The 56,929-nt window shown below is 71.1% G+C and carries 49 protein-coding genes; 28 read left to right on the top strand and 21 right to left on the bottom strand.

The features are described from left to right. Positions 1-298: 298 nt before the first annotated feature. The 3 genes from ABD652_RS10825 to ABD652_RS10815 all read right to left on the bottom strand — a co-directional run bounded on the left by ABD652_RS10825 (position 299) and on the right by ABD652_RS10815 (position 4,317). On the bottom strand, positions 299-1,414 hold the full coding sequence (locus tag ABD652_RS10825; protein ID WP_344721191.1) for a Gfo/Idh/MocA family protein: 1,116 nt from the start codon (positions 1,412-1,414) through the stop codon (positions 299-301). A 164-nt stretch (positions 1,415-1,578) separates the two neighbouring features. Beyond that, positions 1,579-2,859: an ABC transporter substrate-binding protein gene (locus ABD652_RS10820; RefSeq protein ID WP_344721189.1), complete on the bottom strand. Its 1,281-nt coding sequence runs from the start codon at positions 2,857-2,859 to the stop codon at positions 1,579-1,581. Between the two features lie 228 nt (positions 2,860-3,087). Next, the gene (locus tag ABD652_RS10815) at positions 3,088-4,317 is read right to left on the bottom strand and encodes an IS110 family RNA-guided transposase (RefSeq protein ID WP_486348162.1); all 1,230 of its coding nucleotides are present in this window, start codon (positions 4,315-4,317) and stop codon (positions 3,088-3,090) included. 329 nt (positions 4,318-4,646) lie between these two features. On the opposite strand from ABD652_RS10815, the gene ABD652_RS10810 reads away from it, so the two are divergent. After that, on the top strand, positions 4,647-5,120 hold the full coding sequence (locus tag ABD652_RS10810; RefSeq protein ID WP_344721185.1) for a hypothetical protein: 474 nt from the start codon (positions 4,647-4,649) through the stop codon (positions 5,118-5,120). Positions 5,121-5,146: 26 nt separating this feature from the next. Here the strand turns inward: ABD652_RS10810 and ABD652_RS10805 are convergent, their stop codons facing one another. Both ABD652_RS10805 and ald read right to left on the bottom strand, forming a co-directional pair. Continuing rightward, positions 5,147-6,919, bottom strand: a complete 1,773-nt coding sequence (locus ABD652_RS10805; protein WP_344721183.1) for an AMP-binding protein — start codon at positions 6,917-6,919, stop codon at positions 5,147-5,149. A 91-nt stretch (positions 6,920-7,010) separates the two neighbouring features. After that, the gene (ald, locus tag ABD652_RS10800) at positions 7,011-8,123 is read right to left on the bottom strand and encodes an alanine dehydrogenase (RefSeq protein ID WP_344721181.1); all 1,113 of its coding nucleotides are present in this window, start codon (positions 8,121-8,123) and stop codon (positions 7,011-7,013) included. 250 nt (positions 8,124-8,373) lie between these two features. On the opposite strand from ald, the gene ABD652_RS10795 reads away from it, so the two are divergent. From ABD652_RS10795 to ABD652_RS10780, 4 genes are all read left to right on the top strand, one after another. Then, the gene (locus ABD652_RS10795; protein ID WP_344721179.1) at positions 8,374-8,886 is read left to right on the top strand and encodes a DUF456 domain-containing protein; all 513 of its coding nucleotides are present in this window, start codon (positions 8,374-8,376) and stop codon (positions 8,884-8,886) included. Positions 8,887-9,070: 184 nt separating this feature from the next. Continuing rightward, complete coding sequence (locus ABD652_RS10790; protein WP_344721177.1) at positions 9,071-9,856, top strand: winged helix-turn-helix transcriptional regulator; 786 nt, start codon at positions 9,071-9,073, stop codon at positions 9,854-9,856. A gap of 21 nt (positions 9,857-9,877) precedes the next feature. Beyond that, positions 9,878-10,432: an acyl-CoA thioesterase gene (locus ABD652_RS10785; RefSeq protein WP_153144290.1), complete on the top strand. Its 555-nt coding sequence runs from the start codon at positions 9,878-9,880 to the stop codon at positions 10,430-10,432. A 135-nt stretch (positions 10,433-10,567) separates the two neighbouring features. Beyond that, positions 10,568-11,023 (top strand): DoxX family protein, encoded by a 456-nt coding sequence (locus ABD652_RS10780; protein WP_344721174.1) that lies wholly within the window; start codon positions 10,568-10,570, stop codon positions 11,021-11,023. 45 nt (positions 11,024-11,068) lie between these two features. On the opposite strand, the gene ABD652_RS10775 is transcribed toward ABD652_RS10780, so the two are convergent. Both ABD652_RS10775 and ABD652_RS10770 read right to left on the bottom strand, forming a co-directional pair. Further along, positions 11,069-12,490: a hypothetical protein gene (locus ABD652_RS10775; protein WP_344721172.1), complete on the bottom strand. Its 1,422-nt coding sequence runs from the start codon at positions 12,488-12,490 to the stop codon at positions 11,069-11,071. 264 nt (positions 12,491-12,754) lie between these two features. Beyond that, entirely contained in the window at positions 12,755-13,759 is a 1,005-nt protein-coding gene (locus ABD652_RS10770; protein ID WP_344721170.1) for an aldo/keto reductase family protein, read from the bottom strand. Positions 13,760-14,020: 261 nt separating this feature from the next. Between ABD652_RS10770 and ABD652_RS10765 the strand changes: the two genes are divergently transcribed. Both ABD652_RS10765 and ABD652_RS10760 read left to right on the top strand, forming a co-directional pair. Further along, entirely contained in the window at positions 14,021-15,292 is a 1,272-nt protein-coding gene (locus tag ABD652_RS10765; RefSeq protein WP_344721168.1) for an ABC transporter substrate-binding protein, read from the top strand. A 193-nt stretch (positions 15,293-15,485) separates the two neighbouring features. Further along, entirely contained in the window at positions 15,486-16,007 is a 522-nt protein-coding gene (locus tag ABD652_RS10760; RefSeq protein ID WP_344721166.1) for a ferritin, read from the top strand. Between the two features lie 120 nt (positions 16,008-16,127). On the opposite strand, the gene ABD652_RS10755 is transcribed toward ABD652_RS10760, so the two are convergent. The 3 genes from ABD652_RS10755 to ABD652_RS10745 form a co-directional block, all read right to left on the bottom strand. Beyond that, a complete protein-coding gene (locus ABD652_RS10755) occupies positions 16,128-16,787 on the bottom strand; it encodes a GntR family transcriptional regulator (RefSeq protein WP_344721164.1) in 660 nt (219 codons plus the stop codon). Positions 16,788-16,898: 111 nt separating this feature from the next. Next, entirely contained in the window at positions 16,899-17,687 is a 789-nt protein-coding gene (locus ABD652_RS10750) for a maleate cis-trans isomerase family protein (protein ID WP_344721162.1), read from the bottom strand. 83 nt (positions 17,688-17,770) lie between these two features. After that, the gene (locus tag ABD652_RS10745; protein ID WP_344721160.1) at positions 17,771-18,583 is read right to left on the bottom strand and encodes a maleate cis-trans isomerase family protein; all 813 of its coding nucleotides are present in this window, start codon (positions 18,581-18,583) and stop codon (positions 17,771-17,773) included. 187 nt (positions 18,584-18,770) lie between these two features. Here ABD652_RS10745 and ABD652_RS10740 point away from each other — a divergent pair, with 187 nt between their 5' ends. The 10 genes from ABD652_RS10740 (at position 18,771) to ABD652_RS10695 (ending at position 30,627) form a co-directional block, all read left to right on the top strand. After that, positions 18,771-19,757, top strand: a complete 987-nt coding sequence (locus ABD652_RS10740; protein WP_344721158.1) for a D-2-hydroxyacid dehydrogenase — start codon at positions 18,771-18,773, stop codon at positions 19,755-19,757. 48 nt (positions 19,758-19,805) lie between these two features. After that, entirely contained in the window at positions 19,806-21,296 is a 1,491-nt protein-coding gene (locus ABD652_RS10735; RefSeq protein ID WP_344721155.1) for an amidase, read from the top strand. A gap of 2 nt (positions 21,297-21,298) precedes the next feature. Then, the gene (locus ABD652_RS10730) at positions 21,299-21,799 is read left to right on the top strand and encodes a DUF3830 family protein (protein ID WP_153144275.1); all 501 of its coding nucleotides are present in this window, start codon (positions 21,299-21,301) and stop codon (positions 21,797-21,799) included. A gap of 30 nt (positions 21,800-21,829) precedes the next feature. After that, positions 21,830-24,766 carry an FAD-binding and (Fe-S)-binding domain-containing protein gene (locus ABD652_RS10725; RefSeq protein ID WP_344721153.1) on the top strand — a complete coding sequence of 979 codons (2,937 nt, stop codon included), beginning with the start codon at positions 21,830-21,832 and terminating at the stop codon, positions 24,764-24,766. 41 nt (positions 24,767-24,807) lie between these two features. Further along, positions 24,808-25,851 carry a BadF/BadG/BcrA/BcrD ATPase family protein gene (locus tag ABD652_RS10720; protein ID WP_344721151.1) on the top strand — a complete coding sequence of 348 codons (1,044 nt, stop codon included), beginning with the start codon at positions 24,808-24,810 and terminating at the stop codon, positions 25,849-25,851. Between the two features lie 50 nt (positions 25,852-25,901). Then, positions 25,902-28,424: an AAA family ATPase gene (locus ABD652_RS10715; protein WP_344721149.1), complete on the top strand. Its 2,523-nt coding sequence runs from the start codon at positions 25,902-25,904 to the stop codon at positions 28,422-28,424. A gap of 434 nt (positions 28,425-28,858) precedes the next feature. Beyond that, positions 28,859-29,095 (top strand): 50S ribosomal protein L28, encoded by a 237-nt coding sequence (gene rpmB, locus ABD652_RS10710; RefSeq protein ID WP_153144273.1) that lies wholly within the window; start codon positions 28,859-28,861, stop codon positions 29,093-29,095. Beyond that, complete coding sequence (gene rpmG, locus ABD652_RS10705; protein WP_010524935.1) at positions 29,095-29,262, top strand: 50S ribosomal protein L33; 168 nt, start codon at positions 29,095-29,097, stop codon at positions 29,260-29,262. The genes rpmB and rpmG overlap by 1 nt, the downstream gene beginning before the upstream one ends. A gap of 2 nt (positions 29,263-29,264) precedes the next feature. Then, positions 29,265-29,570, top strand: a complete 306-nt coding sequence (rpsN, locus tag ABD652_RS10700) for a 30S ribosomal protein S14 (protein WP_010524936.1) — start codon at positions 29,265-29,267, stop codon at positions 29,568-29,570. A 130-nt stretch (positions 29,571-29,700) separates the two neighbouring features. Further along, complete coding sequence (locus tag ABD652_RS10695) at positions 29,701-30,627, top strand: rhamnogalacturonan acetylesterase (RefSeq protein ID WP_344721145.1); 927 nt, start codon at positions 29,701-29,703, stop codon at positions 30,625-30,627. Positions 30,628-30,731: 104 nt separating this feature from the next. On the opposite strand, the gene ABD652_RS10690 is transcribed toward ABD652_RS10695, so the two are convergent. From ABD652_RS10690 to ABD652_RS10680, 3 genes are all read right to left on the bottom strand, one after another. After that, entirely contained in the window at positions 30,732-31,301 is a 570-nt protein-coding gene (locus ABD652_RS10690) for an NUDIX hydrolase (protein ID WP_344721143.1), read from the bottom strand. A 10-nt stretch (positions 31,302-31,311) separates the two neighbouring features. Next, positions 31,312-31,851, bottom strand: coding sequence for an ASCH domain-containing protein (locus tag ABD652_RS10685; RefSeq protein WP_344721141.1), 540 nt, complete (start codon positions 31,849-31,851; stop codon positions 31,312-31,314). A 146-nt stretch (positions 31,852-31,997) separates the two neighbouring features. Beyond that, positions 31,998-35,453: a pyruvate carboxylase gene (locus ABD652_RS10680; protein ID WP_344721139.1), complete on the bottom strand. Its 3,456-nt coding sequence runs from the start codon at positions 35,451-35,453 to the stop codon at positions 31,998-32,000. 275 nt (positions 35,454-35,728) lie between these two features. On the opposite strand from ABD652_RS10680, the gene ABD652_RS10675 reads away from it, so the two are divergent. The 11 genes from ABD652_RS10675 to ABD652_RS10625 all read left to right on the top strand — a co-directional run bounded on the left by ABD652_RS10675 (position 35,729) and on the right by ABD652_RS10625 (position 48,751). Beyond that, positions 35,729-36,013, top strand: a complete 285-nt coding sequence (locus tag ABD652_RS10675) for an HU family DNA-binding protein (RefSeq protein ID WP_153144268.1) — start codon at positions 35,729-35,731, stop codon at positions 36,011-36,013. A 170-nt stretch (positions 36,014-36,183) separates the two neighbouring features. Then, positions 36,184-36,852, top strand: a complete 669-nt coding sequence (locus tag ABD652_RS10670; protein ID WP_344721136.1) for a hypothetical protein — start codon at positions 36,184-36,186, stop codon at positions 36,850-36,852. A 65-nt stretch (positions 36,853-36,917) separates the two neighbouring features. Next, positions 36,918-37,721, top strand: coding sequence for a copper resistance CopC family protein (locus tag ABD652_RS10665; protein ID WP_344721135.1), 804 nt, complete (start codon positions 36,918-36,920; stop codon positions 37,719-37,721). A gap of 51 nt (positions 37,722-37,772) precedes the next feature. Beyond that, complete coding sequence (locus ABD652_RS10660) at positions 37,773-39,968, top strand: bifunctional copper resistance protein CopD/cytochrome c oxidase assembly protein (protein WP_344721133.1); 2,196 nt, start codon at positions 37,773-37,775, stop codon at positions 39,966-39,968. Then, complete coding sequence (locus tag ABD652_RS10655; RefSeq protein ID WP_344721131.1) at positions 39,965-40,831, top strand: hypothetical protein; 867 nt, start codon at positions 39,965-39,967, stop codon at positions 40,829-40,831. Before ABD652_RS10660 ends, ABD652_RS10655 begins: the two co-directional genes overlap by 4 nt. 97 nt (positions 40,832-40,928) lie before the next feature. Next, positions 40,929-42,932, top strand: coding sequence for an NHL domain-containing thioredoxin family protein (locus tag ABD652_RS10650; protein ID WP_344721130.1), 2,004 nt, complete (start codon positions 40,929-40,931; stop codon positions 42,930-42,932). A gap of 144 nt (positions 42,933-43,076) precedes the next feature. Continuing rightward, positions 43,077-43,484, top strand: a complete 408-nt coding sequence (locus tag ABD652_RS10645; RefSeq protein ID WP_344721128.1) for a hypothetical protein — start codon at positions 43,077-43,079, stop codon at positions 43,482-43,484. Between the two features lie 75 nt (positions 43,485-43,559). Continuing rightward, positions 43,560-46,163 carry a TPR repeat domain-containing protein gene (locus ABD652_RS10640; RefSeq protein ID WP_344721126.1) on the top strand — a complete coding sequence of 868 codons (2,604 nt, stop codon included), beginning with the start codon at positions 43,560-43,562 and terminating at the stop codon, positions 46,161-46,163. Between the two features lie 57 nt (positions 46,164-46,220). Further along, the gene (locus ABD652_RS10635; RefSeq protein WP_344721123.1) at positions 46,221-46,661 is read left to right on the top strand and encodes a hypothetical protein; all 441 of its coding nucleotides are present in this window, start codon (positions 46,221-46,223) and stop codon (positions 46,659-46,661) included. A gap of 194 nt (positions 46,662-46,855) precedes the next feature. Next, positions 46,856-48,229 (top strand): dicarboxylate/amino acid:cation symporter, encoded by a 1,374-nt coding sequence (locus ABD652_RS10630; protein WP_344721121.1) that lies wholly within the window; start codon positions 46,856-46,858, stop codon positions 48,227-48,229. Positions 48,230-48,274: 45 nt separating this feature from the next. After that, positions 48,275-48,751 carry a flavodoxin domain-containing protein gene (locus ABD652_RS10625; protein WP_344721119.1) on the top strand — a complete coding sequence of 159 codons (477 nt, stop codon included), beginning with the start codon at positions 48,275-48,277 and terminating at the stop codon, positions 48,749-48,751. 130 nt (positions 48,752-48,881) lie between these two features. Here ABD652_RS10625 and ABD652_RS10620 read toward each other — a convergent pair whose 3' ends face one another. From ABD652_RS10620 to ABD652_RS10585, 8 genes are all read right to left on the bottom strand, one after another. Continuing rightward, complete coding sequence (locus ABD652_RS10620) at positions 48,882-49,901, bottom strand: transketolase family protein (protein ID WP_344721117.1); 1,020 nt, start codon at positions 49,899-49,901, stop codon at positions 48,882-48,884. After that, positions 49,898-50,794, bottom strand: coding sequence for a transketolase (locus ABD652_RS10615; protein WP_344721353.1), 897 nt, complete (start codon positions 50,792-50,794; stop codon positions 49,898-49,900). Before ABD652_RS10615 ends, ABD652_RS10620 begins: the two co-directional genes overlap by 4 nt. A gap of 32 nt (positions 50,795-50,826) precedes the next feature. Next, entirely contained in the window at positions 50,827-51,771 is a 945-nt protein-coding gene (locus tag ABD652_RS10610) for a sugar phosphate isomerase/epimerase family protein (RefSeq protein ID WP_344721115.1), read from the bottom strand. Continuing rightward, entirely contained in the window at positions 51,764-52,546 is a 783-nt protein-coding gene (locus ABD652_RS10605; RefSeq protein ID WP_344721113.1) for an SDR family NAD(P)-dependent oxidoreductase, read from the bottom strand. Before ABD652_RS10605 ends, ABD652_RS10610 begins: the two co-directional genes overlap by 8 nt. Positions 52,547-52,627: 81 nt before the next feature. Beyond that, positions 52,628-53,899 (bottom strand): TRAP transporter large permease, encoded by a 1,272-nt coding sequence (locus ABD652_RS10600; RefSeq protein WP_344721111.1) that lies wholly within the window; start codon positions 53,897-53,899, stop codon positions 52,628-52,630. Beyond that, positions 53,892-54,521, bottom strand: a complete 630-nt coding sequence (locus tag ABD652_RS10595; protein WP_344721109.1) for a TRAP transporter small permease — start codon at positions 54,519-54,521, stop codon at positions 53,892-53,894. The genes ABD652_RS10600 and ABD652_RS10595 overlap by 8 nt, the downstream gene beginning before the upstream one ends. Continuing rightward, positions 54,518-55,630, bottom strand: a complete 1,113-nt coding sequence (locus ABD652_RS10590; protein ID WP_344721107.1) for a TRAP transporter substrate-binding protein — start codon at positions 55,628-55,630, stop codon at positions 54,518-54,520. The genes ABD652_RS10595 and ABD652_RS10590 overlap by 4 nt, the downstream gene beginning before the upstream one ends. 261 nt (positions 55,631-55,891) lie before the next feature. Continuing rightward, positions 55,892-56,542: a GntR family transcriptional regulator gene (locus ABD652_RS10585; protein WP_344721103.1), complete on the bottom strand. Its 651-nt coding sequence runs from the start codon at positions 56,540-56,542 to the stop codon at positions 55,892-55,894. Between the last annotated feature and the right edge of the window lie 387 nt (positions 56,543-56,929).

Here is a 56,929-nt window from a genome sequence, read left to right as displayed (position 1 = left end):
AAGGACTTTCGTCGGGATGGTCTGTGGCCTCCCCGCCGACCAGGTAGTGACCGAGGTCGGCCAGCTCGCGGGCGGCCTCGAGGGTCTTGGCGATGCCTTCGAGGCTGTCGCCGACGACCACTGTGGCCGCGGTGGGCGCTGTCGGGGCTTGGGGGACCGTGATGCTCTTGGTGGTGGCCATCGTGAACAGCAAGCTCCTCCTCCCTGATGCCGACCAGTAGCGCCCCTCAGTCTTACCGAGCCCTGCAATGGAATGTTGAGGGAAATCCCATGGACTTCCTTCACGCTGTGGGTCCGATCATACTGCGACGTTCTTGACGGGTTTCCACGGCACCATGCCACCGTCCATGCTGCGCGTGAACGGGTCAGTCCCGACCAACTGGCCAGCGCAGATCGTCTCGCCCCGGAACGCCGAGGCATAGGTCGCCGCGGCGAACTCCAGTGTGCGTCGTGCATCGGTGAGTGACACCCCAGGTTCGCTGCCGTTGGTGAATGCGTCGAAGATCGCGGCGATCTGCATTCGGTGGCTGCTTACTTCCTCGGACGGTGATTCAGCCCAGGCTGTAGCGAGGTGCTCATGGCCGAGTGCGGGGGTGAAGGTCCAGTGAGCGTCCTGATACCCGTAGAGGTGCTCAACCTCGACCGTCGCATGCTCGAAGTCGAAACGCAGCTGTGAGGTTTCTCGAGGGGAGACCACTGAGTTCATGACGGTGGCCAGGGCGCCGTTCTCGAACCGCGTCAGCGCGATGGAGACGTCCTCGGTATCGGTCGGACGTGATTGCCGTGCGGCGAAGGCACTCACCTCTGCCCATGGGCCGAGGATCGAAAGCATCAGGTCGAACTGGTGGATTCCGTGGCCCATGGTCGGCCCACCACCTTCGATGTTCCAGCGGCCGCGCCACGGGACGTCGAAGTAGGCATCGTCGCGGAACCAGAGCGTGTTGCAGGTGGCGACCAGGGGTCGTCCGAGCCTCCCGTCCTCGGCGAACTGGCGCAGCCGGATTCCTGCGGCCCCGAACCGGTGCTGGAAGACGGTCAGAACTGGGGCACCGTGCTCATCCTGTGCTGCGGCGAGTTCATCCAGCTCGCGAAGCGAGAGCGCCGTCGGCTTCTCCACCAGCGCTGCAACGCCGCTGCGGACGACCTGCAAGGCGATTGGGCCGTGAGTCTGCGGTGGGGTGCAGATGTGGACCAGATCCAGGGCCTCGGCATCCAGCATCTCCGCTGCGTCTGTATACACCGTGGGAACCGAAAATTGGGTGCCGAATTGCTCGGCTCGGGATGGGTCGACGTCGACGACGGCCACCAGGGTCGCCTGATCTGGCAGTTCGGTCAATGCCGTGGCGTGGGCCGCCGCGATGGCTCCTGTTCCGATGATGGCGACTCGGTAGGGAGGGCGGAGGGGGGAACTCATGAGCGTTCTCCTAGGTGTCGGTGTGATGACTTCGAGTAAGGGCGGGGGAGAGGCGGCTGACCCTTTCATGACGCGGTGCGGCGGGCTCGTCGGTCATGGCCTCGGCACCTCCGTTGCCGCGACGCCCCCGGCGCGGTCCCTGGTCGTCTAGCAAAGTGAGAAGCTCACTCGAGGGTGGACTTGAGTTCCTCGACCATCTCCCCGGCCGCCTCCTCGGTCGTCGTTCGGCCGAAGAGCACCTCCGTCTCATGACGGGTGATGATGCCCATGAAGTCCGAGAAGCCCGGCGGCGGGACCGGAACTGTGTCGTCGACCTGCTGCTCGACTTCGGCGATGAAATCAGCTGCCTTCTGCTCGGGGCCGCTCACGTCTTCCAGGACCATCTCACGGACATCGAGGTTGGCCGGCAGGCCACGTTCCATGCCGTTGATCTCACCGGCTTCCTTCGAGTTGACGAAGAACTCGATGAATTTCTTCGCCGCTTCCGGATGCTCGGTCTCAGCACTGGCGGAGAGGAACATCGAGCCCTTGATCCACGCGCCGTTCTCCGAGAAATCCCCGGCGAAGCTCGGCAAGTGCAGCGGCTGCAGTTCCGAGCCCGAGGCTTTTGCCAGGGTGGTGAGCTGGGTAGCCCATGCAGTTCCCATGGCCATCTCGTTGGAGCCGAACGGCGAGTTGTCCGGTCCGAGTTCGCGTGTCTCTGAGATGTAGTCTGCGGAGGGGAACCCTCCGTCCTGTCGGAGCCTCCCGGTGAAGTCCAGGTACTCGTGCGCCTTGTCCTTCGTCAGGGCCAGTTCGCCGTCCTCGGTGAAGAGCTCCTCCCCCTGCTGCCGCAGCCAGATCTGCAGCCCCATTGGCTCACCCTGCGGGCCAGCCCCATAGATGTCCTTGCCTGTGGCTTCGGTGACCTTCTGAGAAGCTTCGGCGTAGTCTTCCCAGGTCCAAGTGCTGTCGTCGGGCACTTCGACACCGGCCTCTTCGAAGACTTCCACGTTCGCCATCGTGGCGAGCGAGACTACGCCCAGGCTCACCGCGACGAGTCCATCGTCGGTGCGCCCGCCCTCCACAGCAGCGTCGGCGAAGGACGAGGTATCGACGTCGGAGAGGTCGAGCAGGGCGTTACGGTCCGAGTACTCGCGGATGTACTGTTCGTCCATCTGGATGATGTCCGGAGCATCACCGCCGGCGGCCTGAGTGGCGAGCCGATCCCAGTAGCCAGACCACGCTCCATACTCGCCCTCGACGGTGATGCCCGGGTTCTCCTCCTCGAACGCCGCGATGATCTCCTCGGTGTTCTCATGACGGACGTCCGAACCCCACCAGGTGAACTGCAGGGTGACATCTCCATCCTCGCCTCCGCCTGAGTTTCCGCCGCAGGCAGTGAGCGCGACCGCACCCACCGAGAGAAGCGCGGCACCGCGGATCCATCGTGTTTTCGTGACCATGATTTGCCTCCATCAGCCGAGTGACCGTTCCCCTGCTCCAGCCGGGCGAGCACTCACCGATCCTCAGGGTCGATGAACGTGCTGTCGGCGAACCGTTCCACACTAGAGTGCCGTGACTAGAATCACATGTCAACAGATGCGATCATGATTGAACATACATGCACGCCAATGCTGCTTCGCCGGTTGCGGACTCTTCCTGTCTGAGGTGGGGTGCCTCTATGGTTTTCGTCAAGCCGCGAGGGCGTGCTCGGCCCCGCCGCGGGGGTTCTCGGGCTCTTGATAGAGCGTGCCGTCACGGAGCATGGCGTAGAGCGTGTCGAGGCGGCGGCGGGCCAGGGCGATGATCGCCTGCTCATGCCGCTTCCCCTCGCGGTGCTTCTTGTCGTAGTAGGCCCGTGAGGGCCCATGGTTCAGGGCGGCGAATGCGCTGGTGAACAGCGCGGACTTCAGCCTCTTGTTCCCGGCGCGGTTGGCGAACTCGCCCCGGATGCTGGTGCCGGATCGTCGGGTCGTCGGCGCCAGTCCGGCGTAGGAGGCCAGGTGCCCCGGAGTCTGGAAGTCTCTGCCGACGACTTCGGTCAGCAGCCGTGCTGCGGTCCTGACTCCTACTCCGGGCATCGAAGTCAGGACCTGGTGAAGAGGGTGATCGACCACCAGAGCCTCAACCTGCTCAGCCACCTCGCCCCGCTGGGCATACAGGCTCGTCAGCTGCTGGGCCAGCGCCGGGATGATCGTCGCTGCGGCAGAGGTGCCGGCGACCACCACGCTCTGGGCTCCCAGGGCGGTGAAGATCTCCTCGGTCAGCGTCTCGGCGAGCCGGGGGTTGTGTTTGGCGATCCGGTTGCGCACATGCCCGCGGCCGGCCTCTTTGAGCCGTTGCGGAGTCGGCCACCGGGTGAGGGCGTCCAGCACCCCAGACTGGTGCAAGTGTGTACCGACTGCGCGTTCGAGGCCGGGGTGGATCTGGGTCAGCAGCCCGCGCAGCCGGTTGCGGGTCGCGGTGATCTGGCCGCGCAGGTCATCGTCGAAGCCGGCCAGCACCGCCAGCTCGGCGATCTGCTCATCCGAGGCGGCGATCGAACTCAGTGCCGCCGGCATCGTCCGAGCGGTCTCAGCGATGATGTAGGCATCGCGGGCATCGGTCTTCGCCGTGCCCGGGTGCAGGTCCGCGGCTCGGCGCATCGTCAGCCCGGGCAGATAGGCCACCTCAACGTTGTCGGCCGCCTGGGCGACCGCGACCGGCAGCGCGCCGATGGTCGCGGGCTGATCGACGACCAGCAGGGCCGGGCCGTGCTCTGCGGTGAGCTGGGTCAGCAGCTCGGCCAGCTGGGCCTCGGCGTTGGGCAGCGGCTTGTCGAAGACTGTCTGCCCCTGTGCATCAAGGGCGGTGGCGTGGTGTTCGGACTTGCCCACATCCAGGCCGATGAACACCGCGAGATCCTGAAGGTTCCAGGTCATGGTCCTCTCCCGTCTCTGTGGAACCATCACGGCCACCAGCCGGGTTGCCGGGACCGCTGCTGACCAGATCCGCACCTCGTCAGAGGTGGTCGGCAGGGCGGGTCATGCTTGGCATCCACGTTAGGAAACAAGCCCTCCGCCTGCCGGGGCAGGTTGGGACTGTCGTGCCTCTATCAGCGATCCACGATCCACCCGTGACCGGCCTCTGGGTGACAACACCCCCCGAATCATGACTACGACTGGGGGCAAACGATCATGCCCAGAGACCGGACCGGCCAGCCCCTTCATCCTTCTGGACTCCGAGGGCACCTACAAGCTAACGGGGCACGATGGCCGCGCGCGACGGCGTCGAGGAGTACCGCACGCTGGCCGAGCGGCCGGCGCCGGAGGTCACGCTCGGTGCGGGCTGGCGGGCGCTGCGCCTGTCCAGCGTGGTCGCCGGTCTGGTCCCGGTGCTGATGATCCTGCAGGCCGTCCTCGGCCGAGGGGCCGCCGGCGACGGGCCGGACGCCGGACTCGCCGGGACGGCGGCGCTGACCTGGGCGGGATGTGTGGTCGGCCCGGCGGTGCTCTCCCGGTTCCCGCGGGTCTTCAACTACCCGACGATGCTCACCAGCGAGAACGTCCAGCGGCTCTACCGGTTGGGGACGCTGACGATGATCCTCGTCGCCGCCGGCTGCGCCGTGACCCTCTGGGGCATGACCGCGGCTCTGGGACTGCCGACCGGCTGGCTGAGCTGGGTCGGGGTCGCCGGGCTGGCCGCGGCGGTGATCTGGGCGGTCCGCGCGAGCCTGCGGGCCTGAGCGCCGCGGCTCGGCGACACGGCTGCTCAGTGGCGCAGCCCCGGCAGGTCCTGCTCGCGGAATTCCGCCGCGGCCTGCTCCTCGCCGCGGGCCTGCTCGACGTCGCGCAGCTCCACGCGGCGGATCTTGCCGGAGATGGTCTTGGGCAGCTCAGTGCGCTCGATGCGCCGGACGCGCTTGAACGGCGGCAGCTGCTCGCGGCAGTGGGCCAGGATCGAGGTCGCCGTCTCGGCGTCCCAGTCCCAGTCGGCGGCCAGCACCACGCAGGCTTTGGGCACCGCCAGGCGCACCGGATCCGGGGCCGGGACGACGGCGGCCTCGGCGACGGCGGGGTGCTCGACGAGCACCGACTCCAGTTCGAAGGGCGAGATGCGGTAGTCGCTGGCCTTGAAGACGTCGTCGTTGCGGCCCACATAGGTCAGCACGTCGTCGGCCTCGCGCCGGACGACGTCGCCGGTGTGGTACAGCCCGTCGGCGAATACCTCGGCCGTGCGCTCGGCGTCGCCGTGGTATCCGCGCATCAGTCCCACCGGCCGGTCCTCGCCGGTCTGCGCCGCGCGCAGGCAGAGCTCGCCCTCCTCGGCCTCCGCTCCGGTGGTCGGGTCGATGAGCACCACGTCGAAGCCCGGCAGCGGCCGGCCCATCGAGCCGCGCACCAGCTGCTGGCCCGGCGTGTTGGCCACCTGCAGAGTGGTCTCGGTCTGCCCGTAGCCGTCGCGGACCGTGCGTCCCCAGGCGCGCTCGACCTGGTCGATCACCTCGGCGTTGAGCGGCTCGCCGGCCGAGACCGTCACCCGCGGCGGATTCCGCAGCGCGGTCAGATCTGCCTGGATGAGCATCCGCCAGACCGTCGGCGGGGCGCAGAAGCTGGTGACTCCGTGGGCGTCCATCTGCTCCATCAGCGTCGCGGCGTCGAAGCGGGTGTAGTTGTGCACGAAGATCGTCGCCTCGGCCAGCCACGGGGTGAAGAAATTCGACCAGGCGTGCTTGGCCCACCCCGGTCCGGCGACGTTGAGGTGGACGTCGCCGGGCTGCAGGCCGATCCAGTACAGCGTCGACAGATGCCCGACCGGATACGAGGCATGGGTGTGCTCGACCAGCTTCGGCAGCGTGGTGGTGCCGGAGGTGAAGTAGAGCAGCTGGGTCTCGTCGGCGTCGGTGACCTGCGTGGGGGTGAACTCGTCCGGCGCGGCGGAGGCCGCGTCGATCCGATGCACCGTCCGCGGGGTCCCGTCGGGGGAGGTGACCTCCGGCGCCGGGGTCTCGGGGGTGTGCACGCCCGGGACGTGGATCATCGTCAGGGAATCCTCGGCCGGTCGCACCGCGGAGAACTTCACCAGGTCGTCGGCGCCGGCCACGGCCCAGCGGGCCCGGCCGCGGGTGACCCGGTCCTGCAGATCGTTCGCCCCCATCTGCGTGGTGGTCGGGATGAGCACCGCGCCGATCTTGATGCCGGCGAGCATGACCTCCCAGAGCTCGACCTGGTTGCCCAGCATCAGGATCATCCGGTCGCCGCGGGCGACGCCGATCGAGGTCAGCCAGTTCGCCAGCCGATCCGAGGAGCGGGCGAGCTCGGCGTAGCTGCGGCGCAGCACGGTGCCGTCGGCCTCGGAGATCACCAGCGCATCCTGGTCGGCGCGCTCGCCGGCGGCGACGACGTCGAACCAGTCGAGGGCGAAGTTGAAGTGTTCGAAGCGCGGCCAGCGGAACGTCTCGCGGGCACGCCGCCAGTCCTGCTGATGGTCGACGAGGAGGTCGCGGGCCGCGCGGAGCTCGGCGGCGGGGTCGGTGCTGGTCATCGGGCGGGTCTTCCTTCGACGGGCGGGCCGGGTCACGTCGGCTCCAGCCTACTCCAGCCGTCCCGCCGTCGGTCCGCGGCTCTGCGGCGGGTCAGCCCAGCACGTCGGCGACGGCGACCGCCTCCTCGCCCAGCGCGGCGGCCACCGGCGCGTAGGTCAGCCGGCCGTCGTGGACGTTGAGTCCGGCGGCGAGGTGCTCGTCGTCTCGCATCGCCTGCCGCCAGCCCTTGTCGGCCAGCCGCAGGACATGCGGCAGCGTGGCGTTGACCAGCGCCGCCGTCGACGTGTGCGGCACCGCCCCGGGCATGTTCGCCACGCAGTAGTAGATCTGCTCGCCCAGCATGAAGGTGGGGTCGGCGTGGGTCGTCGCCCGCGAGCCCTCGAAGCATCCGCCCTGGTCGATGGCGATGTCCACCAGCACCGAGCCCGGGCGCATCTGCGCGGCCATCTCGCGGGTGACCAGCTTCGGCGCCGTCGCCCCCGGGATGAGCACCGAGCCGATGACCATGTCTGCGGAGGCGACCTCCTCGGTGATGGTCAGCGTGTTCGAGGCCAGCGTGGTCAGCCCGCGGGCGGAGAGCGCCGAGAGCTCGCGCAGCCGGTCGATGCTCAGATCGATCACCGTGACGTCGGCCCCCATGCCCATCGCGGTGATGGCGGACTGCTCGCCGGCCTTGCCGCCGCCGATGACCACGACCTTCGCCGGCCGGGCCCCGGGCACGCCGCCGACGAGCAGCCCCGAGCCGCCCTGCGAGTGCATCAGGTGGTAGGCGCCGACCTGCGGGGCCAGCCGGCCGGCGACCTCGCTCATCGGGGCCAGCAGCGGCAGGCCGTGGGTGCCGGTGACGGTCTCGTAGGCGATCGCGGTGACGCCGCGCTCCTGCAGCGCGGCGGCGCACTCCGGCTCGGCGGCCAGATGCAGGTAGGTGAAGAGCACCTGGCCCGAGCGCAGGGAGCCGAACTCCTCGGGCTGCGGCTCCTTGACCTTCAGCACCAGGTCGGCGGATCCCCAGACGTCCTCGGCGGAGTCGACGATGCGGGCGCCGGCGCGGGCGAAGTCCTCGTCGGTGAAGCCGGAGGCGGTCCCGGCCCCGTGCTGGATCCGCACCTCGTGGCCGTGCCCGATGAGGTCGACGGCGCCCGCCGGGGTCAGCGCGACGCGGAATTCGTTGTTCTTCACTTCCGTCGGGACTCCGATGATCATCTGATCTCCTCACTGCTCCGCGCGCCGACGTCCGTCGGCGGGCACCGGGCCGGACCTCGTCGTCCGGCGGCTGACGCTCACGAGTGTCGCATGCGCCTGTGACGGGGCGGTGACGGGTCGGCCACAGGAGGGAGACGCGGCCTGCCGCCTGACCGGCGATCCACGCCGCGCCCGGGAGCCGTGCGACACCTGCAGAGTATGGCCGCCGGAGCCGTTCTGCCAACAGGCCCGCTGTGGCAGGCTGGGAGCCATGCTCGATTCGACCCTGGGCGAGGGGATCGCCACCGGCGCGGCGCTGGTGCTGCTGCTGGTCGGCATGGCCGGCATCGTGCTGCCGGTGCTGCCCGGCAGCCTGCTGATCATCGTCACGCTGCTCGGCTGGGCGGTGCTGATCGGCGGGCCGGCGGCATGGACTGCCGGGCTCCTCGGCGCCGTGCTGGCCGTGGCAGGATGGAGCGCGTCCACAGTGCTGACCGGTCGGATGCTGCATCGGGAGCGGATCCCGCGCGGGCCGGTGCTGACGGGGCTCGTCGCCGCCGTCGTCGGCATGATCCTGCTGCCGCCGCTGGGGCTCTTCCTGGGCTTCGCCCTGGGGCTGTTCGCCGCGGAGTACCTCCGGCGCGACCGCGACTGGCGGGTCGCCGGCGCCTCGAGCCTGAAGGCGCTGCGCGCGATGGGCGTGGGGATCCTGGTGGAGTTCGGCTTCGCCGGACTGGCGGTCTCGTCCTTCCTGCTCGGCTCGCTGGTGCACCTGCTCAGCTGAACCGCCGGTTCGGCCCGGATCGGGGTGGAGCCGAGCGGCGGTCCACGGCGTCCGACGGTGGCGTCCAGCCGACGATCAGCTCCCGTCGGGCGAAGGTGGTGGTCGTCTCTCCGCGGAGTCGATATGTTGGCAGTTCGGACGGGATGCGAGTCACGGCCGGAGGGCGTCAGGACGGAGGGTGAATGTGACCGATGAGCCGGTCGACGACGCCGACGCCGCGGCTCTGCACGTCTCCTCGCCCGTGCTGCTGCTCGGCGGCCCCTCTCCGGCGCAGTCGGAGCTGACTCAGCGGCTGCGCGCCCTGGACGTGAAGGTGCTCCATGCCCCGAGCGCGGAGGTCGCGCACAGCCTGGCCGCCCAGGAGCGGCCGCGGCTGCTCGTCGTCGACGCCCGCTCGAGCCGGCGGGTGCCGGGGACGGAGACGCTGCTGGCCGAGCTGCGGCGGGCCGAGGAGCATCTGGTCGCGCTGATCTGGTTCGACGCCGAGGCCACGACCGCCGAGGTCCTCGCCGGCTGCGCGCCGCTGGACGACCACATCCTCGGCAATCCCGGCGGCGAGGAGGCCATGCGCCGGCTGCATCTGCTCAGTCGGCGGCTGCCGGCCCGCCGCGAGGGGGAGCGGCTCGTCGTCGGCGATCTGGAGATGGACACCTCGGCGCGGACGGTCCGCCGCGGCGACCACGACATCGACCTCTCCGAGACCGAGTTCCGGCTGCTGCGGCTGCTGATGCGCCATGCCCGCACGGTGCTGTCCAAGACCGAGATCCTCCAGCAGGTCTGGGAGTACGAGTTCGCCGGGCAGGCCAACATCGTCGAGCTCTACATCTCCTACGTTCGCAAGAAGGTCGAGGCGGGCCGGCCGCGGATGATCCACACCGTCCGCGGGGCCGGGTATGTGCTGCGCCCCGCCGAGCCGGAGGCTGAGCACCCGGCGGGCGAGTCGGTCGAGGAGAATGCTACCGGCGAGTAGCCTCTGTGGCAGACTGGCCGCATGCATGTGATCCTGCGCACTCTGCTGACCCTGCTGCGCGCCCGGCGGCGCCCGGCGCTCTCGCCGTGGGAGCCGGGCTCGCTGACGCTGCGCGCGCTGCCCACCGACGTCGACCTGGCGCTGCACATCAACAACGGCCAATACTTCTCGCTCTTCGACCTGGGGCGCTACGACCTCATGGCCCGCGCCGGAGTCTGGTCGCGCATGCGGGCGCTCGGCTGGACCCCGGTGGTGCAGTCCGAGCAGATCACCTTCCGTCGGGCGGTGACGCTGATGCGTCGGTTCACCGTCCACACGCGGATGCTCGGCTTCGACGAGCGCTGCCTGTTCTTCGAGCAGCGGGTGGTCGTCGACGGCGAGATCTGCGTCCGCGCGCAGATCGCCGCCCGGCTCCTCGGCCCGGACGGGCCGGTCTCGCGCGAGGAGATCCTGGCCGAGCTGGCCGCGCTGGGCCACGAGCAGCCCGAGGACGTCGACGTCTCCGAAGAGCTGCGGAGCTGGCGGGCCGCGGCCGCGCTGCCGTCGACGCGCCGTCCGGCCCCGCACCGGTGGTGACCCGGCGGCGACGTCGCTGGTCGCCGCCTGACCGTCTGGCTGTCTGATCGTCTGGTGGAGCGTGGCCGGAGCCGGCCCGCGGCGCACCGTGTGGTGAACCACGTCGGGGCGGGCGACGGGTGTCACAGTAGGAGCATGCGGAACCACTTCAGCACCGACCTCGGCCTCCTCCTGCTCCGGCTCGCCGCCGGCATCCTGTTCATCATGTCGGGCCTGCGCCGCGTCACCTGGCTGGGGGTCAACGGCTCCCGGGACTACGCCGGGGATCTCGGGCTGCCCTTCGCCCAGCAGGTGGGGGCGGCGCTGCCCTTCGTCGAGATCATCGGCGGCGCGCTGCTGATCATCGGGCTGCTGACGCGATTCTCCGCGGCGGTGCTCACAGTGGTCTGCGGCGCGGCCGCGGTGGTCCTGGGCCGGGAGGCGACGTCGACGTCGGCGCTGCTGGACCAGGGCGAGCCGATGCTGCTGCTGGTCGGCGGGACGCTGGAGTTCTCGGTGCTGTTCGCCGTGATCGCGCTGGTGCTGGCCTGCACCGGCGGCGGAGCGATGAGTGTGGACGCGCCGGCCTGGCGCTCGATCCGGCGGCGCTGATCCGGGTCGCGGGTCGCGGATCGGGGTGGCGCGGGGCGCTCGGCCTCAGTCGGCGCGGCGTCGGCCCAGTGCGCTCAGCAGGGCCGCGCCGACGGCGACGGCCGTCAGTACCACGGCGACGATCGGGCCGGCCGACGAGCTGGTGAGCATCAGGCCGTCGTCGGAGTCGCGGTCCACGGCGACAAGTCCGTCGGCGGGCTCGCGATCGGCGTCTCCCGCCGCGGAGGACGGCGGCGCCGACGACGAGGCGGCGTCCGAGGACTCCGCAGTCGCTGCGGAGGTCCGGCCGGAGTTCTGCTGCGCGTCGCCTCCGGACTCGGACTCCGGAGTCGCTCCGGCGTCGTGGTTCTGCGGGGGATCGGGCTGGGTGGAACCCGGCTGGGCGGAATCAGGGTGTGCAGCGTCGTCCTGCCCGGTGTCGTCCTGCCCAGCGTCGTCCTGCCCGGTGTCGGGGCCGGGCGCCGGGCTCTGGCCGGAGTCTCGGCTCGCGTCGGGCTCCGCGGCGCCGGCGTCCTCGTCCGGCTCCGAGCTTCCGTCGGTCGTGGGCTGCGGGCCGCCGGGCACGGGCAGCGAAGTGTCCAGAACGTCCTCGGAGGCCGCGCTGCTCGGCGCGGTGCCCGAGGCGGAGTCCTCGGGGGAGGTCGTCTCCTGCCCTGCGCCGGGGAGGAAGTCCTCGGCGCCGGCATCCTCGGTCGGACTGGTCTCCGCCCCCGAGGTCTCCTCGGCGCCGTCGGTCGTCTCCGGATCGGAGGGGGCGGCTGAGGCATCCTGCGACTCGGCCGGCATGATGTAGATCGTGGCCTCGCAGCGCTTCGTCGAGCCGTCGTCGGCAGTGGCGAGGATCGTGTAGAGCTCGGTGACCGTGCCGTCCACTGTGCTCGGATCCGGCGCGGTGTATGTCAGGTCGGTCCCGGAGATGCTCGCCTCGCCGCCGGCGGTGCCGACGGAACTGGAGACCTCGAGCCTCTCCACGCTCGAGGATGCAGTGATCGGCGCGGTGGTGCTCTCCCCGGCGATGACCTCGGTCGAGGGACAGGACAGCGTGATCCCGGAGGGCGTCTCGGAGTCGCCCGTCTCGGAGTCGTCCGTCTCGGAGTCGCTCGTCTCGGAGTCGCCCGTCTCCGAAGAGTCGGAGTCGGTGGCCTCGTCGGTGGGGTCCTCAGTGGGGTTCTCGCTGGGGTCCTCGCTGGGGTCCTCGGTGGGGGCCGGAGCGGACTCCTCGGCGGAGGCGGCGGTCTCGTCGTCGGCGGCCGCGGCGTCGTCCCGCGTCGGCTCCTGCGTCGTGGGCTCGGACGTTGCGGACTCGGACTCCGACGCCGAGGGGCTCTCGGAGCCGTCCGCCGTCGACGTGGCCGTGGTCGTCGCGACCGCTGCGGCGGGGCCGAGCAGGACCAGGCCGACGACGAGGCTGAGGCCGCCGGCCGCCGCCAGCGCCGTGCCTCGCGGCTGGAAGTCGATGGTGCTCACGCCGGGTACCTCGTCGTCAGGGGCTGGGGTCGCGTCGCCCAGTCTATGAGCGTGAGCTCCATCCGCATAACGATTTGGTCACTCTGTTCCGGCGGCGGCGGCCGGAGCGCGCCGAGCCCTCCGCCTGAGAGTGTCACGAGGTGACGAAATCCCAGGTCAGAGGGCTCGGTGTGGAAATCTGCGCGGCGCGAGCGTCAGGTGGGTGATGTGCGTCTCGCGGCGCGTCGCGACGGCATCGTGATCACATCGTGATCTGTTCGGCGATCAGGTCAGCCGAGTCTCCGGGGACACGGTCAGCGCCGGGTCATCCTTGGCCAGATGGCCGACGGCGGCGTCGATCGCCTCCATCGTCGAAGAGTCCAGGGTGACGCCGGCGGCGTCGACGTTGGACTGGATCTGCTCCGGCCGGGAGGCGCCGACCAGCGCCGAGGCCACATTCTGGTTCTGCAGCACCCAGGCGACGGCGAGCTGGGCCTGGGTCAGGCCGTTGTCCTTCGCGACGGGCTCGAGCTTCTCCACGGCGGCGAGGATCTCGTCGTCGAGGTACTTCTGGATGAACTGGGCGCCGCCGTCGACGTCCGAGGCGCGCGACCCCTCCGGCACGGGCTGTCCGGCGCGGTACTTGCCGGTGAGCACCCCCTGGGCGATCGGCGACCAGACGATCTGGCTGATGCCCAGCTCCTCCGCGGTCGGCACGACCTCGGGCTCGATGACTCGCCAGAGCATGTTGTACTGCGGCTGGTTGGAGATCAGCTGGATGCCGAGCTCCTTGGCCAGTGCGTGGCCGGCGCGCAGCTGCTCGGCGGTCCACTCGCTGACGCCGATGTAGAGCGCCTTGCCCTGGCGGACGACGTCGGCGAAGGCCTGCATCGTCTCCTCGAGCGGAGTCTCGTGGTCGAAGCGGTGGGCCTGGTAGAGGTCGACGTAGTCGGTGCCCAGCCGCTTCAGCGAGCCGTCGATGGACTCCATGATGTGCTTGCGCGACAGGCCGGTGTCGTTCGGGCCCTTCGGGCCGGTGGGGAAGTAGACCTTGGTGAAGATCTCGAGCGACTCGCGGCGCTGACCGGCCAGTGCGTCGCCGAGGACCTGCTCGGCGACGGTGTTCGCGTAGACGTCGGCAGTGTCGAACGTGGTGATGCCTGCGTCCAATGCGGCGTGCACGCACTGGGTGGCGACGTCGTTCTCGACCTGCGAGCCGTGGGTGATCCAGTTGCCGTAGGTGATCTCGGAGATCTTGAGACCGCTGTGGCCGAGGTACCTGTGCTCCATGCGGGGCGTCATCCCTTTCATCGATGCGCGGGGCGGATGAGACGTGCGGGTGATGTGATCGTGCTCATCCTCTGCCGCGCACCAGCCTACGCCGTCGCCCAGGCGGGTGGGAGGCGTCGTTCCGCGCGGGCGCCGCGACTCTGTCGAGGCCGGGGGTATTGACGATGTGATCGATCATATCTAGCGTGTGATCCATCACACTCGAGATTCTGGTCCAGCGTGGGCGACGAGTCAGGAGGCAGTATGAGACCGGGTCGGACGATGAGTCTGCCGTTGCGGGCGGGGGTGGTCTTCGCGGCGGCAGGGATGGTTCTGACGGGCTGCGGAAGTGCCGCCGGCGGCGACGGCGGCGACGAGGTGACGCTGACGTTCACCTGGTGGGGTGGTCAGACGCGGCATGACAACACCGAGGAGATGATCGCGACCTTCGAGGAGGAGAATCCGGACATCTCGGTCGAGGCCCAGTACGGGGAGTGGAATGGCTACTGGGACCAGCTCGCGACGCAGTCGGCGGCCCAGGACACCCCCGACATCATGCAGATGGACCTGATGTACCTCCGCGAGTACATCGACAATGGCGTCCTGATGCCGCTCGAACAGGTGGACACCTCTGAGTACGCCGACGAGTTGCTCGCCACCGGCCGACAGGACGGCGAACAGTATGCGATGCCGGTGGGGCAGACGGCGCTGACGTTCGCCGTCAATCCGGACGTCTACGAGGAGGCGGGGCTCGAGGTGCCCGACGAGACGAGCTGGACCTGGGACACGCTCATGGAGGACGCCGCTGCCATCTCGGAGGAGACCGAGGGGTACGGGCTCTCCGGGTTCTTCGACATCGCAGGTTTCGAGGCGTGGTTGCGCCAGCAGCACGGAGTGAACGTCTTCGACGGCGAGGGCACCGTGCCCTGGTCTGCTGAGGATGCCGTGCCCTACTTCGAGATGATGCGCGAGTTCCAGGACGCTGGAGCGCTGCCTCCCGCGGCCGAGATGGTCGAACAGAGCGGGATCGCGCGCGAACAGACTCTGCTGGCAACCGGCAATATGGGGCTTTCGCCGGTGTGGGACACGATGATGATCGCCCTGTCATCGAACGAAGGGGTCGACCTGGAGCCTCTGATGGTGCCGAGCATGTCGGGCGACGCGTCCGAGAGCGGCCTGTACTACAAGGCGTCCATGTTCTATTCGGTCTTCTCCGGCACGGAGCACCCCGAGGCGGCGCAGAAGTTCGTGGACTTCATGGTCAACGACCAGGTAGCTGGCGAAATCCAGCGGCTGGAGCGGGGCATTCCCGGCAGTGCAGCCGTGCGGGACGCCGTCGGCTCCGACCTCGACGGGGTCGAAGCGCGTGTCCTGGACTACTCGAACCGCGTCTCGGACATGGTCTCGGAGGCTCCCCCGATCCCGCCGCAGGGGTACAGCGTCGCGCGGGATCACCTGAACCGTGTGGAGGAGCAGTTCTTTGCTGGATCTCTCGATGCTGAGCAGGCCGCCGAGCAGCTGCATGAAGAGGCGACGGCGGCGATCGCTGGATGACCCCGGGCGATACGGGCGGTCCTCGATGAGGTGAGGCGACCCTCGGGCACCTTCCGCACTGTCGGGATGCGCCGGTGAGGTGCGCCTCTCCTCCGTGGTCAGGCTCGGCGCGGCTGGCTAGAGTGTCGAGCAGAGGGCGGCGTCGTCCGGCGTCGGCCCGTCACGGACACGAGACGAGGAGAGTGGTCCCGCCATGGCACAGCTCACCGGCACGCTCGAAGAAGCGTTCAACGAGCAGGTCACCCTGGAGCTGGAGGCCTCGCTGGTCTACCGTCAGCTGGGCATCGAGATGGACATGCTGGACCTGCCCGGCATGGCGTCCTGGTTCCGCGCGCAGGCGGACGAGGAGGTCGTCCACGCCAACAAGTTCATCGACCACATGACCGACCGCGACGCCCACCCGCGGATCCGGGCGGTGCCGGCGACCTCGGTCTCCGCCGCCTCGGTGCAGGAAGCCTTCGAAGCCTCGCTGGGCCATGAGCGGCGGGTCTCCGAGTCGATCCGGAACCTGTACCGGCTGGCGCAGCAGGAGGGCGACATCGACGCTCTGCCGCTGCTGAACTGGTTCATCGACGAACAGCTCGAGGAGGAGGCGACGATCTCCGAGCTGATCGGCAAGGTGAAGCTCATCGCCGACGACGGCCCCGGCCTGCTGCGCCTGGACCAGGAACTCGGCTCCCGGCAGTCGCCCGGCACGGAGGCCGGCGCCCAGTGACCCGCTGAGCCCTGCCCTCACCGGGCGATGACTCGGCGGAAAGTGTGGGAACGAACGCGTATTCCCACGCTTTCCGCCGAGTCATCGCGGAGGGGCGGGCATCTCGTACGGGGAGCGGCGTCAGTGCTCGCCGGCGTCGGCGTGCTCGGTCTGGCGGATCAGCCGGTCGAGGGCCTCGTGCATATGCGTCTCGATCTCGCGCATCAGCGCGTCCTCGTCGGCGGCGACGATCGCCTCGGCGATGCGCCGGTGCTCGGCGACCTGCTCCTCGGGATCCATATAGGTGCCCTGCAGCGCGGTCAGGCACATCCGCGTCTCGACCATCAGCGTCTCGTGCATGCGGCGCAGCCGCGGGCTTCCGGACATCGTCACCAGCAGCTCGTGGAAGTCGAAGTCGGCGTCGGAGAGCGTCGGCAGCCGCCCGGACTCGGCGGCGCGCTGCATCGCGTCGCAGGCCTCGAGCAGCACCGTCGAGGGCTCCGAGCTGGGGGAGCGGACGATCATCCGCGCCGCGGCGGTCTCGATGGCGATGCGCGCGGCATAGAGGTCGCGGATCTCGTCGTCGTCGAGCTCTTTGACGAACAGTCCGCGGTTCGGCTCGCTGCGCACCAGCCCCTCCTGCACCAGACGCTGCATCGCCTCGCGCAGCGGCCCGCGGCTGACCCCGAACTCCAGTGACAGCGCGGATTCGGAGAGCTGGGCGCCGCCGGGCAGGGTGCCGTACATGATCCCCTCGCGCAGCTGGCGGGTGATCAGCGAGGCGGTGGATTCGCGGTTCACCGGGCGGAATTCCGGACTCTTCACCATGGTGAGGGCGGTGTCATCTCCTTCGCGGGGGCGTCGCCGCGCACGGCGCGGCGACGCGGATCTGCAGATTGTCGACGATCCATCCTAGCGGTTCGCTCCCGAGGCGTCCGAGGCCGTCCTCGTGCGGCCGAGCCGGCCGAGCTGCGGCAGCGTCGGCATCGGCCGGCCGGTCAGCCGCAGTCCCTCCCAGACGGTGACCTGGTTCGCCGTCAGCACCGGCTTGCCGAGGGTGTGCTCGACGTCGGCGACCCAGTCCAGCGAGTGCAGCGCCGTGTCCGGCACCAGCACCGCCTCGACGTCCTCGGTGTCGACCGAGCGGATCATCGTCAGCATCAGGTCGCGGCCCAGATGCCCGACCTCGGCGGCGGTGAAGACCCCCTCGGCGGCGAAGGTCAGCACGTCGACGCCGTGCTCGGTCAGGAAGCCGCGGAAATGCTCGGCCAGCGGCTGCGGATAGGAGGCGGCGACGCCGACGCGCCCCACGTCCAGGGCCTCCAGCGCATGGGCGAAGGCCAGCGACGTCGACGACGTCGGCACGCCGGCGACCTCCTGGAGCGCCTCGACCTGCGTCCGGGCGCCGTCGCGGCCGAAGACGAAGCTGCCGGAGGTGCAGGCCCACATCAGCGCGTCGACGGCGTGCGCGGCCTGCAGCCGGCCGGCGCCCTCGGCGAGGCGGGCATGCGATCCGGTCTCGCGCAGGGCCTCGACAGTGTGCTCGTCGACGCCGATGGTGGTGTGCACCAGCGGCAGGCGCAGCGCCTGAGGCTCGGCGGCGGCCAGACGGGGGTAGTCGTCCTCGGCGGCGTGGCCGGGGTAGAGGATGCCGACGGTCGGCGGGGCGACGGCGGCGTCGCCGGCGGGTGCGGGCGTCATCTTCGGGCTCCTTCGGGATCCTGCGGGGTTCTTCCTGCGGGGCTGCTCCAGCGGAGGCGACGGGTCGTCGCGAGCGGGAGGATTCAGGCGGCCGGCTGGTGCTGCGGCGCCGGCAGCGTCGCGCGCAGCGCCGCGCCGGGGCCGGCGTAGGGCACGTCGAGGTGGCGCATCACCTGCCAGATCGTCGCCTGGTTCGCCGAGATCACCGGTTTGCCCAGGTCGTGCTCCAGGGCGTCGAGGACCTCGTAGGTCGGCAGGTTGGTGCAGGAGACCACGACGACGTCGGCGCGGTCGCTGTCGGCGGCGCGCACCAGGTCGTAGGTGCGCTCCGGCGGCACCGTCCAGATGCGGCCGGAGAGGCCGAGGTTCGCGTTGTTCATCAGGTGGATGTCGGCCTCGGCGAAGAACGCCGCGAACTGGGCGGTGATCGCGTCGTTGTACGGCGTGGCCGTCGCGATGGTCTCCGCTCCCAGGGCCCGGACCGCGTCGAGCAGCGCGCCGGAGGTGGTGAAGGCCGGCACCGGCACCGCCGCGCGCATCGCCCGCCGCAGCGCCTGTTCTCCGGCGCGCCCACGGATGAAGCTGCCCGAGGTGCAGCCGTAGACCGTGGCCTCCGGGCCGGTCTCGGCGATCGACCGGGCGCAGTCGGCGATCGCCCGCGGCTTCGAGATCGCCCGGGCCTGGCGCACGGTGACCTTCATGGGCTCGAACCGGGTGCGGGTGAACAGCAGATCCAGCTGTTCGGCGCCCGCGGGATCCGCGCTGAATCGGCGCAGCTCGCGGTCCAGCGCCATGTCGTAGGGGACCACCATGCCCACGGCGGGATGCCGGACCGACTCGCCGAGAATCTCGGAGCGAGCGGGCTCGCCGGGGCGGGGAGCGGGGGAGAGGGCCATGAGCGGCTCCAATCTCGGACGTGCTGACGAGTCTCCATGAGGATTGTTGACAATCTTCTGAAGGTCTCCATAGCATAGCCGCACAGTCGCCCCGTCGGGAAGCGCCCGCCGGGGAGGACGCACCACATCCTTCCGCCGGGCGCCGGCGGAGGCTTCGAGGCCCCTCGACAGCACCCGGAGGTGACCGATGGCGAGCTCTCTGCCGGTCGTCACAGTCCTGTGCCCCGCCGGCGTCGACGGCGCCGACGCCCCCGCCGGACTCGACACGCTCCGCGACCGGGCAGAGATCCGCACCGTCGTCGCCGAGGACCTCGCCGACGGTCTCCGCGGCGCCGATGTCCTCTTCCTCTGGGACTTCTTCTCCAGCGCCGTCTCCGACGCCTGGCATGCCGCCGACGCGCTGCGCTGGATCCACGTGGCCGCCGCCGGCGTCGACAAGATGCTCTTCGACGAGCTCATCGCCTCCGAGGTCGTGGTCACCAACGCCCAGGGCATCTTCGACCGGCCCATCGCCGAGTACGTCCTCGGTGCCGTCGTCGCCCGGGCCAAGGATTTCGCCGGCAGCCTCTCCCGCCAGCGCGACGGCGTCTGGGAGCACCGCGAGACGCGCCAGGTGCGCGGCAGCATCGCGCTGGTCATCGGCACCGGGGCAATCGGCCGCGAGATCGCGACGCTGCTGCGCGCCGTCGGCGTGGAGGTCTTCGCCGCCGGCCGCACCGCCCGCGACGACGACCCCGACTTCGGCACAGTGATCGCCAGCGAGGACCTGGCCGCACACGTCGGCCGAGCCGACCACGTCATCAACGCCGCACCGCTGACCCCGCAGACCCGCGGGCTGATCGGTGCGGAGGTGCTGGCCGCCGTCGCCGACGGCGCCCACCTGATCAACATCGGCCGCGGCGAGTCCGTGGACGAGGCCGCCCTGGTCGAGGCCCTCGACTCCGGGCCGCTGGGCTTCGCCACCCTCGACGTCTTCGCCGCCGAGCCGCTGCCGGCTGACGCTCCGCTCTGGGGGCGGGAGGACGTGCTGCTCTCGGCGCACATGTCCGGCGACGTCGTCGGCTGGCGCGAGGCGCTGGCCGAGCAGTTCCTCGACAACGCGCGGCGGTGGCTCGACGGCGAGCCGCCGGTCAACGTGGTCGACAAGGAGAGGGGCTACGTGCCCCGCACCTGAGAGAGGCGCCCGCGACCGCGGCGCCGAGGCTTCCGAGGAGGTAGTGGCATGAGGGATCCGGCTGAGATGACGGCCGTCGAGCTCGTCGCGGGGTACCGCGCGGGCGACCTGTCCCCGGTGGAGGCCGCCGAGGCGTGCCTGGCTCGGATCCATGCCCGGGACGAGTCGCTCAACGCCTTCGTGCTGGTCGAGGACGAGGCCGCGCTCGCCGCCGCCCGCGAGTCCGAGGCGCGCTGGGCGCAGGGGGCTCCGCTCGGGCCGGCCGACGGGGTCCCGATGACGATCAAGGACATGTTCCCCACGGCGGGGACTCCCACGGTGAAGGGCAGCCGGCTGCTCGACGCCGACGACGACGCGCTGGACTTCGACGCCCCCTGCGTCGCGCGGCTGCGCGAGGCCGGGGCGGTGCGGCTGGGCAAGACGACGACCCCGGAGTTCGCCTGGAAGGGGACCACGGACAGCCTGCGCCACGGCGCCACCGGCAACCCGTGGGACCCGACGACGACGCCGGGCGGCTCCTCCGGAGGGGCCGCGGCCGCGGTGGCCTCCGGGATGGGCGCCTGGGCGGTGGGCACCGACGGCGGCGGCTCCGTGCGCATCCCTGCCTCCTTCACCGGCACCGTGGCGCTGAAGCCCACCTACGGCACTGTGCCGATGTACCCCTCCTCGCCCTTCGGCACGCTGGCCCACGCCGGGCCGATGGCCCGGACGGTCACCGACGCGGCGATGCTGCTGGACGTCATCTCCGGCTTCGACTCGCGCGACTGGTCGGCGCTGCCGACGCCGACGGCGTCCTTCACCGAGGGGATCGACGACGGCGTGGCCGGACTGCGCATCGCGTACTCGCCGAATCTGGGCTTCGGCGGCAACGACCCGGAGGTCGAGCGGCTCGTCGCCGAGGCGGTCGAGGTCCTGGCCGCCCAGGGGGCGACGGTGGAGCAGGTCGACCCGGGGCTGTCGGATCCGGTGGAGGCCTTCCACGTCCTCTGGTTCACCGGAGCCGCCAAGGTCCTCGAGCCCTTCGGCCCTGACGCGCTCGAGCAGGTCGACCCGGGGCTGCGCGCCGGGATCGAACAGCACCTGGGCGACTCCGCCCTGGACTACCTGGGGGCGACTGCTCGCCGGATGGACATGGGTGTGCGCATGGGCGCCTTCCACGAGACCTATGACCTGCTGGTCACCCCGACGATGCCGATCACTGCGTTCAGCAAGGAGCGTCAGGCGCCGGAAGGGTGGTCCTCGCAGACCTGGACCAGCTGGACGCCCTACACCTATCCGTTCAACATGACCCAGCAGCCCGGCGCCTCGGTGCCCTGCGGGACCACGTCGACGGGCATGCCGGTCGGCCTGCAGCTCGTCGGGGCGCGGACGCAGGATCGACTGGTGCTGCGCGCCGCACGCGCCTACGAGCGAGCCGCCGGAGAAGGGTTCATCCGCCCGGTGGAGCTCGACGAGGCGCGGCGCCGCGCGTCGGGCGCCGGAGCCGGCGCGGCGGCGGGTCCGGGAACGGCCGAGCAGACCACGAGCATCGGGAGGTGAGCATGGCCCGTCGGATGAGGATCGAGCTGACCCGGCGCGGAGTCAGCTGCACGGCACGCCTGCTGGATGAGGAGGCCCCGCGCACCGCGCAGGCGGTGTGGGAGGCCCTGCCGCAGTCCGGTCAGGTCTATCACGGCAAATACGCCCGCAACGAGATCTATGCGCTGGTCCCGCCCTTCGGCGGCATCGCGGACACCCGGGAGAACACCACGGTGACTCCGATCCCCGGCGATATCTGCTATTTCCACTTCACTCCTGAACAGCTGGGCAATCCGGCCTATGGGTATGATGCCGACTCCGAGGCCGGCACCGGCGATCTGGTGGACCTGGCGCTGTTCTACGGGCGGAACAATCTGCTGATCAACGGCGACCAGGGGTGGATCCCCGGGACAGTGGTCGCCACAGTGGAGGAGGGGCTGGAGGAGATGGCCGCCGCCTGTGCCTCCATCTGGATGGACGGCGCCCGGGGCGAGACGCTGGCCTTCAGCCGACTCGAGGACTGAGCCCGGGGGACCGGGGGAGAGGAGCCGCAGGTGACCGCGACGCTCGCCCAGCGTGACGACGTCGACGCCGGCCGGCAGATCGCCGCGGCGCTGCGCGCCGCCGGCGTGGCCGGAGTCGACGACTCGACGCTGACCCGGGGCATGTACTCCTCCGACGCCAGCCTCTACCGGGTGGTGCCGCAGGTCGTCGCCCGCCCCGACCACGTCGAGCAGCTGCAGGCCGTCCACGAGGTCTCCCGCGAGCTCGGCGTGCCGCTGACGATGCGCGGGGCGGGCACCTCGATCGCCGGCAACGCCGTCGGCGAGGGGATCGTCGTCGACACCCGCGATCTCGACGGGATCCTGGAGATCGACCCCGAGGCGCGCACCGCCCGGGTGCAGCCCGGCGTCGTGCATGCCCAGCTGCAGCGCGCCGTCGCCGGCCACGGGCTGCGCTTCGGGCCCGACCCCTCGACCCACACCCGCTGCACGATCGGCGGGATGATCGGCAACAACGCCTGCGGGACGCGTGCGCTGGGCTACGGGCGGACCGTCGACAACGTGGTCTCGGCCCAGGTGCTCTTCGGCAACGGCGAGCTCGCCTCGCTCAGCGCCGACTCCACCGGGCTGACCGCGGCGGCCGGCTCCACCGCGGCGTCGCTGGCGGAGCTGGCCGGCGAGAACCTGGCCCACATCCGCACGCACTTCGGCCGCTTCGACCGGCAGGTCAGCGGCTACTCGCTGGAGCATCTGCTGCCCGAGCACCGCGGCCGCGTCGACCGCTTCCTGGTCGGCACCGAGGGCACGCTGGCCACGCTGCTGGAGGCCGAGGTCAACCTGGTCGCCGACGAGCCGAATCGCCTGCTGCTCGTGCTCGGCTACCCCGACGTCGGCGAGGCCGCCGACGCGGTGCCGGCTCTGCTGCAGGCCGCACCCGGCCGGCTGATCGCCTGCGAGGGCATGGACTCGCGGCTGGTGGACCTGGTGCGCGGCGCGGGCAAACCGGTCCCGGATCTGCCGGACGGGCGCAGCTGGCTGTTCGTCGAGGCCGCCGGCGAGGACGCCGCCGACGTGCTGGCCGCCGTCCGCGACGCCTCCGGGGCCGTCGGGACGCGCCTGGTGGATTCAGACGCCGAGGCCGCCGCGCTCTGGGCGATCCGCGCCGACGGCGCCGGACTGGCCGGCGTCAGCCTGGACACTCCGGCCCACTCCGGCTGGGAGGACGCCGCGGTGCCGCCCGAGCAGCTGGGCTCCTGGATGCGCGAGTTCGAGTCGCTGCTCGATCAGTTCGACCTGCACGGCTACCCCTACGGGCACTTCGGCGACGGCTGCATCCACTGCCGCATCGACTTCCCCTTCCACGCCGGAGAGCCGGACTCCACCGGGGTCTTCGCCGAGTTCCTCGACGCCTGCGCCGAGCGGCTGGCCGAGGTCGGCGGCTCGCTCTCCGGCGAGCACGGCGACGGGCGGGTGCGCTCCTCGCTGCTGGAGACGATGTACGACGAGGCCTCGCGGGAGCTCTTCTCGGCGGCCAAGCAGCTCTGCGATCCCGACGGGCTGCTGAATCCCGGGATCATCGCCGACCCGGTGTCCAACACCCAGGATCTGCGTCCGGTGCGGCCGGCCGCCCAGCTGCCCTGGCCCGGGCTGCGGATGCGCCACGACGACGGCGACTTCGCCGCGGCAGTGCATCGGTGCACCGGCGTGGGCAAATGCGTCGCTCCGCAGACCTCCTCGGTGATGTGTCCGTCCTATCTGGCCACGGGCCAGGAGAAGGACTCCACCCGCGGCCGCGGGCGCATCCTGCAGGAGGCGGTCGACGGTTCGCTGGTCGACGGGCTGGCCGATCCGGCCGTCCACGAGGCGCTGGACCTCTGCCTGTCCTGCAAGGGCTGCGCCGTCGACTGCCCGGCGGGCGTGGACATGGCCGCCTATAAGTCCGAGGCGCTGCACCAGACCTACGACGTCGGCCCGGAGAAGCGACGGCGCCCGCGGGCCCACTACTTCCTGGGGCGGCTGCCCTTCTGGGCGCGGCTGGCCGCTCCGTCGGCGAAGCTGCTCAACCGGGTCAGCGGCGTGGAGCCGCTGGCCGGGATCGCCAAGCGGGTCGCCGGCATGGATCCGCGGCGCGGGGTGCCGCAGTTCGCCGAGACCACGCTGCGCCGCGGCGCGAAGAAGGACGCGCGCCAGGCGGCGAAGGGTGGGCGCAGCGCGGCGTCGGCGGCGCCCGCGACGTCGACGGCGGTCTCGCCGACGCCCGACGTCTGGGTCTGGGCCGATTCCTTCACCGACCATTTCTTCCCGCAGTCCGGCCGTGCGGCGATCGAGTATCTGCGCGGCCAGGGGCTCGAGGTCCGCGTCATCGAGCAGCACGGCTGCTGCGGGCTGCCCTGGATCACCACCGGCCAGCTGGATCAGGCCCGCGGGCTCGTCGACGGCGTCGTCGGGCTGCTCGCCGGACATCTGGCCACCGGTGCGCCGGTGCTGGCGCTGGAGCCCTCCTGCCTGGCGACGCTGCGCTCCGACGTCCTCGAACTGACGTCCCGCCCCGAGGCCGGCGACGTCGCCGCCGGCGTGCGCAGCTTCGCCGAGCTGATCACCGAGCTGCATGCCGCCGGCCGCGTCGAGCTGCCGGATCTGGCCGGAGTGCGGGCGCTGGCCCAGCCGCACTGCCACCAGCGGGCGGTGGTCGGCTGGTCGGCCGACCGGGCGCTGCTCGAGGCGGCCGGTGCGCAGGTCGAGGATGTGCCCGGCTGCTGCGGGCTGGCCGGAAACTTCGGCGTCGAGGCCGGCCACTACGAGGTCAGCGTCGACGTCGCCGAGACCTACCTGCTGCCGGCAGTCCGCTCCGCCCGGGCGGAGCACCCGGAGACGGTGGTGCTGGCCGACGGGATGTCCTGTCGGATCCAGCTCGACGACCTCGCCGACGTCGAGGCTCAGCACCTCGCCGAGCTCTTCGCCGCGCGGGCGCCGTCGCGCACCGCCTGAATCTCCGGCGGCATCGCCACGACGTCCCTAGAATGGACGGCATGCCGGAGCGCCGCTCCGGCCCCGGCCGATCCCGACAGGAGCTCGACGTGACCTCAGCCGCGCGCGACGCCGACGCAGCGCAGCAGGCGTCTTCCGCGCAGGAGGCACTGCTGGCCCTCGACGCCGGCCAGACCAGCACCAAGGCCCGGATCGTCGCGCCCGACGGCGGCCGCCGCGACCTGCGTCTGGACGGAGTGCGGACCGACCGGCCGCTGCCGCTGCAGCTGCGGGAGCGGATCCGGGAGGCGATCGCGGAGTCCGGCACGAGCATCGGGACTGTCGCCGTCGGCGTCTCCGGGCTCACCGACGCCGCGCGCGACGTCGTCGAGCTGCTGGAGGACGTCGCGCCCGCGGCCGGTTCGCCGCACACCGCATTGCTGACCCACGACTCGGTCACCTCCGCCCTCGGCGCACTGGGGGACGCCCGCGGCGCCGTCGTCGCCGTCGGCACCGGCGTGGTCACGCTGGGCCTCGGCCGCGACGCCGTCGCCCGCGTCGACGGCTGGGGGCACATCATGGGCGACGCCGGCAGCGCGCACTGGATCGGACAGCAGGCGCTGATCCGGGTGATGCGCGCCCACGACGGCCGCGGCCCGGCCACGGCGCTGACCGAGGCGGTCCGCCGGCGCTGGGCGGATCTGGAGTCGGCCTACATCGCCCTGCAGTCCGATCCGCGGCAGGTGAGCATCGTCGCCTCCTTCGCCGCCGACGTCAGTCGGCTGGCCGCCGACGACGCCGTCGCCGCGGCCATCTGCGCCGAGGCCGCCGAGGAGCTGGTCACCTCGGCCGTGACCGCGCTGCGGCAGGTCGGCGAGGCGGACGACGCGAGCACCGACGTCGCCGTCACCGGCGGGGTCTTCGACGCGGCGGCGATCCGCGAGCAGTTCACCGCCCGGCTGGCCGAGGAGATCCCCTCGGCCCGTGTGGTCTCCGCCCGCGGCGAGGGCGTCGACGGCGCCGAGCAGCTCGTCGGGCTCGGCGCCGGCCATCCGCTGCAGTCGCGCATCGCCCGGGCGAGCCGCGACGCGGGAGCGGTCCGATGAGCGCGGCCGAGCACCCTGCCTCGACGCACCCCGCCTCGGTGGATCGGGGATTGGAGCACACTGAGGAGTTCGACCGCGCCTTCGAGCTGCTCGAGGCCGGCCGCAGCCTCTTCCTCACCGGCCGCGCCGGCACCGGCAAGTCGACGCTGGTCCGCGAGTTCCTGCGCACCACGGAGCGCACCGCCGTCGTCGCCGCGCCCACCGGCATCGCCGCGCTGAACGTCGGCGGCTGGACGATCCACCGGCTCTTCGGGCTGCGCCCGGGACTGACCGTCGAGGACGTCGCCTCCGGCCGCTACCACCCGGGCCGCTTCGCGAAGACGCTGCAGGCGCTGGACACGCTGGTCATCGACGAGGCCTCGATGGTCCGCGCCGATCTGCTCGACCAGCTCGTCGCCGCGCTGGAGCGCTTCGGCCCGCGGCCGGGGGAGCGCTTCGGCGGCGTGCAGCTGGTGCTGGTCGGCGACCTGCTGCAGCTGCCGCCGGTGGTCACCGAGGCCGAGCGGGAGTTCTTCAGCACCCGCTACGAGACGCCCTATTTCTTCTCCGCCGACCGCTGGCGCGAGGAGGACTTCCCGACGCTGGTGCTCACCCGGGTCTTCCGGCAGGTCGGCGACTCCCGGCTGACCGGGGTGCTGAACTCGATCCGCGAGGGCGTGCTGCTCGGCGGAGCCCGCGGCGAGCTCAACGCCCGCGTCGACCCCGACTTCGAGCCGGACACCGACGAGTTCTGGCTGACGCTGACGACCACCAATCGGATGGCCACCGCCCGCAATCGGCGGCAGCTCGACCGGCTCCCGGCGGATCTGCGGGTGTCCACCGCGCGGACCACCGGCGAACTGGACGGCTTCGACCGGCCCACCGACGAGCAGCTGGCGTATAAGCACGGCGCGCAGATCATGCTGCTGACCAACGATCCGGGCGGGCGCTGGGTCAACGGCACGATGGGCCGGATCGTCGAGGTGTCCACCACCGCCGACGACGAGCCGACGGTGCAGGTGCAGCTGCGCGACGGCGCGGTGGTCGACGTCGCCCCGCACACCTGGGAGATCACCCGCCCGGTGGTCAGCGGCGGCAGCCTGACCCAGCAGGTGGTCGGCACCTTCACCCAGCTGCCCTTCGCGCTGGCCTGGGCGATCACCATCCACAAGAGCCAGGGGCAGACGCTGGATCGGCTGATCGTCGACCTCACCGGCGGCACCTTCGCCGTCGGGCAGCTCTATGTGGCGCTGAGCCGGGTGACCTCGCTGGACGGGCTCGTGCTGCGCCGGGGCGTGCGGCCGAAGGACATGAAGACCGACCGGCGGATCCTGCGCTTCCTGCGTCGTGCCGGATCGGCGGGCTCGGCCGACGGCGGCGAGGGCGCCGACGGGTCGGCCTCCCTGCGCCGCTGCGGGATCGGCCTGCTCACCGTCGGCGAGGAGGGGACGCGCTCGCGGCCGCGGCCGGTGGAGGTCGCCGTCGCCTTCGAGGACGGCACCGCGATCAGCACGCTCATCGACCCGCAGCGTGATCTCGCCGACGCGCGCACCCGCTTCGGCATCAGCGCCGCCGACGTGCTCGCCGCGCCGACGCTGGAGCAGGCCTGGGCGCTGCTCGGCCCGGCGGTGGCCGGCTGCACGCCGGTCGGTGCCGACGTCGATGCGACGCTGGGGCTGCTGGACTTCGAGCGCAAGCGGCTGGGCAGCGGCGAGCCGATGCCCTTCGGCGTGGAGGTCGGCGAGGCCGCGGACCGCCGGGAGCCGCTGTCGGCCGAGGTCCGCCGTGGGCTGGACGCTCCGCGGGCGCTGGACCGGGCCCGGGCGGCGCTGCAGGCCCATGCCGCCGGGAGCGGCTCCGAGGACGGGGCCACCGGGTTCGGAGACCCCGGGGCGGGGGAGTCGGACCTCCTGGGCGCGGACACAGGCGCGGACACAGGCGCGGATACCGGCCGGGATCAGGACGGGGACGACGGCGCCGTCGAGGCCGGGCGGCTGCTCACCCGGGATCCGCAGGTCCCGGCGCCGGCGTTCGCCGACCGGCCGCAGCTGGCCGCGATCCTCGACGTCGGCCGCGAGGTCGGCGCGGCGCTGCTCGATGCGGCGCTGCTCGACGCGGCCCGGCTCGGCACGGAGACCTCGGCGACGCCGCGGCGCGACTCCGGGGAGTTCTGGCTCGCGACGGCGCGCCGGCTGGTCGCCGAGCAGCTGCGCGCCGGACTGGCGGAGCAGCCGGTGCCGCGCGAGCTGGCCGATCGACTGGCCGAGGTGGAGCGGCATCTGGGGCACCCGGTCCATGACCCCGAGGCGGTGGCCGCGGGGACGGCGGCCGATCTGGTGCTCGGACCCGGCGTGCGAATCTGCTTCACCGGCGACGCCGCGGATCCGGGCGGGCGGATCTGGTCGCGGGAGCAGATGCACGCGCTCGCCGCCGAGCACGGGCTGCGGCCGGTGGAGACGGTGACGAAGACGAAGTGCGACGCGCTGGTCGTCGCCGAGCTGGGCACGCAGTCGAACAAGGCGAAGAAGGCCCGGCAGTACGAGAAGCCGGTGCTGGTCGCCGAGGACTTCCTCGCCTGGGCGCAGGCGGGCTGACCGACGCGGCCGGCGGCGTCGGGCTCGTCGTCGGGCCGCCGCTTTGCCCCGGCGGCGGGGGCGGGCTACCATGGAACGTCGCAAGCCGTGCTGTGCTGTGCCCACGCGTGTGCCGTGACGACGGATCGGAACTCTCCGATCGGACGTCGCGCCTGCGGGTGGACCCGGCGCCGGAAAGCAGCCCGGCCGATTGTGAAGCCTGGATTCCAGCGCGCCACAAGCAACTGCACCACCGTGTTTCGTCCGCGATGAGAAGGCACTTCGGTTGGATCTCACCCAGCCTGGTCCGTCCTCGTAAGTAACGGTGTCACAACTGGTGGCGGGAACCGGCTCGACGACTGCACGGGTCCGCCCGGCCCCGAGAGGGGACGGTCGACGCGTGCGCTCGCGGGCGCCGCCCGTATCCATTACGTACTTATGTTGGAGGAGTGATCATGGCAGCACATTGCCAGGTGACCGGAGTGGGGCCGCAGTACGGCTACAACGTCTCCCACTCGCACCGTCGCACCAAGCGCCGGTTCGACCCGAACATCCAGAAGAAGCGCTACTGGGTGCCCTCTCTGGGGCGTCACGTCACGCTGAACCTGTCGGTGAAGGGCATCAAGACCATCGACGCCCGTGGCATCGACACGGTCATCGCCGAGCTGATCCAGAAGGGGGAGAAGGTCTGATGGCCAAGGAGAAGGACGTACGTCCCATCATCAAGCTGAAGTCGACGGCCGGCACGGGCTTCACCTACGTGACCCGCAAGAACCGTCGCAACAACCCGGATCGCATCGTGCTGAAGAAGTACGACCCGGTTGTCCGCAAGCACGTCGACTTCCGAGAGGAGCGCTGATCATGGCGAAGAAGTCGAAGATCGCGAAGAACGAGCAGCGCAAGGTCATCGTCGAGCGCTACGCCGAGAAGCGTCGGCAGCTGCGCAAGCAGCTGGTCGACCCGAACTCGACCGACGAGCAGCGCGAGGAGGCCCGCCTGGGCCTGCAGAAGCTGCCGCGCGACGCCTCGCCGGTCCGCGTCCGCGACCGTGACTCCATCGACGGCCGCCCGCGCGGCACGTTCCGGAAGTTCGGCGTCTCCCGCATCCGCTTCCGCAACATGGCGCACAACGGCGAGCTGCCCGGCATCCAGAAGTCCTCCTGGTGACTTCCGCCGCGCACAGCCGCTGACGTCGCGCTGAGCGAGCATCCGACGGCCCCCTGCCGCATCCTGCATGGATGGCGGCAGGGGGCCGTCGTCGTATCCTGGGGCGGACCCCTCGGGAGGTGAGACGGCCATGGACGAGCAGACTGCGGTGACCCGCCGGACGGCGCTGGGAGCGCTGGCCGCCGGGGCCGGCGTCGTCGGGCTCGCCGCCTGCGCGCCGCGGGGCACGACCCCCGACGACGCCGGGACGGCCGGCTCCGCCGCGGGCGACACTGCCCCGGACGGCGCCTCCCCGGACGACGCCTCCCCAGACGACGCCTCCGGGGACGACGCCGGGGCGGAGGAGTCCGCGGGGAGCTCGCGCCGACTGGTCATCGCCGGCGACTCCACCGCCGCGGAGAAGCCGGACTATCTGTACCCGATGGCCGGCTGGGGCATGGCGCTGCCCTTCTACACGACCTCGCGCCTGCGCGTCGAGAACCGGGCGCAGAACGGCCGCAGCTCCAAGAGCTTCATCGCCGAAGGGCATCTGGCGGGGATCGCCGAGGACCTCGGCGGCGACGACGTGCTGGTGATCCAGTTCGGCCACAACGACGAGATCCCCGACGACGCCCGGCGCAGCACCGAGCCGTGGTCGACGTTCCAGCAGATGCTCCGTGAGCACCTCGACGTCGCCCGCGCCGCCGGCGCCGAGCCGGTGCTGGCCACGCCCACTGAGCGCCGGCGGATCGTCGACGGCGAGCTGGTCGCCACCCACGGCGACTACCCGGACGCGGTGCGCGCAGTGGCCGAGGAGGAGGGCGTCGCGCTGCTCGACCTGCAGCGCCGCACGCTGGAGCGCTGGCGTGAGCTGGGGCCGGAGAAGAGCGGCCGCTGCTTCCACTCCCGGGACGGCCAGCAGGACCCGACGCACTTCAGCGTCCACGGCGCCGGCGTCGTCGCCCGGATGGTCGCCGAGGGTCTGCTGGATCTCGGGGTGGTGCGCTCGACGGTGTTCCGCCGGCTCGATCGCGCGCCGGCCGAGGAGGACCTCAGCTGGGACCTCGAGGAGCTCTGAGGCCTCGGCGCTCGTCGAACGGGGGATCTCTCGGGGTCTCGACGCGCGTCCGGGCCGCACACCCCGAGGGATCCCCCGATCGATGCGCTGCGGCGTCGTCGGGCTCAGCCGCGGCCGAGCTCGGCGAGCACAGTGGCCAGGCGCTGGTCGAACTGGTCGGCGATGCCGTCGGGGAGGGCGTCGACCGGCCACCAGGCGACGTCGTCGCTCTCCTCGCTGACCAGGATCTCGGCGTCGCGGGAGGCGACCGCGGCGAAGCCCACGTCCCAGTGGGCGGTGCAGCGGGTGAAGCCTGAACCCAGGGAGTGGATGTTCAGATCCGCCGGGGCGCGGCGCACCGGAGTGATCGCCCCCAGCCCGCTCTCCTCGGCGACCTCGCGGAAGGCGGCATCGGCGACGGAGGCGTCGTCGTCCTCGATGTGCCCGCCCAGCTGCACCCAGAACCGGCCTTTGCCGTGGAAGCAGAGCAGCACATGGGAGAAGGACGCGTCGAAGACGAAGCAGCTGGCGGTCAGATGCTCCGGGCGGGGCTGCCGCCGCCAGGCCTCGTCCCCCTGGGCGAGCAGGTCCAGATAGCGGCGCCGCAGATCGTCCTGGCCGGCGTCGACCGGGCGCCAGGCGTCCAGATCCTCGGCGAAGGCCGTGGTCAGGGCAGAGGGGGAGGTCGTCGGCATGCCCGCCAGCTTATCCCGGCGTCGCCAGGTGCCGCGCGGAGTCCTCGGCCGGCGGCCAGACCACGGCGAAGTGCTCCAGGACCACTTCCATCTCCGGGGCGAAGCGTGTGCCGGCGGCCGTGCAGATCCGATCCCAGAACGCCCGGTGCTCGGCGCGCCAATGGGCCAGGCTCCGGTCGCCCTCGCCCTCGGCGCGGGCATGGTCGGCGTCGACGGCGTCGAAGCGGCGGATCTCCAGCCGGGTGGTGCGCACGATGACGCGGGGGACTCCGGAGCCGTCGCAGAACACAGTGTGCGCCCCGATCGACGGCGGCGTCTCGCCCTCCCAGCGGTACTCGGCCAGCAGGCTCGCCGTCGCCGTCTTGACTCCGCGCAGCACCAGGTCGAGCAGCTCGTCCGCCATGGCGCGATGGTCGCCGAACTGGCCGAGGGCGTAGGCCTCCGCCGGCGTCTGCGCGTCGGGGAGGCCTGAGACCCAGGCCTTCCACAGGGCACGGGCCGCCGCCGCGTCGGGCGGGGTGAGCGGGTGCGGAGCCGTCGCAGAGGGCATGAGCCCAGCGTAGTCGCCCCGAGGCACATCGAACGGGGGATCTGCTACGGCTGACACGCCGGATCGGCGAGACAGCGGGAGCAGATCCCCCGTTCGGTGCGGGAAGGGCTTACGGGACCCCGCGGGGCCCCGCGGGACCCCTGGGCTCAGCCCTCGGTCGGGTCGAGGACCGCCAGCAGATCGCCGCCGTCGACCTGCTGGACGCCGTCGATCACCGTGCGTGAGACGGTGCCGGCCGTCGGGGCGGTGATCGCGGCCTCCATCTTCATCGCCTCGATGGTGGCCACGTTCTCCCCGGCCCCGACGACGTCGCCGACGCCCACGACCAGCGTCACCGCCCCCGCGAAGGGCGCGGAGACGTGACCGGGCTGGGCGGGATCGGCCTTCTCGGCGCTGCGCACCGTCGCCTCCACGGACATGTCGCGGACGACGACCTGGCGCGGCTGGCCGTTGAGCGTGCAGACCACGGTCCGCATCCCCTTCTCGTCGGCCTCGGAGATCGACTGCAGAGTCACCAGCAGACGCACGCCCCTGCCCAGCGAGATCACATGCTCCTCGCCCTTGCGCAGCCCGTAGAGGAAGTCGCGGGTGTGCAGGACCATCACATCGCCGTAGGCGTCGGTCGCGGTCTCGAAGTCCCGGGTCGGGCCGGGGAACAGCAGGCGGTTCAGCGTCGTCCGCCGGGTCTGGGAGTCGCCGGCGAGCCCTTCGCGGTCCTCGGCGGAGAGCTCCTCGTCGACCGGGGCGACCGTGCGTCCGCGCAGCGCCTTCGAGCGGAACGGCTCCGGCCAGCCGCCGGGCGGGTCGCCCAGCTGTCCGGCCAGGAAGCCGATCACCGAGTCCGGCAGGTCGAAGCTGCCCGGGTCGGCCTCGAATGCGGCCGGGTCGACGCCCATGCCGACCAGCTGCAGGGCGAGGTCGCCGACGACCTTCGACGACGGGGTGACCTTCACCAGCCGGCCGAGCATGGTGTCGGCGGCGTGGTACATCTCCTCGATGTCCTCGAAGCGCTCGGCCAGCCCCAGTGCAGTGGCCTGCTGCCGCAGGTTGGACAGCTGCCCGCCGGGGATCTCGTGCCGGTAGACGCGGCCCGTCGGGCTCGGCAGCCCCGACTCGAACGGCCGGTAGATCGCCCGCACCGCCTCCCAGTAGGGCTCCATCGAGGCGGCGGCCTCGAGCCCGAGGCCGGTGTCCCACTCCGTGTGCTCCAGCGCGGCGACCAGCGCGGAGGCCGGCGGCTGCGAGGTCGTCGAGGCCATCGAGGCGGTGGCGACGTCGACGGCGTCGACGCCGGCCTCCGCGGCGGCCAGCAGCGTGGCCAGCTGTCCGCCGGCGGTGTCGTGGGTGTGCAGATGCACCGGCAGGTCGAAGCGCTCGCGCAGCGCGGTGACCAGGATCTTCGCCGCCTGCGGGCGCAGCAGCCCGGCCATGTCCTTGATCGCCAGGATATGTGCTCCGGCCTCGACCATCCGCTCGGCCAGCCCGAGGTAGTAGTCCAGCGTGTAGAGGTCCTCCGCCGGGTCGGCGAGATCGCCGGTGTAGCAGATCGCGGCCTCGGCCACGGCGGTGCCGGTCTTCCGCACCGCACGGATGGCCGGGAGGATCTGGTCGACGTCATTCAGCGCGTCGAAGATCCGGAAGATGTCCACTCCGGTCTCGGCGGCCTCGGCGACGAACGCGTCGGTGACCTGCAGCGGGTAGGGGGTGTAGCCGACGGTGTTCCGCCCGCGCAGCAGCATCTGGATCGGGATGTTGGGCATCTCGTCGCGCAGCAGCGCCAGTCGCCGCCACGGGTCCTCGGAGAGGAAGCGCAGCGCGACGTCGTAGGTCGCCCCGCCCCAGGCCTCCACGGAGAGCAGCCCGGGCATCACATGGGAGAGCGCGGGGGCCGCGGCGAGCAGGTCCCGGGTGCGGACCCGGGTGGCCAGCAGCGACTGGTGGGCGTCGCGGAAGGTCGTGTCGGTCACCGCCAGCGCCTGCTGGTCGCGCAGCCGGGCGGCGAAGCCCTCCGGGCCCTCGGCGCGCAGCACGTCCCGCCAGCCGGTGGGCTTCGGATGCGACGAAGGGCCGTCGAAGGGGCTGCGGTCGGGCTCGTCGCGCTTGTCGCCGGGGAAGCGCGGCAGCTTGTCCCGCGGGTCGATGCCGTCGATCCGCGGACCGTGGGGGCGGTTCACCGTGGTCTCGGCCAGATGCTGCAGGACCTTCGAGCCGCGGTCCTTGGACAGGTTCACCCGGGCCAGCTCGGGCCGCTGGTCGATGAAGTCGGTGGCGAAGTCCCCGGCCAGGAAGTCCTCGTCGTCGAGCACGTTCTTCAGGAACCCGATGTTGGTGGTGACGCCGCGGATGCGGAACTCGGCCAGCGCACGGCGGGCCCGGCGGATCGCGGTCCGCCGGTCGCGGCCGCGGCTGGTCAGTTTCACCAGCATCGAGTCGAAGTGCGGGCTGATCTCGGCGCCGTTGTAGACGGTGCCGCCGTCGAGCCGGATCCCCGAGCCGCCGGCCGAGCGGTAGGCGGTGACCGTGCCGACGTCGGGCCGGAAGTCGTTGCGCGGGTCCTCGGTGGTGATGCGGCACTGCATCGCCGCACCGCGGACGGCCAGCTCGTCCTGGCGGATCCCCAGCTCGGCCAGCGTCGCCCCGGCGGCGATGCGCATCTGGGCGGTGACCAGGTCGACGTCGGTGATCTCCTCGGTGACGGTGTGCTCGACCTGGATGCGCGGGTTCATCTCGATGAACACGTGCTGGCCGGCGCGCTCGCCGGCGGTGTCCACCAGGAACTCCACTGTGCCCGCGTTGCGGTAGCCCATGGCCTGGGCGAAGGCGACGGCGTCGCGGAACAGCGCCTGCCGGATCTCCTCGTCGAGCTCCGGGGCCGGGGCCATCTCGACGACCTTCTGATGCCGGCGCTGGATCGAGCAGTCGCGCTCGAAGAGGTGGACCGCGTCGCCGGAGGCGTCGGCGAGGACCTGGACCTCGATGTGCCGGGGGCGGACCACGGCCTGCTCGAGGAAGACCGTCGGATCGCCGAAGGCCGTCTCGGCCTCGCGCATCGCCGCGCCCAGCGCGTCGGGCAGCTCCTCGCGCGTCTCGACCCGCCGCATCCCGCGTCCGCCGCCGCCGGCGACGGCCTTGACGAAGATCGGGAAGCCGATGGACTCGGCGACGGCGACGAGCTCGTCGACGTCGTCGGAGGGGTCCGAGCTGTCCAGCACCGGCACTCCGGCCTCGCGGGCGGCGCGCAGCGCACGGATCTTGTCGCCGGTGGACTCCAGCACGTCGGCCGGCGGCCCGATGAAGGCGATGCCGGCCTCGGCGGCGGCGCGGGGCAGCTGCGGATTCTCGGAGAGGAATCCGTAGCCGGGGTAGATGGCGTCGGCGCCGGCCTCGCGGGCGACGCGGACGATCTCGTCGACGTCGAGGTAGGCGCGGACCGGATGGCCCTCCTCGCCGATGCGGTAGGCCTCGTCGGCCTTCTGGCGATGGTATGAGTTGCGATCCTCATGCGGGTAGACGGCGACTGTGCCGGCACCCAGCTCATTGGCGGCGCGGAGACCGCGGATGGCGATCTCTCCGCGGTTGGCGACCAGGATCTTGGAGAACATCGTGAGGGGTGTTCCTCTCTGTCGTGCCGCACTCCATCGTGCGGACGGCGGACGTCAAGCCGACGGCGCGCACCGTCGGCAGTACAGGCACGGTACCGTCTCGGCGTCGGCGTCGCCCGTGATCCTCGACATATCCTCGCATTGCCGGAGCCCTCGCCGAAACGCCGGAATCGCGCGGAATCATGCCGGTCGAAGCCGTTGCGCGTGGTAAGTTGCCGTCCTGAAAGCCCCGGCATGCCGGGGACTGCCACCGAACCAGTCCAGGAGGACACACCATGGCTATGAACCGCAGCGAGCTCGTCGCAGCCGTCGCCGAGAAGTCCGGCAACTCCCAGGCCGCCGTCAACGGCGTGCTGGACGCGGTCTTCGAGGTCTTCACCTCGCAGGTCTCGCAGGGCGAGAAGGTGACCATCCCGGGCTGGCTGGCCGTCGAGCGCACCAAGCGTGCCGCACGCACCGGCCGCAACCCGCAGACCGGCGCCAGCATCGAGATCCCGGAGGGCCACTCGGTCAAGCTGACCGCCGGCTCCAAGCTGAAGGCCGCCGCCTCCGGCGAGTGAGCCCCGGGCTCGCCGCCGAGCCGCTGCGGCTGCCGCGGCGGTCGCCGCGCAGGCCGTCGTCGACCCCCGCCCGATCCGTCGGGACGGGGGTCGACGTGTCTGCGGCGGGCGGTCGTCGCCGCACGTCGTCGCCGATGACCCGATCTTCTACGAAGCGTAGAATCGCCGATGTGCTCCGTTCCCCGCGATCCGCAGCCGACGCCGCCGCATCCCCCGGCGGGCACGTCGCGGCGCGGTCCGGCGGTCGCGCGCGGGCGGGCCGCGGGGCGCTGGCGGCCTCGATCGCGGTGACCACCGCTACTGTCGCCCATACGGCCGCGCACCAGGCGCCGTCGGCGACGACCGTGCTGCTCGCGCTGCTGATCAGCCTGCCGATCTGCATCGGCCTGGCGGGGATGCGGCTCAGCCGCACCCGCCTGGCGCTGTCGGTGGGGGCCAGCCAGGCGCTGCTGCACGGGATGTTCGTCCCGCCGGCGCCGCCGCCGGCGATGCGCGGCGAGGCCGACGTCGAGCACGCGGCCCATGCCTCCGAGGCGGCCCATGCCGCCCACGCCGCGGAGGCCGCGCAGCATGCGTCGGGGCACATGCTCCCAGCCCATGTGCTCGCCGCGCTGGGCACCTATCTGCTGCTGCACCGGGGCGAGGTGCTGCTGGTCGCGCTGGTCGATCTGCTCACGCTGCGTCCGGCGCGTATCCTGATGAGGGCCGCCGGCGGACTCCAGACCGCCGCGCGTCGGGTCCCCATCCCGCGGACCGCGCGTCGTCCGATGCTCCTGAGGGTCGACGTCGAGCCCGGGACCGTGCGTGGTCCGCCGTCGCATCCGTCGCTCCCGACCTGACCCGGCAGGCCCCCGCCCGAGGCGGGAGGCCGGCGCATGCACCTGCAGACGAAGGACGTTCCACGATGGACCACCACACCACTGACACCACCGCCCGGCGCCGGGGCCCGCGGCGCGCCGCGCTCGCCGGCCTCGCCGGCGCCTCGGCCCTGGCCCTGGGCACGCTGACCGCCGCCCCGGCCTGGGCGCACGACGAGCTGATCTCCTCGACCCCGGAGTCCGGCGTGATCCTCACCGAGGTCCCCGACACCGTGGAGCTGGAGTTCAGCGGCGACGGGATCACCATCGGCGAGGGCATCACCAATGAGATCCAGCTGACCGGCCCGGAGGGGGCGCGCTGGGACGGCGAGACGACCGTCGACGGCGCCACGATGACCACCGAGGTCGACGACGAGCTGCCCGCCGGCCAGTATGAGGTCCGCTACCGCGCGGTCTACTCGGACGGCCACCAGGAGGAGGACACCTACACCTTCGCCATCGAGGACGGCGCGGCCGGCGCAGCCTCTCCCGGTGAGGCGAGCTCCGAGGATCCCGCCTCGGAGCCTTCTGCTGACGAGTCCTCCGACGAGTCCGCCTCCGGGACCACCGATGAGCCGACCGGCGAGGCGACCGACGAATCGACCGGCGACGCCGCCGAGGGCCAGCAGACCACCGCCGACGAGGCCTCGCCGGAGGCGACGGAGACCGCCGCCGAGGAGACCTCGACTCCGGCCTGGCTGCCGGTGGCCTTCGGCGCCGGCGCGCTGGCCGTGGTGATCGTCGCGGTGGTGATCGTCCGGCGCAAGATCACCCAGGTCGACCGGTGGAAGCGCGATGCGGGTCAGGGCTCCGGCTCGGACTCCGGCGCTGACTCCGGCGACCGCGGCTGACCCGACCGACTCCGACCGATCCCGACCGATCCCGAGACCGAGGACGCCTGCATGACTCCCGCCTCCGGCAGCCCCCGCGGCGCCGCCGTCGACCCTGAAGCCGACGCCCCCGTGCGTGCGGTCGGGCTGCCGGCGGCGGGTGCGGCCCTGTGCCTCGGACTGGTCGCCGTCGTCGTCGCCGGGCTGCTCACCGGCCTGTCGACGCCCGGCGAGATCGCCGACCCCGGCGCGCTGACCCGCTGGGGCCTGCCGATCGCCCGGTTCGTCCACCACCTGGCCATGGCGACCGCCGTCTCCGCCGTGCTGCTGGCCGCCGCGGCGATCCCGGCGCGCGTCGGCCCCCGCGGCCGTCGGCGGCGCGGCCAGGACGGCGCCGAGCACCCGGTCTTCTCCGCAGTGCTGCGCATCGCCGGCACGGCCTCGGTGGTCTGGACGGTCGCGGCGATCGCCGTGCTGGTGCTGACCTTCTCCGACATCTCGGGCCAGCCGATCTCGGGGGAGAGCTCCTTCAACGAAGGCTTCCTCGGGTACATCGAGTCCATCGCCACCGGCCAGGCCTGGGCGACGGTGACCGCGATCGCGGCGCTGTTCACCATGCTGGTCTTCGCCGTGCGCTCCACCCCGGGGCTCTTCGTGCTCTCCGGGCTCGGACTGGCCGGCATCGTGCCGATCGCGCTGGTCGGCCATTCCTCCTCCGGCGACGACCACATCGCCGCGGTGAACTCGCTGGGGCTGCACCTGCTCGGCGTCGTCGTCTGGGTCGGCGGGCTGGCGGTGCTGCTGCTCCTCGCCCCGGTGCTGCGCGACCAGACGCGGCGGCTCGCCGCCCGCGACCAGGGCGGCCCGGAGCTGGTCGGCACGCTGCTGCGCCGCTACTCGACGATCGCCGGGCTCGCGATCGTGCTGGTCGCGGCCTCCGGAGTGGTCAACGCCGAGCTGCGCATCTTCGCCTGGGACCAGCTGATCACCACCCCCTATGGGCTGATGATCTCGCTGAAGGCCGCGGCCGTGCTGGCCCTGGCCGGCATCGGCTGGATGCACCGCAGCTGGATCATCCCGCGACTGGTGGGCGCCCACGCCGGACCGGCCGCCCGCCGGGGAGCCGGACCTTCCGACGACGGCGCGGCGGCCGACCAGCGCGGCGTCACCGGACTGCTCTGGCAGCTGGTCGCCGTCGAGGTCGCCATCATGGCCGCCGTCGTCGGGGTCTCGACAGTGCTGGGCCGCACCGCCCCGCCGGTCTCCGAGGACCTGCCGCCCGGGGCCTCGCCGGCGCGCATCATCACCGGCTACGACCTGCCCCCGGCTCCCGAGCTGGCGAACTACTTCACCCTCTGGCGGCTGGACTGGCTGTGGGTCTTCCTCGCCGTCGGCCTGGCGGTCTGGTACTGGGCCTCGGTGGTGCGGCTGCGCCGCCGCGGCGACTCCTGGCCGATCGTCCGGGGAATCAGCTTCGTCCTCGGGCTGCTGACGCTGGTCTGGGTCACCTCCGGCGGCGCGTCCATCTACGGGCTGGTGCTCTTCTCCGGGCACATGATCCAGCACATGACGCTGACGATGGTGGTGCCGATCTTCCTGGTGATGGGCTCGCCGGTCACTCTGGCGCTGCGCGTGCTGCCCGTGCGCGCCGACGGCACCCGCGGCACCCGGGAATGGATCCTGTGGCTGGTGCACTCGCGGTTCTCGCGGATCGTGACCCATCCGGTGGTCGCGGCGGCGAACTTCGCGGGCTCGCTGGTGATCTTCTATTACACCGCCGTCTTCGGCCTCGCCCTGGAGTACCACCTGGGGCACCTGATCATGACGGTGCATTTCCTGCTCACCGGCTACATCTTCGCGCTGGTGATGGTCGGGCAGGATCCGCTGCCGAAGCGGCCGCCGCATCCGCTGCGTCTGCTGATGCTGCTGGCCACGATGGCCTTCCACGCCTTCCTGGCGGTGTCGCTCTCCGGCTCGGAGTCGCTGCTGCAGGCCGGCTGGTTCGGGAACATGGGCTACGACTGGGGCTTCTCCGCGCTGGAGGACCAGCAGCGCGGCGGCGAGCTGATGTGGGGGATCGGTGAGATCCCCACGATGCTGCTGGCCGTCATCGCCGCGATCCAGTGGTCCCGCGACGACGATCGGCAGATGCGCCGCGAGGACCGCGAGGCCGAGCGCACCGACGACGCCGCGCTGCGCGAGTACAACGAGATGTTCGTCCGCATGGCCGAGAACGATCCGCACCGACCGAAGGGGCCGCGCGGATGAGCCGCTGGAGCACCATTCCGAGCACCATTCCGAGCACCACTCCGAGCACCGGGCCGCGCGCCCGCCGCCGCGGCGCCGTCGTCATGCCGCTGCTGGCCGGCGCCGTGCTGCTGACCGGCTGCGGGGCCGGGGAGGGCGACGCCGCGGCCGACGGCTCCTCCGGCGAGGACAGCCCGCCGGCGGGCTCCGAGGAGCAGCTCGCCGCGGCCGAGGCGGCGATGACCCGGGCGGCGAGCTTCGGCTTCGACCAGGCCGGCTACGCCACTGTCGAGGCGGTGGAGCAGTTCCGCGAGCAGGCCGACGAGACCCTGGCCGGCGACGCCGCCGAGGACGTCGACCCGGCGTCCTGCGCCGATCCGCTCGCCGCCGTCGACTGGGCGCCGCTGCTGCTCGACGCCGACGTCGCCCGGGTGGACTTCGGCTCGGAGACCTTCACCGGCACCGGCTCGCTGGAGATCGCCGAGGCCTCCGAGGACGCCGCCGGCGAGCGGGTGGCCGAGCATGTCGCGCGCGTCGAGCAGCTGCTGGACGCCTGCCGGGAGGTCAGCTACACGCAGTCCGAGCAGGACTTCGCCCTGGAGTTCGACGGCGTCGACGGCGTCGTCGAGCCGCAGGACTCGGCGGAGCCGGAGACGACGACGGCCTACCGCTGGAGCCGGGAGTTCGCCGGCGGTGCGGAGCAGACGGAGGAGACGGAGGGCGCCGAGGACGGCGGAACAACCGCGGCGCAGATCCTGTTGACCCGCAGAGGCGAGGACGTGGTGATGGTGTCCTTCATCGGCGAGCCGGCCGCCGGCTCCGCGGAGTTCACCACCATGGCCGAGGCCCTCGCCGCCGAGACCCTGGACGGGCTGGCCGACTGAGCCAGAGCGGCTCCGGAGAGCCTCCGGAACGGGCCGGCTGTCACGACCCGCAGCACGCATCGCGCGCACCGCGCGCTTCACACGAAGGAGCACCAGCATGACGGAGACGATCCGCCGCACCGACCGGGTGCGGGCCTCCGAGCTCGTCGGCCGCGGATGGCTGAACACCGGCGGAGAGGAGGTCACGCTCGAAGACCTGCGCGGCAAGATCGTCATCCTCGACTTCTGGACCTTCTGCTGCATCAACTGCCTGCACGTGCTCGACGAGATGCGCCCGCTGGAGGAGCGCTTCTCCGACGTGCTGGTCACCGTCGGCGTGCACTCGCCGAAGTTCGACCACGAGGCCGACCCGGATGCGCTGGCCGCCGCCGTCGAGCGCTACGAGATCGCCCGGCCGGTGCTCGACGACCCGCACCTGACCACCTGGCAGGCCTATTCGGCCCGGGCCTGGCCGACGCTGGTCGTCATCGATCCGGAAGGCTACATCGCCGCGCATCTGGCCGGCGAGGGCCACGTGGCCGGACTCGACTCGCTGGTCGAGGAGCTCGCCGCCGAGCACGAGGCCAAGGGCACGCTGCACCGCGGCGACGGCCCTTATGTGCCGCCGGAGCCGGTCTCGCGCACGCTGCGCTTCCCGGGCACCGCCGTGCCGGTGACCCGCCCGCTGGGCGCCGACGACGACGGCGCGGCCGCCGGTCGCTTCCTGGTCGCCGACACCGGCAATCACCGCATCGTCGAGCTCGATGCCGACCTGGAGACCGTCGTCCGCTCCTGGGGCGGCGGGGCGCAGGACGAGGCCGGTGCGGCGTCGGACGGCGGGCAGAAGGGTCACCGCGACGGCACCGGCGCCGAGGCGCTGTTCACCGAGCCGCAGGGCGTGGCGATCCTGCCGGCCGAGGTCGCCGCGCAGGTCGGCTATGACGTCGTCGTCGCCGACACCGTCAACCACCGGCTGCGCGGCATCGACGTCGCCGGCGACCGGGTGATCACCGTGGCCGGCAACGGCGTGCAGCGGCTGATCGACTCCGACCGGGTGACCCAGGAGCAGACCGGCGGCGTGGGCAGCCTGGGCACCGAGCCGCTGGAGGTCTCGCTGTCCTCGCCGTGGGACGTGCTGTGGTCGGCGGCCGCCGGCACGCTGATCGTCGCGATGGCCGGCACCCACCAGATCGTCGAGTTCGTCCCGACCACCGGCGAACTGCGCGTGCTGGCCGGCACCGGGCTGGAAGGGCTGACCGACGGCGCGGCCGACGAGGCCTGGTTCGCTCAGACCTCGGGACTGGCCGTCGACGCGGCCGGCGACGTCTGGATCGCCGACTCGGAGACGTCCTCGCTGCGCGTGCTGCGCACGGCGCAGGACCCACGGGCCCCGCAGGTGGAGACGATCGTCGGCGAGGGCCTGTTCGACTTCGGCTTCCGCGACGGCGACCCCTCCCAGGCCCGGCTGCAGCACCCGCTGGGGGTGGCCGCGCTGCCCGACGGCTCGGTGCTGGTCGCCGACACCTACAACGGCGCGATCCGCCGCTACCGCGGCGAGCACACCGCCGCCGACGGCACCACAGTGGACGCCGAGGTCTCCACCGTCGCCCGCGGGCTGAAGGAGCCCTCCGACGTGCTGCTCGACGCCGACGGCTCCACCCTGCTGGTGGTCGAGACCAACGCCCACGAGCTGGTGCGCGTCGCGATCCCGGAGGAGTTCCTCACCGTCGACGAGGGCGCGATGCAGTCGCACCGGCCCAGCACCGACGTCGCGCCGGGCGAGCTGACGCTGACCGTCGGCTTCTCCGCGCCGACGGGCCAGAAGCTCGACGACCGCTTCGGCGACCCGACCCAGCTGAAGATCTCCTCCTCGCCGGAGGAGCTGATCGTCTCCGGCGCGGGCAGCTCGGAGGGACTGGCGCGCACGCTGCAGCTGGACCCGTCCGTCGGCGAGGGCGTCCTGCACATCACCGCGCGCGCCGCGGCCTGCGACGGCGCCCCGGGCGAGGAGATTCCGATGCACGCGGCCTGCCACCTCTACCAGCAGGACTGGGGCATCCCGGTGAACCTGGTCGAGGGCGCGGCCGACACGCTGCCGCTGGATCTGCGCGGGGTGAAGTGAGCGCCGCGCTGGACTGAGCCTCCCGCCCCGACGGCGGGTTCATGAGCTTCTGCGGGCCGGGTGAGCACCCGGCCCGCAGGTGTGTCCGGAGCCTGTGGAGAACTGCGGCGCGATCGGTCGTCCTCCGTGTAGCGTGGTCGCGTCATGGAGGTGCGAGCGCCGGGACGAGGGGAGCACACGGCGGCGATGGTGCGATTCGACGTGCAGACCGGGCTGGGTCGGGGGATCCTCGACCAGGTCGGCGGGCTGAACGCGGGCGCCCGCGGGCAGAACGCGGCGGCCGAGTCCGCCGCGGGGACTGCGGAGTCCCTCTTCGGGACCGCCGAGACTGCGGCGACGGCCTTCTCCGCATTCTGCCGGCTCGCCGAATCGGTGGCCGGCCAGGTGCTCGACGAGTCGGATCTGCGCAGCGCGGCGGTGCAGGACGCACTGTCCCAGGTCGCCGCCGGCGACGAGCAGATGGCCGCCGACGGCGCCGCCGCCGAGTCCCGGACGGCCGGCTGGAGCGTGGACGGCGGCGCCTTCGACCCGTCAAAGTTCGGCCGACGCTGACGAAGGACGCGAGGGGAGATCCAATCGATGTTCGTGCGAGGACGGGCCGGGACCGACGGTGTGACAGTGGCCCAGGTGCCCGAGAACAGCGGTTCGTGGTCCGCGCTGCGGGAGCACTGTGACACCTGGCGGGCCGCCGTGCAGGCGGCCCGCGCCGGCGTCGAGGAGCAGCAGAGCACCTGGGGCGGCATGCAGGCCGCGTACGACGAGCCGGAGACGGCGGCGACGGTGCACAGCGCGATCGATCCGCTGATCGATCCGGCTCAGCTGTGGGCCTCCGCCGTGGAGCAGGTCGCCGAGGCCGTGGAGTCCTTCGCGAGCACTGCCGAGGCGCTGGAGGCCGAGGCCGATGCGCTGCAGCAGCGGAGGCCGCAGATGGTGCAGGCCGCGCGCGACGTCGAGGACGCCGACGCCGACGACGACGTCGACGCGGAGCGGCTGCAGGTCCAGGACTTCGCCTGGGACGGGGCCTCGCTGCGCCATCGCTGGGAGCAGGCGCAGTCCGGGGTCGCCGAGACCATCGAGCAGCAGAGTCGCGTGCTCGGCGCCGTCGTGCTGCCGCAGAGCGCGGGCTCGGGCCCGTTCTCCACGGCCGGGTTCGGCCTCGGATTCGGGGCCGGTGCCGGTCTCGCGATCGGCTCGGCGCTCTTCGGCGGACGGGGAGGCGCCTTTGACCCTTCGGACGTCGACGTCGACCTGCCGCCGATCCCGACGACCATGAGCGAGGAGGAGCGTCGGCGGTACCTCGAGGAGAACTCTCAGGCGCTCGAGGACCTGATGGATGTCGACCTGGACGAGCTGGACGACCAGACGCGCGAGCAGGTCGAGTCGGCGATCATCCGGCTGGCCGTGCCCGACGTCGATCCCTCGGACGGGGAGAGTGATGCCGAGACCGTCGAGGAGGCGCTGTCCGATGAGGAGATGGCCGACGAGATGGCCGAGGCCTTCGGCCGGTCGAGCGAGATCAGCGACGGGCTGGACTCGCTGGAGGACTGGGCCGCCTCGAACGAGGTGGACCTGGAGGAGTCTGAGGCCGTGTCCGGTGCCATGGGGTACCTCGGCGCGTTCCACCGTGCGACATATGCCCGCCGGGACGAGGTGACGAAGTACCTCGAGGACGGGGTGCGGACCGGCGGCCTGTGGCCCTTCACGGAAGAATACGAGCAGGCCGCCGATGACGAGCAGCTGGAGACCATCCGCCAGGGCTGGGCCGACGGTCTGCTGACGCTGTCCCGGGAGGACTACGGCGGAGGCTGGGACGAGCTGCCGGAGGGGGTGCGCGAGGCGGCGCAGAAGTCCGTGAGTCCTACGGGCTATCGCGGGTTCGCCGATCTGACGGACGTGCTCCAACATGCCGCTTCGACGTCCCGTCCGGGTGATGACCTGACGGTCGAGCTGGCACGGGCGGCTCAGCATGCTATGCGCCTGGAAGAAGTTTCCGGCCGGCACGACGAGCTGCAGTCACCGGGCGTGCCTGAGAGTTCCCTGAGGCACGTTTTCGACCTTGTTGGACGGAACGAAGCGGCCTCGGCCGCCTTGCTGTCCGGCACCGATGACGTCGATGGGTTCGAGGGCACACGATTCCCCGAGCAGCACCATCCGTCTGTGTTCGTCTCCACAGTGTTCGACCACGATTGGGACGACGGAGGTGCTGCCGTCGCCAGTCTCATCGATTGGATCGGGTCGGATGACGGCCTGTCTGATCGCGCTGAGGACGCCTGGTACAGCTTGATGGAGACAGTGACATCCGTCGGCGATGGGGGAAGCTCTCCCGACGTCTTCGGACAGCTCATGGGCGGTGTCGACTCCAGCGCGTTGGAGCAGAACGAGGTGCTTGCCGAGAGCTTCGTCCGGACCACGGCTGCGAACCTCGACGAGATCGCTCTCGCCGATGGAAGCCCGTCCGGAGAACTCGACGACGAGCGCCATGTGAGGATCATGGCGCTCGCCACCTCGAACGAGAAGACGGCCGGGCTGCTGTCCGCAGAAGTTCAGCATTATCAGGCGGCTGTGGTCGCGGAGGGGCTCGGTGAGGGCGGAGATCTCGAAGCTGCAGGACAGAAGGTCGGCATCCTGCAGGGCAAATACGAGGGCGGCGTCTACGCAGAGGCTCGCCACTCCGACGTGTCGCAGGACGAAGCGAATGCCAGAGTCTTTCGAATGGTCCAGGTCGGCGTCGATATCGTCTCCTCGATATTCCCGAACCCCGCCACGGGAATCGGAGACCTTGCCATCGGGAACCTCGACGTGGACTTCTCGACGTCCGAGACGAACTCCACCTTCGACGGTGCTTCGCCTCAGTACCGGCTGAACCTCCTTCGGGCGCGAACTAAGGTTTGGCTGTTGGAGAGCCTGGGCGGTGAGAGTCTCGATGGTGTGCAGAACTATGCAGGGCCCGATGCCGCCCTGCCTGACAGGTTGTTCGACAATCTCCACGACAGCGTTCAAAAGGATCTTCGGGAAGGTGAAGAGCTAAACGTGAACCAGTTGATTCCCGCGTACGAGCTGACAGTTCAGGACGATCTCGACACGTTCCTCGGGGAGAAGGGGTTGGATATTTCCGTCCAGATAGAAGACTTCGACGAATTTGTGAATAACTACTATAGTGGAGGTTCTTCTACGTTTTCTAGTGATAAATTTTCCAGCAATGTTCTTTCGAAAAGCTTGAGGGATGACTAGAGCATGTCGAGGTCTGATACCCACCTCATTGGGGCAGGGCTGGACTTGAAGAGTATTGTGTCGATCTTTTCGATCCTGCTTTTTGCCAGTGCCTGTGGAGCTCCCGAGGAGGCGGGCGATGTCGTTGGCGATCGATGCAGTGAGTACGATGGTGCGTGGTGCTCAGCTTACGTGGACGATGCTTATCATGTCGGCCATGGAATTTTGAATTGTTATTCTCAGCAGGTTCATGAGCGGGTGCGCGATGGCGATATATCGTATCAATCATTTATCAAGAGAGCTCCTGAATGGGTTAGTGATGAAGAGGTCGAAGGGCGCCCTGTGCTAGCCGATATTCCGAATATCGCAGCTCGCGATACGGCAAGGTATTCTGGAGATATTTCAGATGCATTGGAGGAGCTTGGAGCCCCGATTGATCGCCGTGCTCGTGAACTGTGCGTGAGCAGAATGAACCAGCAGGTGCTTGAGGAGAAGTTCGGGCCGCTCAAAGCGGAGTGACTGGTTGACTGCTCTTCGCGCCGGGTCGTCGAGGTCCCGCGTATGTTCGATGAGGGGCCACGGGTCACCTTGCGGATTGAGCCCTCCTCTGCCTCCGCATCACGCTCTGTCACCTGTGTCACACTGTCGTCCGTCCCTGTTGCCGACACGAGGATCGACGGTGATCCCGGACGGTCCTCGGGGAGTGATGACGCATGGCCGACGATCCGCGGACGACCTCCGCCGCCGACCCCTCCGATCCTTCAGGCTCCTCCGGAGAGCCACCCCGCCGCTCGCTGTGGCGACGCTACCTGGACATCCCGCTGATCTGGAAGCTCGCCGTCGCACTGGTGCTCGGCGTCGTCGCCGGACTGGCGGTGGGCGAACCGATCACGGTCATCGAACCGCTCGGCGACATCTTCCTGCGACTGCTGTCCATGCTGGTCATGCCGCTGATCCTGCTCACCCTCGTCTCCGGAGTCGCCTCCGTCTCGCCCACGACGCTCGGGCGCATCGGCGGCAAGGCCTTCATCTACTACCTGGTGACCACCGCCTTCGCGATGGCCGCCGGCATCGGCCTGGCGCTGCTGATCTCGCCCGGCGCCGGGCTGACCCTGGACGGCACCGAGGAGGTCGAGGAGCAGTCCGCGCCGCCGCTGTCCCAGGTGCTCACCGACATCGTGCCGGAGAACATCTTCTCCGCCCTCGCCGACGGGCGGGTCCTGGCGGTGATGTTCTTCGCCCTGGTGGCCGGCGTCGCCCTGGCCTTCCTGCAGGACAGCGGGGAGGAGCGCCTCTCCTCGCTCGCCGCGGATCTGCGGCGCGTCGTCGACGGCGGCGTCGAGCTGGTCTTCCTGATCATCCGCGGCGTGCTGCAGTATTCGCCGATCGGCGTCTTCGCACTGATCGCCGTCGTGGTCGGCGAGACCGGCGCCGACGCGCTGCTGCCGCTGGCCAAGCTCACCGGCGTCGTCTACGGCGGCATCGCCGTCCAGATCGTGGTCTACACGGTGATCCTGCTGCTCTTCCGCGCTCCGATCGGCCGGTTCTTCCGTGCGGCCAAGGAGCCGATGCTCACCGGCTTCGTCACCCGATCCTCCAGCGGTACGCTGCCGGTCACCAGTCAGGCGGCCGAGAAGCTGGGCGTGGGCAAAGGCGTCTACTCCTTCACCCTCCCGCTGGGCGCGACGATAAACATGGACGGCACCGCCATCTACGTCGGTGCGGCCACCGTATTCGTCGCCGACGTCACCGGAGCCCAGCTCACCCTCGCGCAGCTGGCCACTGTCGCCGCCGTCGGGGTGCTGGCCTCAGTGGGCACCGCAGGAGTCCCCGGCGCGGGGCTGATCATGCTCACCATGGCGGTGACCTCGGCGGGGCTGCCGATGGGCCCGGTCGCCCTGGTCGCCGGCATCGATGCGATCCTCGACATGGGGAGGACGGTCTGCAATGTCACCGGCGACCTGACCGGCACCCGCGTCATCGCGAAGTCCGAGAAGGGGATGCTCGCCGAAGACGCCGGAAGAAGAGCCCGACCGGACTCGGCCGTCGAACGGGAGGAGGCGCCTGGGAGGCCGCGGATTCGATAGGCTCGTCTCCAGACGCACAAGCGCTGGCGAAAGGCGGAGGACCCCATGACCACACTGGTCGTCACGGCGAGCAAGCACGGCTCGACGGCGGAGATCGGCGAGCGCATCGCCACCACGCTGAGCGCCCGCGGCGTCGCCGCCCATGCCAAGGACGTCTCGGCGGCCGGGCCGTGGCTCTACGAGGCCGACAACGTCGTCGTCGGCATGCCGGTGTACCGCCAGAAGCTGGACGAGGCAGGAACCATGTTCCTGGACAGCAACCGCACCGAACTGTCCGGCAAGCCGCTGTTCCTCTTCGCCGTCGGCGGCGGCCCGGTGCTGGACGCCTCGATGGAGGCGCGGCTGAAGCAGCATCCCCACCGCGAGGTGGTCTACTTCCGCGGGGCGATCGACGCGTCGAAGCTCAGCCTCGTTGAGAAGCTGCAGCTGAAGGTCGCCCAGGCGCCGACCGACGCCGACCTGCGCGACTGGCCGGCGATCGAGGACTGGGCGAACTCGCTGCTGGCCTACGGCGTGAGCTGAGCCCCGTCGGCCGGCTCTGCTCCCGGCCCCGGCCCCGCATACAACGATGGCTCTGGAGTTCGGGCCGGAACCCCTCTCGTATTGAGGGAGTTCAGGCCCGAACTCCAGAGCCATCGCTGGGTCTGCCGACTCAGCCCTGCGCGTCGAGCTCGGCGAGCACGCGGGCGACCACCGCGTCGGTGGAGAGCCCGTAGCGGTCGTGCAGCGTCGGCAGCGCGCCGGCGTCGAGGAACTCGTCCGGCAGGGCGATCGGGGTGACCGGCCTGCCGATCGGCCGCCGTGCCATCGCCGCGGCCACCGACTCGAAGAGCCCGCCGACCACCGTGTGGTTCTCGCAGGTCAGCGTCATCCGCGGCGTGTCGATCGCGTCCAGCACCGTCTCGGCGTCGAAAGGCTTGATCGTCGGGCAATGCAGCACGGCGACGTCGACCGAGTGCTCGGCCAGCTTCTCCGCGGCCAGCAGCGCCCGCATGGTCATCAGGCCGCTGGAGACCAGCAGCACGTCCTCGCCGGGACGGACCACTTTGGCCTTGCCGAGCTCGAAGCTGTAGTCGTACTCGTGCAGCACCCGCGGCACGGCCCCGCGGAGCAGGCGGGTGTAGCTGGCGCCGGGAGCGGCGGCCAGCTGCGGGACGGCCTGCTCGATGTCGAGGGCGTCGGCCGGGTCGACGATCGTCAGATCCGGCATGCCGCGCAGGATCGCCATGTCCTCGAAGGCCTGGTGCGAAGGACCGTAGCCGGTGGTCAGGCCCGGCAGAGCGGCCATCACATTGACGTTGAGGCCCGGCTCGGCGATGTCCAGGCACAGGAAGTCGTAGGCCCGGCGGGTGGCGAAGACCGAGTAGGTCGTCACGAAGGGCAGCAGCCCGGTCTGGGCCATGCCGGCCGCGGCTCCGAAGGCCAGCTGCTCGGCCATGCCCATCTGGTAGTACCGGTCCGGGTGCTCCTCGCCGAAGATGTGCAGATCGGTGTACTTGCCCAGGTCGGCGGTGAGTCCGACGACGCGCTCGTCGTCGGCGGCGACGGCGTTGAGCGCATGGCCGAAGGGCGCGCGGGTGGTCTCCACGCCGGCATCGGCGATCGAGGCGATCATCGAGGCCGATCGCTTCGGCGCCTGCGCGGCCGTGGTCGAAGTGCTCGAGGTGCTCATCGGACGTCCTCCTCGGACTCGTCGGACTCAGCGTCGTCGGACGCGCGGCCGGCGGCCAGCTGCTCCTTGCAGAGGCCCCACTCGTCGTCGGCGATCTTCATGAAGTGGAGCTTCTCCCGGCTCTCCAGCATCGGAACTCCCTTGCCCATCACGGTGTCGCAGAGGATCACGTGCGGCCGTCCGGTGGCGCCGGCCTGCTCACGGGCGGCGTCGAAGGCGCGGATCAGCTCCTCGGGGTCGTTGCCGTCCACACGCTGGGCGTGCCAGCCGAAGGACTCCCAGCGCTGGACCTGCGGCTCGGTGGGCAGCACCTCGGCAGTCGGTCCGTCAGCCTGCATGCCGTTCATGTCCACCACGGCGACCAGGTTGCCCAGCTGGAAGTGTGAGGCGCTCATCGCCGCCTCCCAGGTGGCGCCCTCGTCGAGCTCGCCGTCGGAGAGCAGGTTGTAGACGAGCTGCTCCTCGCGCCCCTGGTGCCGCAGGCTCAGCGCCATGCCGACGGCGACGCCGAGACCGTGGCCCAGCGAGCCGCCGGAGATCTCCATGCCCGGGGTATAGGTGGACATGCCTGACATGGGCAGTCGCGACCCGTCGGCGGCGTAGCTCTCCAGCTCCTCGCGCTCGATGGTCCCGGCCTCGGCGAGCGCGGAGTACAGCGCCAGAGCGTAGTGGCCGATGGAGAGCAGGAACCGGTCGCGGTCCTCCCACTCGGGATCGGCCGGGTCCAGGCGCAGCTGGTCGGTGTAGGCGACGGCGAGCACGTCGGCGACGCCGAGCCCCTGACCGACGTAGCCGCCGCCCTGGGCCTCGCCCTGCTCGAGGACGCCCAGCCGGATCCGATGGGCGGCCTCCTGGGCACTCTTGATCCTGACGTCCAGGCCGCGGTCGCCCATCGGGGCCCGCGCGGCAGGCTGCGGTGCGGTGTTCATAGAGATCCTTCCTGTACGGAGGCGGGGGTCGTCCCGCCGACGGTGCCGCTCGCGGCGTCGCGGGAATCGGGGGAGGCGTGCTCGGCGAGGATCGCGAGGATGCGCCGTCGGGCGTCGGCGGCGTCGGCCTCGCGGTCGGCCTCGGCGACGTCGTGGGTCTCCAGCTCGAGGATGTAGCCGCCGGAGTAGCCGGTGTCCTCCAGAGCGCCGATGACGCCGGGGAAGTCCACCTGACCTCGGCCGATGCCGAGGTTCAGATCCCCGGGCACCGCGTCGCGCAGGTGGACCCGCTCCACCCGCGCGGCGCAGCGACGCAGCCAGGCCACCGGGTCCTCGGCAGAGGCGACGATGTGCGAGACGTCGAAGAGCAGTCCGGCCGTCTCCTGACCGAGGGCGTCGAGGACCGCCTGAGCCCGCTCCACCGAGTGCACGAAGCGGCGGTGGTGCAGCACCTCGACCAGCAGGCGCACGTCCTGCTCGGCGCAGAGCGCCGCGAGCCGCTCGAGGTTGGCCACGAGGCAGGCCAGGTCCTCCTCGACGTCGACGAACGGCTCCCAGCTCGCCCGGCCGGCGGGCACGATGAGTGCTCCGCCGGAGGCCGCGGCCAGCCGGATCAGCGGCCGCGCGACCTCGGCGAGGTCCGCCGCGGAGAGCGCCGGGTCGTTGAAGTCGCCGAGGTCGGCGTTCACCGCCCCGGCGTGCAGCCCGTGGCCCGCCAGGGTCCCGGCGACAGTCGCCGGTTCGCCGGCGTAGGGCACCGGGATGTGGTCCACCACCGCCGGGATCGCCCCGAGATCGACGTCGACGGCGCCCAGCCCGGCGATGACCTCCAGGGCTTCGTCCAGCTCGCGCTGCCGGAAGCTGATGGTGGAGATCCCGACCCGGTTCCGGAGCGCCTCCTGCTGCCCCTGCTGTTCGGCCGGTGTCCGCGGCTCAGGCAATGTAGGCTCCGCCGTTGATGTTGTGGGTGCCGCCGGTGATGTAGCCGGCCTCGGTGCCGGAGAGCCAGACTGCCAGCGCGCCGATCTCCGCCGCGGAGGCCTGGCGCTTCATCGGCACCGACTCGGACAGCCGGACCTCGTTCTCCTCGTCGGAGTCCTCGGCACGGATGTCGGTGTCGACCACCCCCGGAGAGATGGCGTTGACCGAGACGCCGTGCTCCGCGACCTCGCGGGCGAGCGAGCGGGTCAGGCCCAGCACGCCGGCCTTGGCCGCGGAGTAGGGCGTCTTGGAGAAGACCCCGCCGCCCTGCTGCGCGGAGACCGAGGACATGGTCACGATGCGGCCGTAGCCGCCGTCGATCATGTCCTGCAGGAAGGCCTGGCAGGTGAAGAACGTGCCGGTGAGGTTGACGTCGAGGACCTTGTGCCAGAGCTCCTCGTCGACCTCGAGGAAGGGCACCGGCGAAGGCATCCCGGCGATGGTCGCCAGCGCGCCGACGGGCGGCAGCTCGGCGGAGCGCACGGACTCGGCCGCGGCGAACACCGAGTCCCGCGAGGTGACGTCGGCGGCGACGCCCAGCGTCGGCACGCCGGTGCGCGCGGCGATGTCCTCGGCCGCGGCGCGGGCGCCGTCGCCGTCGAGGTCCAGCAGGGCCACGGCCCAGCCCTCGTCGGCGTAGCGGAGGGCCGTGGCGCGGCCGATGCCGCGGGGCGAGGCCGCGCCGGTGACGACGGCGGTGCGCTGCGGATCGGGGGAGGTGGTGCGGTGGGACATGCGTCTTCCTTCCTCAGGTGTCTTCAGCTAGGTTCAGGTGTCTTCAGGGGTGCTGCGGGGTCCGGAGTGCACGGCCGGCGCTCAGAGCGTGACCAGCAACGAGGGGACATAGGCGACGAGCAGCAGGACCAGCAGCGCGACCGCGTAGAACGGCAGCAGCGCCCGCACCGTCTGCTCGACCGGGACCTCGCCGATGGACGAGGAGATGTAGAGCGTGGTGCCCACCGGCGGAGTGAACAGGCCCACGGCGAGGCTGAGGACCATGACCACGCCCAGGTGCACCGGATCCATGCCGATGCTCCCGGCCAGCGGCATCAGCACCGGGGTGAGCAGCAGGATCGCCGGCGACATGTCCAGGAACATGCCCACGAGGAGCAGCAGCACGATCATCGCCAGGACGACCAGCCACGGCGCACCGATGCTGTCCAGGACCAGGTCGGCGAGCTGCTGCGGGACCTCCTGGACGGTGAGCAGCCAGCTCAGCGCCGAGGAGGTCATGATCAGCAGCATCACCACGCCGGTGGCCGAGGCGGTCGAGACCAGCGACTGGATGAAGCTGCGCAGCGACAGGTCCCGGTAGATGGTCAGCCGGAGCACCACCGCATACAGCGCGGCGAGCACCGAGACTTCGGTGACGGTGGCGACGCCGTAGAGCAGCACCAGCCGGATCATCAGCACCGGCAGCACGATCGCCGGCAGGGCCAGCAGCAGATCCTTCGCCAGCCGCTTCGGCGTCAGCTTCGCCCGCACACGGGGGAATCCGTGCTTGAAGGCGGCGTACCAGCAGGCGATCAGCATGCCGACCGCCAGGATGAGTCCGGGCACGACGCCGGCGGCGAAGACGGCCGCCACGGAGGCGCCGGAGGTCGCGGCGAAGAGGATCATCGGGATCGACGGCGGGATGATGACGCCGAGGATCGACGTCGAGGAGTTCACCGCCGCGGCGTAGGAGGGGGAGTAGCCCACCTGTTTGGACCAGGGGATGAGCACCCGGCCGAGTCCGGAGGCATCGGCGACTGCCGAGCCGGAGACGCCGGAGAAGACCAGCGAGGTGACCACGCTGGACTGGCCGACGCCGCCGCGGAAGCGGCCGACCAGTCGGGTGGCGAGGCCGATGACCTGCCGGCCGAGCGTGCCGTTGGCCAGCAGGTCGGCGGTGAGGATGAAGAACGGGATGGCCAGCAGCAGGAAGTCCCCGGTGGGCTGGAAGGAGGCCTGCGCGGCCACCTGCAGCGGGAAGTCGCCGATGAGCAGCAGGCCCAGCAGGGTCGAAACCAGGATGGCGAAGGCCACCGGCAGCCCCACGGCCAGCAGCGCCAGCAGCGCGACGAGGGCGATCAGGATCTCAGACACCGTGGACCTCCTCAGGGGCCGATCCCGCGGGACCGGGGACGGCTTCGGAGCCGCCGCGGGCGATGTGGACGGCTCGCGCGAGGCTCTGCACCGTCAGCGCGATGGTCATCAGGATGAAGGCGGCGAAGCTGCCCATGCGCGGCCAGCCCAGGATGGGCGTGACCTGCTCCACCAGCGGGCCCAGCAGCGGCACGCACAGCACCGTCACCAGGGCGAAGAGCAGCCCGGAGGCCGTCCAGACGCCGACTTCGACGCCGCGGCGGGCGCCCGGGCGGAGCCGGGTGAGCAGGAAGTCCACGGCGATGTGTCCGCCCAGCGACATGGCCACGATCACTCCGCCGGCGATGATCCACGGATACAGATAGGCGGGCAGTTCAGCGGCGAAGTCCATCGACGAGCCGGTCAGGTAGCGCAGTGCGACCGAGAGCAGCAGCAGAGCCCAGACGATCAGCAGCGAGACGACGGCGAGGGTCGCTCCGAGGCGCCGGAGGGCCTCATTGACGGGGTCGGTGCCGCGCGGCGTCGCGACCTCGAGGTCGGGACGGTCGATGGCGGCGAGGTCGGCGTTGGAGAGGAAGCGCTCGCCGTCGCGCGCCGTGCGGCGAGGGGCGGTGTCGTTCACTGGTCCTCCTCCTGGTGGTCGTCGCGGGTCGCGTCGGCGGCCGCGGTGATCTGCTCGTAGAAGTCCGGGTGCTTCTCCCGCCAGGTCGCGTAGACGTCGCGGGTCGCCTCGCGGAAGGCGTCGCGGTCCGGCTCGGTGACCTCGAGGGTCTCGGCGTACTCGGCGTTGATCTCCTCGGTCTGCTCGGCCATCAGCTCGCGCTGGTGGTCGCGGGCCGCGCGGGCCTGCTCGGTGAGCAGGCGCTGATCCTCCGCCGAGAGCGTCGCCCAGGTCTGGGTGGAGACGACGAAGGGGTTCAGCTCGTATTTGTGCCCGGTGTGCGCCAGATGCTCCTGGACTTCGTGCAGCGAGGAGGAGTGGATGTTCACCACCGGGTTCTCCTGGCCGTCGACGGCGCCCTGGCGCAGTCCGAGGTAGAGCTCGCCGAAGTCCATCGGCGTCGGCGAGGCGCCCAGCGATTCGAAGATGTCGATGGTCATCGGGTCGTCCGGCGTGCGGATCTTCAGGCCCTGCACGTCCTCAGGCGACTCGATCGGCCGGACGCTGTTGGTGATGTCGCGGGTGCCGTTGTCCCACCAGGCGAGCACGTGGTAACCGCGCTCCTCGGCCTTCTCCGCGAGGGCGTCGCCGACCTCGCCGTCGAGGACCTCGTAGGCGTGGGCGCTGTTCTCGAAGAGGAACGGCAGGCCGACCAGGTTGGCCTCCGGGACGATCGAGGTGAACGGCCCCTGGGAGTTGACGGACATGTCCAGAGTGCCCGAGGCGACGGAGAGCAGCATCTCGGAATCCGAGCCGAGCGCCTCCGAACCGAGGACCTGGACCTCCAGGCGCTGGTCGGTCTCCTCGGCGACGCGCTCGCTGAACTGCTCGGCGGCGATCGAGCGGGGATTGCCCGGTGCGGCGCCGTGGCCGAGCAGCAGGCGGCGGGAGTCGTCCTCGGCGCCGGGGGTCGCCGTCCCGCAGGCGGGCAGCGAGACCAGGCCGACGACGGCCGCGGCCGCGACGAGCGTCCGGCGCAGACGACGCCGAGGGCCGGTGCGCGAGCGGGCGGCGGGTGATGGGCTCCCGGGTGCGGCGTCGCGACCCGGGGCAGGTGATGAGGGTGTCACCGGTGACCTCCTCGACGGTGGGAGCGGACGGCCGGGGGCCGCCCGCGGGGATGAGTCGATGTGCGGCCGGTCGGTCCTCCGGGGCGGGGATGTGCCTGCCGTCACGTGGTGCGGATCACCATCCTGCGCGATTCGACGTCGACTGTCAACAGTCACCAGATGGTTGTCGACTGGATGGGTGATCAGGGTGCGCAGACGACGACGGGCCGCCTGCTCGCGGCAGGCGGCCCGTGGGTCTCGTGCGGGGAAGGGGCGGGGCGGTCAGCTGCTCCAGCGCCGGGCGGCGTCGTCCATATGGGAGAAGAACGCGCTGCGGGCGGCAGTCCGGTCTTCGGCGGCGATCGCCTCGATGAGCGGGCTGTGGTGGTCGGAGTCCATGATGTCGACGGGGTCGCCCTGGCCGGGGGAGAACATCACCACGCGCATGCGATCCTCCAGGCCCTTCCAGGTGTCCAGCAGCGTCGCGTTGCCCGAGAGTTCGCAGATCCGCTGGTGGAAGGCCAGGTCGCGGCGCAGGCGCTCGAGATAGTCGACGGCGTCGCCCTTGGCCGGCGGCAGCAGGTCGCGCAGCTGCGCGGCGGCCGCGCCGGCCTCGCCGCGGGCGATGATCTCGTCGACGGCCAGGGACTCCAGTGCGGCGCGGACCTGGAAGATCTCGCGGATCTCGGCGGCGTCGAGCCGGCGCACCCGGACCTGGCCGCGCGGGTCGCTGCTGACCAGTCCGGCCTGCTCCAGGGAGCGGAGTCCCTCGCGCACGGTGCCGCGGGAGACTCCGTAGCTCTCGGCGAGCTCGGTCTCCACGAGGTGGTCGCCCGGAGTGAAGGTGCCGTCGAGGATCGCTCCGCGGAGTGAATCGAGCACCTGTTCGCGCAGCGTGGTGCGGGACAGCTTCGGCAGGCTCTTCGTCGACATGTCTCCAGCGTAGCGGGCAAGTGTCGACTGTCGACTATCGACGGCCCGCACGAATGTCGATCCGACGGTGCGCACCTGAGAATCGCCGTGCACGGAAGGCCCCTGACCTGCATGAACATATGTGCTTGACGCATGTGCGGATCGTCGTAGCATGGAATCTGTGACTCGCCTCATGAGATGTGGGTCACCGGCGTCATCACTGTCGCCATCCCTGTCGCTGCCGACTCACCGGCATTCCCCGAGGAGTATCCATGAGCACCGCCCCCGAGACCCGCCCGAACGAGACTTCGACGGACTCCGCTGTGCCGGAGACGATGCGCGCCGTCGTCGTCCACGGCCCCGGCGACTACCGCCTGACCACCCGCGAGGTCCCCACCCCAGGAGACG

Source organism: Nesterenkonia halobia (assembly GCF_039536005.1).
GTDB lineage: Bacteria > Actinomycetota > Actinomycetes > Actinomycetales > Micrococcaceae > Nesterenkonia > Nesterenkonia halobia.
Note: the sequence above shows the minus strand (reverse complement) of the source record. Positions and strands in the feature narration are given on the sequence as shown.

Coding starts and splice junctions, on each gene's coding strand:
- ABD652_RS10825 (WP_344721191.1), bottom strand. CDS start 1,414: ATGAGTTCCCCCCTCCGCCCTCCCTACCGAGTCGCCATCATCGGAACA.
- ABD652_RS10820 (WP_344721189.1), bottom strand. CDS start 2,859: ATGGTCACGAAAACACGATGGATCCGCGGTGCCGCGCTTCTCTCGGTG.
- ABD652_RS10815 (WP_486348162.1), bottom strand. CDS start 4,317: ATGACCTGGAACCTTCAGGATCTCGCGGTGTTCATCGGCCTGGATGTG.
- ABD652_RS10810 (WP_344721185.1), top strand. CDS start 4,647: ATGGCCGCGCGCGACGGCGTCGAGGAGTACCGCACGCTGGCCGAGCGG.
- ABD652_RS10805 (WP_344721183.1), bottom strand. CDS start 6,919: ATGACCAGCACCGACCCCGCCGCCGAGCTCCGCGCGGCCCGCGACCTC.
- ald (WP_344721181.1), bottom strand. CDS start 8,123: ATGATCATCGGAGTCCCGACGGAAGTGAAGAACAACGAATTCCGCGTC.
- ABD652_RS10795 (WP_344721179.1), top strand. CDS start 8,374: ATGCTCGATTCGACCCTGGGCGAGGGGATCGCCACCGGCGCGGCGCTG.
- ABD652_RS10785 (WP_153144290.1), top strand. CDS start 9,878: ATGCATGTGATCCTGCGCACTCTGCTGACCCTGCTGCGCGCCCGGCGG.
- ABD652_RS10780 (WP_344721174.1), top strand. CDS start 10,568: ATGCGGAACCACTTCAGCACCGACCTCGGCCTCCTCCTGCTCCGGCTC.
- ABD652_RS10770 (WP_344721170.1), bottom strand. CDS start 13,759: ATGGAGCACAGGTACCTCGGCCACAGCGGTCTCAAGATCTCCGAGATC.
- ABD652_RS10765 (WP_344721168.1), top strand. CDS start 14,021: ATGAGTCTGCCGTTGCGGGCGGGGGTGGTCTTCGCGGCGGCAGGGATG.
- ABD652_RS10760 (WP_344721166.1), top strand. CDS start 15,486: ATGGCACAGCTCACCGGCACGCTCGAAGAAGCGTTCAACGAGCAGGTC.
- ABD652_RS10750 (WP_344721162.1), bottom strand. CDS start 17,687: ATGACGCCCGCACCCGCCGGCGACGCCGCCGTCGCCCCGCCGACCGTC.
- ABD652_RS10745 (WP_344721160.1), bottom strand. CDS start 18,583: ATGGCCCTCTCCCCCGCTCCCCGCCCCGGCGAGCCCGCTCGCTCCGAG.
- ABD652_RS10740 (WP_344721158.1), top strand. CDS start 18,771: ATGGCGAGCTCTCTGCCGGTCGTCACAGTCCTGTGCCCCGCCGGCGTC.
- ABD652_RS10735 (WP_344721155.1), top strand. CDS start 19,806: ATGAGGGATCCGGCTGAGATGACGGCCGTCGAGCTCGTCGCGGGGTAC.
- ABD652_RS10730 (WP_153144275.1), top strand. CDS start 21,299: ATGGCCCGTCGGATGAGGATCGAGCTGACCCGGCGCGGAGTCAGCTGC.
- ABD652_RS10720 (WP_344721151.1), top strand. CDS start 24,808: ATGCCGGAGCGCCGCTCCGGCCCCGGCCGATCCCGACAGGAGCTCGAC.
- rpmB (WP_153144273.1), top strand. CDS start 28,859: ATGGCAGCACATTGCCAGGTGACCGGAGTGGGGCCGCAGTACGGCTAC.
- rpmG (WP_010524935.1), top strand. CDS start 29,095: ATGGCCAAGGAGAAGGACGTACGTCCCATCATCAAGCTGAAGTCGACG.
- rpsN (WP_010524936.1), top strand. CDS start 29,265: ATGGCGAAGAAGTCGAAGATCGCGAAGAACGAGCAGCGCAAGGTCATC.
- ABD652_RS10695 (WP_344721145.1), top strand. CDS start 29,701: ATGGACGAGCAGACTGCGGTGACCCGCCGGACGGCGCTGGGAGCGCTG.
- ABD652_RS10690 (WP_344721143.1), bottom strand. CDS start 31,301: ATGCCGACGACCTCCCCCTCTGCCCTGACCACGGCCTTCGCCGAGGAT.
- ABD652_RS10685 (WP_344721141.1), bottom strand. CDS start 31,851: ATGCCCTCTGCGACGGCTCCGCACCCGCTCACCCCGCCCGACGCGGCG.
- ABD652_RS10680 (WP_344721139.1), bottom strand. CDS start 35,453: ATGTTCTCCAAGATCCTGGTCGCCAACCGCGGAGAGATCGCCATCCGC.
- ABD652_RS10675 (WP_153144268.1), top strand. CDS start 35,729: ATGGCTATGAACCGCAGCGAGCTCGTCGCAGCCGTCGCCGAGAAGTCC.
- ABD652_RS10665 (WP_344721135.1), top strand. CDS start 36,918: ATGGACCACCACACCACTGACACCACCGCCCGGCGCCGGGGCCCGCGG.
- ABD652_RS10660 (WP_344721133.1), top strand. CDS start 37,773: ATGACTCCCGCCTCCGGCAGCCCCCGCGGCGCCGCCGTCGACCCTGAA.
- ABD652_RS10655 (WP_344721131.1), top strand. CDS start 39,965: ATGAGCCGCTGGAGCACCATTCCGAGCACCATTCCGAGCACCACTCCG.
- ABD652_RS10650 (WP_344721130.1), top strand. CDS start 40,929: ATGACGGAGACGATCCGCCGCACCGACCGGGTGCGGGCCTCCGAGCTC.
- ABD652_RS10645 (WP_344721128.1), top strand. CDS start 43,077: ATGGAGGTGCGAGCGCCGGGACGAGGGGAGCACACGGCGGCGATGGTG.
- ABD652_RS10630 (WP_344721121.1), top strand. CDS start 46,856: ATGGCCGACGATCCGCGGACGACCTCCGCCGCCGACCCCTCCGATCCT.
- ABD652_RS10625 (WP_344721119.1), top strand. CDS start 48,275: ATGACCACACTGGTCGTCACGGCGAGCAAGCACGGCTCGACGGCGGAG.
- ABD652_RS10620 (WP_344721117.1), bottom strand. CDS start 49,901: ATGAGCACCTCGAGCACTTCGACCACGGCCGCGCAGGCGCCGAAGCGA.
- ABD652_RS10615 (WP_344721353.1), bottom strand. CDS start 50,794: ATGGGCGACCGCGGCCTGGACGTCAGGATCAAGAGTGCCCAGGAGGCC.
- ABD652_RS10605 (WP_344721113.1), bottom strand. CDS start 52,546: ATGTCCCACCGCACCACCTCCCCCGATCCGCAGCGCACCGCCGTCGTC.
- ABD652_RS10585 (WP_344721103.1), bottom strand. CDS start 56,542: ATGTCGACGAAGAGCCTGCCGAAGCTGTCCCGCACCACGCTGCGCGAA.